Source organism: Actinoplanes sp. NPDC051388, from assembly GCF_055586225.1.
In genome coordinates this window covers 578,315-634,422 of the sequence record NZ_JBVJIP010000001.1, presented here as the reverse complement: position 1 = coordinate 634,422, position 56,108 = coordinate 578,315, and the positions used below count along the sequence as shown (strand labels likewise).

At 70.9% G+C, this 56,108-nt stretch carries 54 protein-coding genes (1 of these 54 cut by a window edge); 19 read left to right on the top strand and 35 right to left on the bottom strand.

The features are described from left to right. The 5 genes in view from ACZ6TI_RS02995 to dxs are tightly spaced (at most 43 nt apart) and all read right to left on the bottom strand, a layout consistent with a single transcriptional unit that may run on beyond the window. Positions 1-696: the 5' portion of a PQQ-binding-like beta-propeller repeat protein gene (locus tag ACZ6TI_RS02995; protein ID WP_465343286.1), read on the bottom strand. It extends 615 nt beyond the left edge of the window; only the first 696 of its 1,311 coding nucleotides appear in the window; it begins with the start codon at positions 694-696; the stop codon falls past the left edge of the window. A 27-nt stretch (positions 697-723) separates the two neighbouring features. Further along, complete coding sequence (locus tag ACZ6TI_RS02990; protein ID WP_465343285.1) at positions 724-2,034, bottom strand: outer membrane protein assembly factor BamB family protein; 1,311 nt, start codon at positions 2,032-2,034, stop codon at positions 724-726. Continuing rightward, positions 2,031-3,302 carry an outer membrane protein assembly factor BamB family protein gene (locus tag ACZ6TI_RS02985; RefSeq protein ID WP_465343284.1) on the bottom strand — a complete coding sequence of 424 codons (1,272 nt, stop codon included), beginning with the start codon at positions 3,300-3,302 and terminating at the stop codon, positions 2,031-2,033. The genes ACZ6TI_RS02990 and ACZ6TI_RS02985 overlap by 4 nt, the downstream gene beginning before the upstream one ends. A 9-nt stretch (positions 3,303-3,311) precedes the next feature. Further along, positions 3,312-4,625: an outer membrane protein assembly factor BamB family protein gene (locus tag ACZ6TI_RS02980; protein WP_465343283.1), complete on the bottom strand. Its 1,314-nt coding sequence runs from the start codon at positions 4,623-4,625 to the stop codon at positions 3,312-3,314. A gap of 43 nt (positions 4,626-4,668) precedes the next feature. Beyond that, positions 4,669-6,582 (bottom strand): 1-deoxy-D-xylulose-5-phosphate synthase, encoded by a 1,914-nt coding sequence (dxs, locus tag ACZ6TI_RS02975; protein WP_465343282.1) that lies wholly within the window; start codon positions 6,580-6,582, stop codon positions 4,669-4,671. A 116-nt stretch (positions 6,583-6,698) separates the two neighbouring features. Here dxs and ACZ6TI_RS02970 point away from each other — a divergent pair, with 116 nt between their 5' ends. After that, a complete protein-coding gene (locus ACZ6TI_RS02970) occupies positions 6,699-8,078 on the top strand; it encodes a cation:dicarboxylate symporter family transporter (RefSeq protein WP_465343281.1) in 1,380 nt (459 codons plus the stop codon). Here ACZ6TI_RS02970 and ACZ6TI_RS02965 read toward each other — a convergent pair. Together ACZ6TI_RS02965 and ACZ6TI_RS02960 are read right to left on the bottom strand one after the other, a co-directional pair. Next, complete coding sequence (locus tag ACZ6TI_RS02965) at positions 8,068-9,312, bottom strand: class I SAM-dependent RNA methyltransferase (protein WP_465343280.1); 1,245 nt, start codon at positions 9,310-9,312, stop codon at positions 8,068-8,070. The two genes, ACZ6TI_RS02970 and ACZ6TI_RS02965, sit on opposite strands and share 11 nt — an antisense overlap. Then, positions 9,309-11,351, bottom strand: coding sequence for an APC family permease (locus tag ACZ6TI_RS02960; protein ID WP_465343279.1), 2,043 nt, complete (start codon positions 11,349-11,351; stop codon positions 9,309-9,311). The genes ACZ6TI_RS02965 and ACZ6TI_RS02960 overlap by 4 nt, the downstream gene beginning before the upstream one ends. Before the next feature lie 114 nt (positions 11,352-11,465). On the opposite strand from ACZ6TI_RS02960, the gene ACZ6TI_RS02955 reads away from it, so the two are divergent. Beyond that, positions 11,466-12,131 carry a potassium channel family protein gene (locus ACZ6TI_RS02955; RefSeq protein ID WP_465343278.1) on the top strand — a complete coding sequence of 222 codons (666 nt, stop codon included), beginning with the start codon at positions 11,466-11,468 and terminating at the stop codon, positions 12,129-12,131. Beyond that, on the top strand, positions 12,128-12,808 hold the full coding sequence (locus tag ACZ6TI_RS02950) for a potassium channel family protein (RefSeq protein ID WP_465343277.1): 681 nt from the start codon (positions 12,128-12,130) through the stop codon (positions 12,806-12,808). Before ACZ6TI_RS02955 ends, ACZ6TI_RS02950 begins: the two co-directional genes overlap by 4 nt. On the opposite strand, the gene ACZ6TI_RS02945 is transcribed toward ACZ6TI_RS02950, so the two are convergent. The 4 genes from ACZ6TI_RS02945 to dut are packed head-to-tail and all read right to left on the bottom strand — an operon-like array spanning position 12,792 to position 15,173. Next, positions 12,792-13,568, bottom strand: coding sequence for a DUF3159 domain-containing protein (locus tag ACZ6TI_RS02945; protein ID WP_465343276.1), 777 nt, complete (start codon positions 13,566-13,568; stop codon positions 12,792-12,794). The genes ACZ6TI_RS02950 and ACZ6TI_RS02945 overlap by 17 nt on opposite strands. Next, positions 13,565-13,945 carry an OB-fold nucleic acid binding domain-containing protein gene (locus ACZ6TI_RS02940; RefSeq protein ID WP_465343275.1) on the bottom strand — a complete coding sequence of 127 codons (381 nt, stop codon included), beginning with the start codon at positions 13,943-13,945 and terminating at the stop codon, positions 13,565-13,567. Before ACZ6TI_RS02940 ends, ACZ6TI_RS02945 begins: the two co-directional genes overlap by 4 nt. A gap of 32 nt (positions 13,946-13,977) precedes the next feature. Then, entirely contained in the window at positions 13,978-14,622 is a 645-nt protein-coding gene (locus ACZ6TI_RS02935; protein WP_465343274.1) for a DUF3710 domain-containing protein, read from the bottom strand. Positions 14,623-14,627: 5 nt separating this feature from the next. Next, positions 14,628-15,173 (bottom strand): dUTP diphosphatase, encoded by a 546-nt coding sequence (dut, locus tag ACZ6TI_RS02930; RefSeq protein ID WP_465343273.1) that lies wholly within the window; start codon positions 15,171-15,173, stop codon positions 14,628-14,630. Positions 15,174-15,221: 48 nt separating this feature from the next. On the opposite strand from dut, the gene ACZ6TI_RS02925 reads away from it, so the two are divergent. Beyond that, a complete protein-coding gene (locus ACZ6TI_RS02925) occupies positions 15,222-15,707 on the top strand; it encodes a DUF3093 domain-containing protein (protein ID WP_465343272.1) in 486 nt (161 codons plus the stop codon). Here the strand turns inward: ACZ6TI_RS02925 and ACZ6TI_RS02920 are convergent. Beyond that, complete coding sequence (locus ACZ6TI_RS02920) at positions 15,669-16,547, bottom strand: hypothetical protein (RefSeq protein ID WP_465343271.1); 879 nt, start codon at positions 16,545-16,547, stop codon at positions 15,669-15,671. The two genes, ACZ6TI_RS02925 and ACZ6TI_RS02920, sit on opposite strands and share 39 nt — an antisense overlap. A 91-nt stretch (positions 16,548-16,638) precedes the next feature. Next, positions 16,639-16,935: a DUF4193 domain-containing protein gene (locus ACZ6TI_RS02915; protein WP_015624762.1), complete on the bottom strand. Its 297-nt coding sequence runs from the start codon at positions 16,933-16,935 to the stop codon at positions 16,639-16,641. A gap of 366 nt (positions 16,936-17,301) precedes the next feature. Between ACZ6TI_RS02915 and ACZ6TI_RS02910 the strand changes: the two genes are divergently transcribed. After that, a complete protein-coding gene (locus tag ACZ6TI_RS02910) occupies positions 17,302-17,853 on the top strand; it encodes a LytR C-terminal domain-containing protein (protein ID WP_465343270.1) in 552 nt (183 codons plus the stop codon). Positions 17,854-17,855: 2 nt separating this feature from the next. Here ACZ6TI_RS02910 and ACZ6TI_RS02905 read toward each other — a convergent pair whose 3' ends face one another. Next, on the bottom strand, positions 17,856-18,683 hold the full coding sequence (locus ACZ6TI_RS02905; RefSeq protein WP_465343269.1) for an inositol monophosphatase family protein: 828 nt from the start codon (positions 18,681-18,683) through the stop codon (positions 17,856-17,858). Between the two features lie 255 nt (positions 18,684-18,938). On the opposite strand from ACZ6TI_RS02905, the gene ACZ6TI_RS02900 reads away from it, so the two are divergent. Together ACZ6TI_RS02900 and ACZ6TI_RS02895 are read left to right on the top strand one after the other, a co-directional pair. Next, on the top strand, positions 18,939-20,480 hold the full coding sequence (locus ACZ6TI_RS02900) for an RNA polymerase sigma factor (protein ID WP_465343268.1): 1,542 nt from the start codon (positions 18,939-18,941) through the stop codon (positions 20,478-20,480). 244 nt (positions 20,481-20,724) lie between these two features. Next, the gene (locus tag ACZ6TI_RS02895) at positions 20,725-20,964 is read left to right on the top strand and encodes a DUF7455 domain-containing protein (RefSeq protein ID WP_465343267.1); all 240 of its coding nucleotides are present in this window, start codon (positions 20,725-20,727) and stop codon (positions 20,962-20,964) included. A 382-nt stretch (positions 20,965-21,346) separates the two neighbouring features. On the opposite strand, the gene ACZ6TI_RS02890 is transcribed toward ACZ6TI_RS02895, so the two are convergent. Further along, positions 21,347-23,071, bottom strand: a complete 1,725-nt coding sequence (locus ACZ6TI_RS02890) for a DEAD/DEAH box helicase (RefSeq protein WP_465343266.1) — start codon at positions 23,069-23,071, stop codon at positions 21,347-21,349. Positions 23,072-23,216: 145 nt separating this feature from the next. Beyond that, complete coding sequence (locus ACZ6TI_RS02885) at positions 23,217-23,435, bottom strand: DUF3039 domain-containing protein (protein ID WP_465343265.1); 219 nt, start codon at positions 23,433-23,435, stop codon at positions 23,217-23,219. Positions 23,436-23,596: 161 nt separating this feature from the next. Between ACZ6TI_RS02885 and ACZ6TI_RS02880 the strand changes: the two genes are divergently transcribed. Further along, positions 23,597-24,541 carry a pseudouridine-5'-phosphate glycosidase gene (locus ACZ6TI_RS02880; protein WP_465343264.1) on the top strand — a complete coding sequence of 315 codons (945 nt, stop codon included), beginning with the start codon at positions 23,597-23,599 and terminating at the stop codon, positions 24,539-24,541. 23 nt (positions 24,542-24,564) lie between these two features. Then, positions 24,565-25,479, top strand: a complete 915-nt coding sequence (locus ACZ6TI_RS02875; RefSeq protein WP_465343531.1) for a carbohydrate kinase family protein — start codon at positions 24,565-24,567, stop codon at positions 25,477-25,479. On the opposite strand, the gene ACZ6TI_RS02870 is transcribed toward ACZ6TI_RS02875, so the two are convergent. From ACZ6TI_RS02870 to ACZ6TI_RS02855, 4 genes are all read right to left on the bottom strand, one after another. Then, positions 25,476-25,826, bottom strand: a complete 351-nt coding sequence (locus ACZ6TI_RS02870; protein WP_465343263.1) for a DUF3099 domain-containing protein — start codon at positions 25,824-25,826, stop codon at positions 25,476-25,478. The genes ACZ6TI_RS02875 and ACZ6TI_RS02870 overlap by 4 nt on opposite strands. Before the next feature lie 114 nt (positions 25,827-25,940). Further along, entirely contained in the window at positions 25,941-26,507 is a 567-nt protein-coding gene (locus ACZ6TI_RS02865; RefSeq protein ID WP_465343262.1) for an HhH-GPD-type base excision DNA repair protein, read from the bottom strand. 22 nt (positions 26,508-26,529) lie between these two features. Then, positions 26,530-29,727, bottom strand: a complete 3,198-nt coding sequence (locus ACZ6TI_RS02860) for an NACHT domain-containing protein (protein ID WP_465343261.1) — start codon at positions 29,725-29,727, stop codon at positions 26,530-26,532. Next, complete coding sequence (locus tag ACZ6TI_RS02855) at positions 29,724-32,789, bottom strand: NACHT domain-containing protein (RefSeq protein ID WP_465343260.1); 3,066 nt, start codon at positions 32,787-32,789, stop codon at positions 29,724-29,726. The genes ACZ6TI_RS02860 and ACZ6TI_RS02855 overlap by 4 nt, the downstream gene beginning before the upstream one ends. A gap of 71 nt (positions 32,790-32,860) precedes the next feature. On the opposite strand from ACZ6TI_RS02855, the gene ACZ6TI_RS02850 reads away from it, so the two are divergent. Next, positions 32,861-33,502: a phosphotransferase gene (locus ACZ6TI_RS02850; RefSeq protein WP_465343259.1), complete on the top strand. Its 642-nt coding sequence runs from the start codon at positions 32,861-32,863 to the stop codon at positions 33,500-33,502. Continuing rightward, the gene (dtd, locus tag ACZ6TI_RS02845) at positions 33,502-33,924 is read left to right on the top strand and encodes a D-aminoacyl-tRNA deacylase (RefSeq protein WP_465343258.1); all 423 of its coding nucleotides are present in this window, start codon (positions 33,502-33,504) and stop codon (positions 33,922-33,924) included. The genes ACZ6TI_RS02850 and dtd overlap by 1 nt, the downstream gene beginning before the upstream one ends. Here dtd and ACZ6TI_RS02840 read toward each other — a convergent pair. Beyond that, the gene (locus tag ACZ6TI_RS02840) at positions 33,921-34,709 is read right to left on the bottom strand and encodes a sporulation protein (RefSeq protein WP_465343257.1); all 789 of its coding nucleotides are present in this window, start codon (positions 34,707-34,709) and stop codon (positions 33,921-33,923) included. The two genes, dtd and ACZ6TI_RS02840, sit on opposite strands and share 4 nt — an antisense overlap. 312 nt (positions 34,710-35,021) lie before the next feature. Here ACZ6TI_RS02840 and sigB point away from each other — a divergent pair, with 312 nt between their 5' ends. Together sigB and ACZ6TI_RS02830 are read left to right on the top strand one after the other, a co-directional pair. Next, a complete protein-coding gene (gene sigB, locus ACZ6TI_RS02835) occupies positions 35,022-35,981 on the top strand; it encodes an RNA polymerase sigma factor SigB (RefSeq protein ID WP_465343256.1) in 960 nt (319 codons plus the stop codon). 56 nt (positions 35,982-36,037) lie between these two features. Then, entirely contained in the window at positions 36,038-36,415 is a 378-nt protein-coding gene (locus ACZ6TI_RS02830) for a YrdB family protein (protein ID WP_465343255.1), read from the top strand. On the opposite strand, the gene ACZ6TI_RS02825 is transcribed toward ACZ6TI_RS02830, so the two are convergent. Both ACZ6TI_RS02825 and ACZ6TI_RS02820 read right to left on the bottom strand, forming a co-directional pair. Continuing rightward, positions 36,386-38,899, bottom strand: coding sequence for a bifunctional acetate--CoA ligase family protein/GNAT family N-acetyltransferase (locus ACZ6TI_RS02825; RefSeq protein WP_465343254.1), 2,514 nt, complete (start codon positions 38,897-38,899; stop codon positions 36,386-36,388). The two genes, ACZ6TI_RS02830 and ACZ6TI_RS02825, sit on opposite strands and share 30 nt — an antisense overlap. Before the next feature lie 2 nt (positions 38,900-38,901). Next, entirely contained in the window at positions 38,902-40,086 is a 1,185-nt protein-coding gene (locus tag ACZ6TI_RS02820; RefSeq protein ID WP_465343253.1) for an acetoin utilization protein AcuC, read from the bottom strand. A gap of 110 nt (positions 40,087-40,196) precedes the next feature. Here ACZ6TI_RS02820 and ACZ6TI_RS02815 point away from each other — a divergent pair, with 110 nt between their 5' ends. Then, positions 40,197-40,883: a metal-dependent transcriptional regulator gene (locus tag ACZ6TI_RS02815; RefSeq protein ID WP_465343252.1), complete on the top strand. Its 687-nt coding sequence runs from the start codon at positions 40,197-40,199 to the stop codon at positions 40,881-40,883. Here the strand turns inward: ACZ6TI_RS02815 and ACZ6TI_RS02810 are convergent. From ACZ6TI_RS02810 to ACZ6TI_RS02800, 3 genes are all read right to left on the bottom strand, one after another. Then, complete coding sequence (locus ACZ6TI_RS02810) at positions 40,880-41,455, bottom strand: hypothetical protein (protein WP_465343251.1); 576 nt, start codon at positions 41,453-41,455, stop codon at positions 40,880-40,882. The genes ACZ6TI_RS02815 and ACZ6TI_RS02810 overlap by 4 nt on opposite strands. Positions 41,456-41,523: 68 nt before the next feature. Further along, positions 41,524-41,763, bottom strand: a complete 240-nt coding sequence (locus tag ACZ6TI_RS02805; RefSeq protein WP_465343250.1) for a DUF5522 domain-containing protein — start codon at positions 41,761-41,763, stop codon at positions 41,524-41,526. 13 nt (positions 41,764-41,776) lie between these two features. Then, the gene (locus tag ACZ6TI_RS02800) at positions 41,777-42,229 is read right to left on the bottom strand and encodes a winged helix-turn-helix transcriptional regulator (RefSeq protein WP_465343249.1); all 453 of its coding nucleotides are present in this window, start codon (positions 42,227-42,229) and stop codon (positions 41,777-41,779) included. An 88-nt stretch (positions 42,230-42,317) separates the two neighbouring features. Here ACZ6TI_RS02800 and ACZ6TI_RS02795 point away from each other — a divergent pair, with 88 nt between their 5' ends. The 3 genes from ACZ6TI_RS02795 to ACZ6TI_RS02785 all read left to right on the top strand — a co-directional run bounded on the left by ACZ6TI_RS02795 (position 42,318) and on the right by ACZ6TI_RS02785 (position 44,394). Further along, positions 42,318-42,680 (top strand): TIGR03618 family F420-dependent PPOX class oxidoreductase, encoded by a 363-nt coding sequence (locus ACZ6TI_RS02795; protein ID WP_465343248.1) that lies wholly within the window; start codon positions 42,318-42,320, stop codon positions 42,678-42,680. Between the two features lie 32 nt (positions 42,681-42,712). Then, positions 42,713-43,198, top strand: coding sequence for a hypothetical protein (locus ACZ6TI_RS02790; protein WP_465343247.1), 486 nt, complete (start codon positions 42,713-42,715; stop codon positions 43,196-43,198). 233 nt (positions 43,199-43,431) lie between these two features. Beyond that, positions 43,432-44,394, top strand: coding sequence for an alpha/beta fold hydrolase (locus ACZ6TI_RS02785; RefSeq protein WP_465343246.1), 963 nt, complete (start codon positions 43,432-43,434; stop codon positions 44,392-44,394). Here ACZ6TI_RS02785 and ACZ6TI_RS02780 read toward each other — a convergent pair. From ACZ6TI_RS02780 to ACZ6TI_RS02770, 3 genes are all read right to left on the bottom strand, one after another. Beyond that, positions 44,379-44,792, bottom strand: a complete 414-nt coding sequence (locus tag ACZ6TI_RS02780; protein ID WP_465343245.1) for an SRPBCC family protein — start codon at positions 44,790-44,792, stop codon at positions 44,379-44,381. The two genes, ACZ6TI_RS02785 and ACZ6TI_RS02780, sit on opposite strands and share 16 nt — an antisense overlap. A 42-nt stretch (positions 44,793-44,834) precedes the next feature. Beyond that, the gene (locus ACZ6TI_RS02775; protein ID WP_465343244.1) at positions 44,835-45,653 is read right to left on the bottom strand and encodes a hypothetical protein; all 819 of its coding nucleotides are present in this window, start codon (positions 45,651-45,653) and stop codon (positions 44,835-44,837) included. Positions 45,654-45,773: 120 nt separating this feature from the next. Next, the gene (locus tag ACZ6TI_RS02770; protein ID WP_465343243.1) at positions 45,774-46,949 is read right to left on the bottom strand and encodes an MFS transporter; all 1,176 of its coding nucleotides are present in this window, start codon (positions 46,947-46,949) and stop codon (positions 45,774-45,776) included. Between the two features lie 159 nt (positions 46,950-47,108). On the opposite strand from ACZ6TI_RS02770, the gene ACZ6TI_RS02765 reads away from it, so the two are divergent. Next, positions 47,109-48,254: an epoxide hydrolase family protein gene (locus ACZ6TI_RS02765; RefSeq protein ID WP_465343242.1), complete on the top strand. Its 1,146-nt coding sequence runs from the start codon at positions 47,109-47,111 to the stop codon at positions 48,252-48,254. On the opposite strand, the gene lexA (ACZ6TI_RS02760) is transcribed toward ACZ6TI_RS02765, so the two are convergent. The 6 genes from lexA (ACZ6TI_RS02760) to ACZ6TI_RS02735 all read right to left on the bottom strand — a co-directional run bounded on the left by lexA (ACZ6TI_RS02760) (position 48,226) and on the right by ACZ6TI_RS02735 (position 54,413). After that, positions 48,226-48,819 (bottom strand): transcriptional repressor LexA, encoded by a 594-nt coding sequence (lexA, locus tag ACZ6TI_RS02760; RefSeq protein WP_465343241.1) that lies wholly within the window; start codon positions 48,817-48,819, stop codon positions 48,226-48,228. The genes ACZ6TI_RS02765 and lexA (ACZ6TI_RS02760) overlap by 29 nt on opposite strands. 8 nt (positions 48,820-48,827) lie before the next feature. Then, complete coding sequence (locus ACZ6TI_RS02755; protein ID WP_465343240.1) at positions 48,828-49,604, bottom strand: cytochrome c oxidase assembly protein; 777 nt, start codon at positions 49,602-49,604, stop codon at positions 48,828-48,830. Next, on the bottom strand, positions 49,601-50,122 hold the full coding sequence (locus ACZ6TI_RS02750) for a DUF2243 domain-containing protein (protein WP_465343239.1): 522 nt from the start codon (positions 50,120-50,122) through the stop codon (positions 49,601-49,603). Before ACZ6TI_RS02750 ends, ACZ6TI_RS02755 begins: the two co-directional genes overlap by 4 nt. A gap of 144 nt (positions 50,123-50,266) precedes the next feature. Continuing rightward, complete coding sequence (locus ACZ6TI_RS02745) at positions 50,267-53,155, bottom strand: vitamin B12-dependent ribonucleotide reductase (protein WP_465343238.1); 2,889 nt, start codon at positions 53,153-53,155, stop codon at positions 50,267-50,269. A 56-nt stretch (positions 53,156-53,211) separates the two neighbouring features. Further along, positions 53,212-53,736: a transcriptional regulator NrdR gene (gene nrdR / locus ACZ6TI_RS02740; protein WP_465343237.1), complete on the bottom strand. Its 525-nt coding sequence runs from the start codon at positions 53,734-53,736 to the stop codon at positions 53,212-53,214. Positions 53,737-54,098: 362 nt separating this feature from the next. Further along, on the bottom strand, positions 54,099-54,413 hold the full coding sequence (locus tag ACZ6TI_RS02735) for a LysM peptidoglycan-binding domain-containing protein (protein WP_465343236.1): 315 nt from the start codon (positions 54,411-54,413) through the stop codon (positions 54,099-54,101). Positions 54,414-54,673: 260 nt separating this feature from the next. Here ACZ6TI_RS02735 and lexA (ACZ6TI_RS02730) point away from each other — a divergent pair, with 260 nt between their 5' ends. Beyond that, complete coding sequence (gene lexA, locus ACZ6TI_RS02730) at positions 54,674-55,468, top strand: transcriptional repressor LexA (RefSeq protein ID WP_465343235.1); 795 nt, start codon at positions 54,674-54,676, stop codon at positions 55,466-55,468. Positions 55,469-56,108: the final 640 nt, after the last annotated feature.

The window sequence follows — 56,108 nt, the reverse complement described above, 5'->3', positions numbered from 1 at the left end:
CCGACCGGTACGCGCGTCCCGCACCTCGATCAGCCCGGAGTCCCGAGCCGTCACCAGCATGCTCGGAAAGCCGTCCGCGAACCCCGCCTCGGTGGTGAAGCCCCGGATCGGCTGCTGCACCTGCCAGCGGATCTCCCCGGTGGCCAGATCCACCCCGAACCAGTTGAGGTTGCCGAACTGCGGGCTGTTCTCGCGCAGCAGCACCAGCCCGTCCGCGGCGGAGGTGGCGAGCATCCGGGCCGGGCGCCGCCACAACGCCACCCCGGTGCCGGCGGCCAGCGCCACCGTGGCCTCGGCCCCGACCGTGTCGACCTGATACGACACCAGGATCGCCGGTCCCGCCTCGATCACGTTGAAGATCGCGCCGGTCACCGCCACCGTGGTCCGGGACAGCAGGTCGCCGGCCGGCAGCGCGTACGTGGAAACGATCTTGTTGGAGACGGCCGAGTCGTGCAGTTGCGGCCCGGCGCTGACCACGAAGAGCCGGTCCTCGGAGACGAACGTCATGTCGCCCAGCCGCGCCTCCACCACCACCGGCGGGTCCGGCGGCCCGCGGTGGGCGGCGCCGGTGAGCAGCCCGATCAGCAGCGCCGCCAGGCCGACGAAGAACGGCCGCCAGCGCAGCGGCGGGGGCGGCGCGACGCTGCGGCGGTCGGTGTCGTCCACCTCGCCGAGCTCGATCAGCACATCGCCCACGCGCTCATTCTGCGCGCGGCCCGGCCGTCACGCGGAAAAAGAAATTCCGGTCTCGAAGACGTCCACGCCGGTGGACGTGCGGCAGGCCACGAACCGCCCACTGGCCCGGCAGTCCTGCACGTCCGAGCCGGCCTGGCCGAGCGGTTGCACCCGCCCGTCGTGCAGCGCCGCGAAGACCCATCGCGAGTTGGTGATGTCCGGGCGGATCAGCACGGCGGTGTCGCCCAGCGTCATCGACTGCCACCTCCGCAGCGAGCCCAGATCGCGGCCGGTCGCCAGGTCGAGCAGCCGCAGCGGCCGCCGCGTCACGCTGTCGATCTCGACCACCACGTCGCCCTCGCGGCTCAGGCTCACGTCGCGCCCGGTCTGCCAGCGCACCACACCGGTGGCCGGGTCCAGCACCTCCGTGCCGCTCGGCGAGGTGCGGCAGATCAGGTCCTCGCACGACCCGCCGACCACCTCGGGGCCGGCCCGGTCGGCGGGTGCCGACCAGCGCGGCGTCAGGGTGCCCAGGTCGTACGCGGTCATGTCGTCGCCGTGCCGCACCAGTGCGGTGTCGCCGACCACCCAGCTCCAGCTGAGGTCGGTGGCGGTCCGCTCCCGCACCACCGCGCCGGTGCGCGGCTCGACCAGGGCCAGCCGGTCGGCGGACACCACGAGCAGCAGCTCGCCGGCCGGTGCGGTGAAGATCGAGCGCTTGCCCGGCAGGGTCCACCGCCGTCGGCCGGTGTCCAGGTCGAAGGCGCGCAGCTCGGTGCTCTGCGGCGGCTCGGTGTACGCCTTCCCGGTGGACGTCGACACGAAGATCGCGCCCGGATCGCCGCTGGACCGGTCGTACTCGGAACCCGGCCGGAAGATCATCTCCTGGGTCAGCCCGACCCCGCCGATGATCAGGTCGATCTGGGCCGGCGACGTCCAGCGGACCCGCCCGGTCCCGGCGTCCAGCACCGCGGAGGACGCGTCGGGCAGCTGCGCCAGGATCGTGTCGTCGACCGCCGCCACCCGGCCGCCGGTGTTCAGCACCACGACGTCGGACGGCGGTTCCGACGCCGACGCGGGGGTGACCGACCAGCGCTGCTCGAGCGGCGAAAGACTCCAGCCCTGCAGGGTGCCGTCGCTGAAGGTGTAGAGGCGGTCGTGGTCGAGCGTGAACCAGCCGCCGCCGACCTTGATCGACCCGACCTCGCGCCAGAGCGTGGAGGTGACCGGAGCGGCGCCGCCGAGTGCCAGCAGCAGCGCGGTGACCAGGGCCAGGCCGGCCCAGCGATAGCGGTGCACCGGCGGTGGCCGGTCGAAGGCCTCCGGGGACTCGTCGAGGTCCACCTCGATCACGGTCACGGCGCGCCCATCCGGAAGACCACGACGCCGGTCGTGGTGCGGCAGGCCACGAGCCGCGCGCTCGCCTGGCAGTCGTGCACCAGCACCGGGCTGAAGCCGAGCGGGCGCACCACCCCGGCACCGAGCGCGGCGAACTCCCAGCCCTGGCGGGCCAGGTTCAGCCGGGCCAGCACGAACTGCTCGCCGCCGATCGCGGTGGACCAGTCGTCGACGGTGGCCCGGACGGCGCCGGTGACCGCGTCGAGCAGCCGCAGCGGCCGGCCGGCCAGCACGTCCGTCTCCAGCACCGCGTCGCCGACCCGGCGCAGCACCAGTCCGGACGAGACCTGCCAGCGCACCGCGCCGGTGGCCGGGTCGAGCACCTGGATGCTCTCCGGTTCCAGGCGGCAGATCAGGCCGTCGCAGCGTCCGCCGGCCAGGTCCGACCCGGCCCGGTCGGCCGGCGCCCGCCAGCGCGGCGCGAGCGTCGCCAGGTCGTACGCGATCATCTCGCTGCCGTGCCGGCCCAGCACGGTGTCGCCGACCACCCAGCCGAACGACTGATCGGCCGCGGCCTGCTCGCGGACGATCGCGCCGGTCCCTGGTTCGACCAGGGCCAGCCGGTCGGCGGACATCACCAGGAGCAGGTCGCCGACGACCTCGGTGAAGACCGCGCCCTCGCCGGACAATGACCACAGCCGGCGCCCGGTGGCCAGGTCGACGCCGTTGAGCACGGTGCGCTCCGGCGGTTCCAGATAGGCCGAGCCACCCGGCGAGATGCCGGTCCGTTCATATTCCGAGCCCGACCGGAACGTCACGTCCCGGGTCAGCCCGACCTCTCCGGTCGCGACCTCCACCGGGCCGGGCGAGCGCCAGCGGACCTGCCCGGTCGCGTGGTCCGCGACGACGGTCCGCCACTGCGGCGACTGCAGCACCACCGTCGCGCCGGCCACCACGAGCCGGCCGCCGGTGCTCTCGTCCTCGCCCGAGCCGACCGCGGGCGGGGTGAGCGTCCACCGCCGGGTGGCCGGATCGAGGTCCCAGGCCGAGACGGACCTGTCGTCATAGGTGTAGACGCGGTCGCCGACCAGCCGGAACCAGCCGTCCGCGGCCAGCGGAACGGATCCGGCCGGGCGCCACAGCACCGGGGCGAAGGGCGCGGCGCCGCCGAGCATGAGGGCGAGCAGCGCGACCAGCGTGAGTCCGATCCACCGCGAGATGCGGGCCGGTGACAGCCGGACGTGGTGATCGGCGGGCGGCGCGTCGAGATCGAGCTCGATCAGCGCCACCCCAACACCTCAGACCTTCTTCTGGTACGCCCAGACGACGAGCTCACCCGTGGTCGACCGGCACACCAGCCGCCCCGGCGCCGCCTGACAGTCACCGGTGCCCGGCGGCAGATCGGCCAGCGGCCGTGGCCCGGACATGCCCGGTTCCGCGACGGCGACCATCGTACGTGCGCCCGCCTCCACCTCGCGGGTCACCAGCAGATGATCGCCACCGGTCCCGCCGACCATCCGCCACCCGTCCAGCGGCACCAGGATCTTGCCGGTGGCGGGGTCGATGATGCCGGCCGGATCCGCGACCCCGGTCGGCGAGCCGTACGCCAGGGTCAGCCGCCCGCGCTGCTCGATGCTCCGCCACCCGGCCCGATACCAGCGCTCCTCGCCGGTCGCCGGGTCGATGCCGCGCACGCCGTCCGGCCCGTTCAGGCAGGCCACCGGACCACAGTCGCGCACCTCGTAGGTCTTGCCGGCCGGTTGCTGCCAGACCCGCTGCAGGCTCACCGGGTCGAACGCGGAGATCACCACGCCGTGCAGGCCGAGGTGCCGCAGCAGGACCAGCCCGCCGGAGAGCACCGGGTTCTCCGGGCCGTAGTTCGCGGAGGGCAGCACGGCGGTGGCGAGCAGCGCTCCCGAGCTCAGGTCGTGCACGGTCATCGTGCGGTTGTCGTGCACCAGCATCATCCGCGCGCCGGCGTCGCCCGGGCCGGGCACGCCGAGCAGCACCGCGGTGCGCGGCACGTCGACCCGCCAGACGGCCGCGCCGGTGTTCGGGTCGAGCGCCTCGACCGGGCCCTGCACCCGGCGGTTGGTGCCGCCGCTGCGGACGGCCGAGACGGAGAGCAGTGCCGACGAGCCTGTGATGCTCATCACCGTGCCCTCGTGGCGCCACTTCGTGGAGCCGTCGGCCAGCGACAACGCGGTGGTGTTCGGCTGCCCGGGTCCATAGGTCCAGGGCCGCATCAGGACCAGCCCGGCCGCCGTCCGCAGCCGATAGGTGGGGCGCTCCGACACCGTCTCCCAGCGCAGCGAGCCGTCGTTCAGGTCATAGGCGGCGAGCGTGCCCATGGACTGCGCGAGCAGCTCCTGCCCGTCCGTCAGCGCGTACGAGTCGGCCGGCCCCACCCGCAGGCTGAGCAGCTGAGACAGGGCCGGCGGCGGAGGCGCGGCGGAGGCGCCCGCGACCACCAGCACGACCAGCGCGATCACGAACGGCGCGAACCATGCGGACACCGTTTTGCGGGTCGGCCTGGCATACGTCTCCGGCTCGCCACGATCCAGACCGAGGTCGATGATGATCGTGTTCCCGCCGAAGGTCTCCGCCGCCATCCTCCAAAGGTAACGGCTGAATAACGGTTCTGCCGTTTGAGGGCTACAGGGGCGCGTGCTCCTCCTGGAGTTGGGAGACCGTTTCGGTCACTTCGCGGGCCACGTCCTGCGCGGTCAGCCCGAGGCTCGCCAGGATCTCCGCGCGGGTGCCGTGCGGGTGGAAGCCGGCCGGCACCCCGAAGTCGCGCAACGGCATGGTGATGCCCGCGTCGCGCAGCATGCTCGCCACGCCGTCGCCGACCCCGCCGGCGCGCACGCCGTCCTCCAGCGTCACCACCAGGCGGTGCTGCCGGGCCAGCCCGGCCAGCTCGATCGGAGCCGGGCGCACCCAGCGCGGGTCGACGACGGTCACGCCGTACCCCTGCTCCGCGATCCGCTCCGCGGCCGCCATCCCCATCGCGGCGAACGCGCCGACCGCGACCAGCAGCACATCCTTGCGCTCGTCCTCGCGCAGCACATCCACCGGGCCGATCCGGCGCAGGGCCGGCAGGTCCGCGGCGACCGAGCCGGACGGGAAGCGCAGGATGGTCGGCCCGTCCTCGACGGCGACCGCCTCGCGCAGCTCCTCGCGCAGCGTGGCGGCGTCCCGTGGCGCGGCGATCCGCAGCCCCGGCACCACCCCGAAGACGCTCATGTCCCAGATCCCGTAATGGCTCGGGCCGTCCGGGCCGGTGACGCCGGCCCGGTCCAGCACGAAGGTGACCGGCAGCCCGTGCATCGCCACGTCCAGCAGCACCTGGTCGAAGGCCCGGTTGAGGAAGGTGGCGTAGACCGCGACCACCGGGTGCAGCCCGCCCATCGCCAGCCCGGCCGCCGAGGTGGCGGCGTGCTGCTCGGCGATGCCCACGTCGTAGGCCCGCTCGGGATATTTCCTGGCCAGCGTGGCGATGCCGGTGGGCTCGCTCATCGCCGCGGTGATGCCCACGACGTCGGGCCGGACGTCGGCGATGGCGACCAGTTCCTCGGCGAAGATGTGCGTCCACTTCACCGCGGGGGCGGCGAGCAGCTTGCCGGTCTCGATGCTGAACGCGCCACCCGGGCCGTGCAGGCAGTCCGCCTCGTCGTCCTCGGCCGGGCGGTAGCCGTAGCCCTTGCGGGTCACCGCGTGCACGATCACCGGCGCGTTGAAGCCCTTGGCCCGGCGCAGCGCGGACTCCATGGCCTGCACATCGTGGCCGTCCACCGGGCCCACATATTTGAGGCCCAGGTCCTCGAACATCGGCTGCGGGCTGACCGCGTCCTTGATGCCGCGCTTGACGGCGTGCAGCACCTCGTAGGCCGGCTTGCCGATCACCGGTGTCGAGCCGAGGGCGTCCTTGACCAGGTCGAGCACCTTCTCGTAGCCCGGGTTGAGGCGCAGCGTGGAGAGGTGGTCGGCCAGGCCGCCGATCGTCGGCGCATAGGACCGGCCGTTGTCGTTCACGACGATGACCAGGCGGTTCTTCGCCGCCGCGATGTTGTTGAGCGCTTCCCAGCACATCCCGCCGGTGAGCGCGCCGTCGCCGACCACGGCCACCGTGTGCCGGTCCTCGCCGCGCAGCGCGAAGGCCTTGGAGATGCCGTCCGCATATGACAGCGCGGTGGACGCGTGCGAGTTCTCGATGAGGTCGTGCTCGCTCTCCGCCCGGCTCGGGTAACCGGAGAGGCCGCCGCGCTGGCGCAGCAGATCGAATCCGCCCTGCCGGCCGGTGACCATCTTGTGCACGTAGGCCTGGTGCCCGGTGTCGAACAACACCTTGTCCCGCGGGGAGTCGAAGACCCGGTGCAGGGCGAGGGTCACCTCCACCACGCCGAGGTTCGGACCGAGGTGGCCGCCGGTGCGCGACACCTTGGCCACCAGGAAGTCGCGGATCTCGGCCGCGAGCAGGGACAACTGCTCGGGAGTGAGCCGCTTGAGGTCGGCGGGCGAGGCGATCGAGCCGAGCAGGCCGTACGGGGCGGAGTGGGCTTCGCTCATGACGATCGAGTGTATCGGCGCTGCGCCCAACCGCATCGGGCACGAGGTTCTGCACGACGACACCTGCACAGGATCTACACGGTGACCACGGGCCGGAAATACGTTAGAAACTCAGCATGACCGTCGATACCGCAGCACCCCCGCGCCGTCGCGATCGCAGCCATTTCCTTTACATCGCGGTGCTGGTCGCGATGGCATTGGGCATTGCGGTCGGTTTCCTCTTCCCCGAGTTCGGTAAGGACCTTCGCCCGCTCGGCACCGGTTTCGTCGATCTGATCCGGATGATGATCTCCCCGATCATCTTCTGCACGCTCGTCCTCGGTGTCGGTTCCATCCGCCGCGCGGCTCAGGTCGGCAAGGTGGGCGGTCTGGCCCTCGGCTACTTCCTGCTGATGTCGACCGTGGCCCTGGCGATCGGCCTGATCGTCGGCAACATCCTGCACCCGGGCGCCGGGCTCAACCTCAGCGAGGAGCTGCGGGCGACCGGCGAGGCGCAGGTCGCGGAGGACGCGAAGTCCACCACTGAGTTCATCCTCGGCATCATCCCGGACACTCTGCTCTCCGCCCTGACCTCCGGCGAGGTGCTGCAGACCCTGCTGGTGGCGCTGCTGGTCGGCTTTGGCGTGCAGTCGCTGGGCCGGCGCGGCGAGCCGGTGATCCGGGCCATCGAGGTGATCCAGCGCCTGGTCTTCAAGATCCTGTCGATGATCATGTGGCTGGCCCCGATCGGCGCGTTCGGCGCGATGGCGGCGGTGGTCGGCGCGACCGGATTCGACGCGCTGAAGAGCCTGGCCGGCATCATGATCGGCTTCTACATCACGTGTTTCCTGTTCGTCTTCGTGATCCTCGGCGTCATCCTCCGGCTGGTCGCGAACATGTCGGTGTTCAAGCTGTTCAGATATCTGGCCCGCGAGTTCCTGCTGATCCTGTCCACCTCGTCCTCGGAATCGGCGCTCCCGCGGCTGATCGCGAAGATGGGCCACCTCGGCGTGAGCCGCCCGGTGGTGGGCATCGTGGTGCCGACCGGATACTCGTTCAACCTGGACGGCACGGCGATCTACCTGACCATGGCGTCGCTGTTCATCGCCGACGCGATGGACAACCCGCTCTCCGTCGGCCAGCAGATCTCCCTGCTGCTCTTCATGATCATCGCCTCCAAGGGCGCGGCCGGGGTCACCGGCGCCGGCCTGGCCACGCTGGCCGGCGGCCTGCAGAGCCACCGCCCCGACCTGGTGCCCGGCGTGGGCCTGATCGTCGGCATCGACCGGCTGATGTCCGAGGCGCGGGCGCTGACCAACTTCGCCGGCAACGCGATCGCCACGGTGCTGGTCGGCAAGTGGACCGGCGAATATGACCCGGCCCAGGCGGACCGCGTGTTCAGCGGCGAGGACCCGTTCGACGAGACGACCTTCTCCGACGATCCGCACGCCAGCGCCGCGGAGCCTCCGACCGAGGGTGAGACGCCGGAGGAGGAGCCTAAAAAGGTCACCGCGTAAGCAGGGCCACGCACTCCACGTGCCGGGTCATCGGGAAGCAGTCGAACGCGCGCACCTCGGCCACGTTCCAGCCGAGCCGCCGGAAGGTCCCGATGTCCCGGCCCAGCGCCGCCGGGTCGCACGCCACATAGGCGATCGCCCGTGGCCCGGCGGCCGCGATCGCCCGCACCACCTCGGCGCCGGCGCCGGAGCGCGGCGGGTCCAGCACCACCAGGTCGACCGGGCCGGTGATCCGCCGCTTGCGCAGCGCGGTCTCCACCCGGGCGGCGACCACCTCCACGCCGGGCAGGTCGGCCAGGTTGCGCCGGGCCGCGGCCACCGTCTCGGCGCCGGACTCCACCACGGTCACCCGGGCGCCGGTCCGCGCGCCGACCGCACCGGCGAACAGCCCCACCCCGCCGTAGAGATCCCAGGCGGTCTCCCCAGGCGCCGGCCGCAGCATCTCCAGCACCGCGCCGGCCAGCGTCTCGGCCGCCGCCGGATGCACCTGCCAGAAGCCCTCGGCCGGCACCGTCCACTCCCGGCCCGCGGCCACCTCGCGCACCTCGGCCGGTCCGGCCAGCAGCACGCCGCCCGGGTCCGCGTCGTCGGTCGGCGACTGGCTGCCGGGCGTGGGCAGGGCCAGCACGGTGACGTCGCCGCCGGTGGAGGCCACCGCGGCGATCCCGTTCACGGCCGGCCACTGCCGTTCGAGCACGTCCAGGTCCTGAATGTGCGGATGCGCGATCAGGCAACGGTCGATCGCCACCACCTCGTGCGACCGGTGCCGCAGCAGCCCGGGCCGATCGACGGCGTCCACCGCGTAGCGCACCCGCGACCGCCAGCCGAGCAGTCCGCCGGGCAGCCGCTCGACCTCGACGTCGGAGCTCATCCCGCCGAGCCGCGCCAACTGCTCGCGCACCACGGCGGTCTTCCACTCCAGCTGGGCCCGATCGCTCACGTGCTGCAGATCGCAACCCCCACAACAACCCGCTTTCGCGTACGCACAGGGCGCCGCCACCCGATCCGGCGACGGCTCGTGGATCTCGATCGCGTCGGCGCGCCAATAGCCCTTGTGCATCTCGGTGATCTCCGCGGTCACCCGCTCGCCGGGCAGCGCGTGCCGGACGAACACCACCCGCCCGTGCTCCCCGCCCAGCCGGGCCACGCAGTGCCCGCCGTGCGCCGGCGCACCGACGGTCACCTCGACGGTGTCGCCTTCGACCAGGTCTTCCACGGTCACGTGCTCGATCACTGGGGAGCGCCATCCTTCTCGGGTTCGGCGGGGGTGGCCGGCGGGGGCGCCGGGTGGGAGCGCGGGCCGCGAGCCGGCGCCCGGCTCATGTCCCGGTCGAAGCGGTCCAGGTCCTTGTCCTGGCTGGACCGCAGCTGCCAGGGCACGCTGGTGACCATCACGCCGGGCTCGAAGAGCAGCCGCCCCTTGATCCGCAGCGCGCTCTGGTTGTGCAGCAGGTTCTCCCACCAGCGGCCGACCACGTATTCCGGCACGAACACGGTCACCACGTCCCGCGGCGAGCCGCGGCGCAGGCTCTTCACGAAGTCGATGATCGGCCGGGTGATCTCGCGATAGGGCGAGTCCACCACGGTCAGCGACACCGGCACCTGGCGGCGCTCCCACTCGGCCTGGATCGCCCGGGTGTCCTTGTCGTCCACGTTCACGGTCACCGCGGTCAGCGTGTCGGGCCGGGTCGCCTGGGCATAGGCGATCGCCCGCAGGGTCGGCAGGTGCACCTTGCTGACCAGCACCACCGCGTGGTTGCGGGACGGCATCACCGGCCGCTCGTCGGTCGGCTGCAGCTCGGCCGAGACCCGCGTGTAGTGCTTCTTGATGCTCAGCATGAGGGCATAGATGACCAGCATCGCGGCGATCGCGATCCAGGCGCCGAGCAGGAACTTGGTGATCAGCACGACGATCAGCACCGCGCCGGTGAGCACCATGCCGAAGCTGTTGATCGCCCGGGACCGGAACATCTGGCGCCGCCTGTTCGGGTCCCGCTGGGTCCGCAGCAGCCGGTTCCAGTGCCGGATCATGCCGCCCTGGGACAGCGTGAAGGACACGAACACACCCACGATGTAGAGCTGGATCAGCCGGGTCACCTCGGCCTCGAAGGCCACGATCAGCACCATCGCGGCGATCGCCAGGAAGATGATGCCGTTCGAGAAGGCCAGCCGGTCGCCGCGGGTGTGCAGCTGACGCGGCAGGAAGCGGTCCTGGGCCAGGATCGAGCCGAGCACCGGGAAGCCGTTGAAGGCGGTGTTCGCGGCCAGGAAGAGGATCAGCGCGGTGACCGCACCGACCAGATAGAGCAGGATCGAACCGCTGCCGAACACGGTCTCCCCGAGCTGGGTGGTGACCGTCTTCTGCACATAGTTCGCCGGCCCGCCGACGATCTGCGCGGGGTCCTCGACGAACTGCAGATGCGTGGCCTGGGCCAGGAAGACCATGCCGACCAGCATCACGATCGCGACGCTGCCGAGGAGCAGCAGCGTGGTCGCCGCGTTCTTGCTCTTCGGCTGCTTGAAGGCGGGCACGCCGTTGGAGATCGCCTCCACGCCGGTCAGCGCCGCACAGCCGGAGGAGAAGGTGCGCAACAGCAGGAAGACGAAGGCGAAGCTGGTCAGATGGCTCTCCTCGGCCGCGATGACCAGATCGGCGCTGGGCGCGCGCAGATCCTGGCCGAGGATGAACACGCGGACCAGCCCGGTCAGGATCATCCCGACGATCACGATGATGAAGGCATACGTCGGGACGGCGAACGCGGTGCCGGACTCGCGCAGTCCGCGCAGGTTCATCGCGGTCAGCAGGATGACCGCGGCCAGCGCGATGCCGATCTTGTGCTCGGCCACGAACGGCACCACCGAGCCGAGGTTCGACACCCCGGCGCTGACCGACACCGCCACCGTCAGGATGTAGTCCACCAGCAGCGCGCTGGCCACCGCCACCCCGAAGCGCGGCCCGAGGTTGACCGTGGCCACCTCGTAGTCGCCGCCGCCGGAGGGATAGGCGTGCACGTTCTGCCGATAGCTCGCCACCACGGTGATCATCACGACCGCGACGGCCAGCGTCACCCACGGCGAATAGAGATAGGCGCCCGCCCCCGCGATCGAAAGGGTCAGCAGGATCTCGTCGGGCGCGTACGCCACGCTCGACAGCGCGTCGCTGGCGAAGACGGGCAGCGCGATCCGCTTAGGCAGCAGCGTGTGCTGCAACCGGTCGGATCGGAACGGCCGGCCCACCAACAGCCGCTTGACGAGGGACGTCGAACTTGCCACAAGCGCCAAGGGTACGGCCGGGCGGGACGCGCTGTCGGCCGCCCCGGCCACCACGGGTCGCGTGCCCATGGCACGCTTTGCTCTGACAGCTCAGCAGCCCGGAAGGCGACAACCGTGCATGTGGTGATCATGGGGTGTGGACGGCTCGGCTCCACGCTCGCGCACAAGCTGGACTCGCGCGGGCATTCGGTGGCCGTGATCGACCAGAACTCCGACGCCTTCCGCCGGTTGGGCGCCGAGTTCGGTGGCAGGACGGTCACCGGCATCGGCTTCGACCGGGACGTGCTGCACAAGGCCGAGATCGAGCGCGCGGACGCGTTCGCGGCGGTCTCCAGCGGCGACAACTCCAACATCATCTCGGCCCGCCTGGCCCGGGAGACCTACGGCGTCTCACGCGTGGTCGCCCGCATCTACGACGCCCGCCGCGCCCTGGTCTACGAGCGCCTCGGCATCCCGACCGTGGCCACCATCCGATGGGCCGCCGACCGGATGGTCCGGCACCTGGTTCCGGAGGGCACGGTCGAGGTGTTCCGCGACCCGACCAGCTCCATCTCGATCGTCGAGGCGGTGCTGCACCGCGACTGGGTCGGGCACACGGTCAAGCAGTTCGAGGACGTGACCGGCGCAAGGGTGGCATATCTGATGCGCTTCGGCATCGGTTCGCTCTCCACCCCGTCCACCGTCCTGCAGGACGGCGACCAGGTCTTCGTGCTGGTCACCGACGACACCGTCGGGGCGGTGCTGGAGCTCGCCTCCTCCGCCGTCCAGGGAGGCCTGTGACCATGCGGATCGCCATCGCGGGGGCCGGCAACGTGGGCCGCTCGATCGCCTCGGAGCTGATCGGCAACGGGCACCAGGTGATGCTCATCGAGCGGCAGCCGCGCCAGCTGCGCCCGGAGCGGGTGCCCGAGGCGGAGTGGGTGCTGGCCGACGCGTGCGAGGTGAGCAGCCTCGAGGAGGCCGACGTGGCCGGCTGCGACGTGGTGGTCGCGGCGACCGGCGACGACAAGGCCAACCTGGTGGTGTCGCTGCTGGCCAAGACCGAGTTCGCGGTCGCCCGGGTGGTGGCCCGGGTGAACCGCGCGGAGAACGAGTGGCTGTTCACCGAGCAGTGGGGCGTCGACGTGGCGGTCAGCAAGCCCCGCCTGATGGCCGCCCTGGTGGAGGAGGCGGTGACGGTCGGCGATCTGGTCCGGCTGATGACTTTCCGGCAGGGCGAGGCCAACCTGGTGGAGATCACGCTGCCGGCCGAGGCGCCCTATGTCGGCGAGCCGGTGCGGTCGGTGCCGCTGCCCCGCGACTCGGCGCTGGTCACCATTCTGCGCGGCAAGCGGGTGCTGGTGCCGACCCCGGACGACCCGCTGGAGGCGGGCGACGAGCTGATCTTCGTCTGCCGCGCCGAGGTCGAGGACCAGGTGCGCTCGGTGATCCTGGGCGTGGTCAGAGAGGTTGACTGACCGCTTCCGCCTGCCGCCGGGTGACCCGCCGGATCGCCCACACCGTGAACGCGAAGGTGGCGGCATACATCGGCCAGCTGATCAGGATGCGGGTCACACCGAGCGCGGTGGCCTGATCGGCGAGGTAGAGCCAGCCCTGCACCCCGGCCCGGATGAACAGTGAGCCGGCCCAGACCAGGGTCAGCCACTGGAACGTGCGGAACAGCTCCTTGTTGCCGAACCAGTCGTGCTTGCCCTTGTTGGCCAGCACTCCCCACACGTACCCGATGATGGGTTTGCGGACCGCCACGGAGCCGATCAGGATCACCACCTGACCCAGGCTCAGCAGGATGCCGGGCAGATAGAAGTCCTTGGCGTCGCCGGAGCGCCAGGCCAGCCAGGCGCCGAGCGCGATGCCGAAGACACCGTTGACCGCGTGCCGGATCGGCTCCTTGCGAAACAACCGGTAGATGCCGATCAGCACCGCGGTGCCGACCGCGCCACCGATCGCCCAATAGAGAGCGGTGCGCTTGTCGAGCCCGGCGACGTTTTCCCCGAGCAGCACGTTGAGCAGCACGAACGCGACGACCGGGATGCTCGACTCGACCAGCCCACGGACCCCGCCGAGCTGCTCGGAGACCTGCTCGCTCATCGACGGGAAGGGCTCCTCGGCCTCCTCGACGGGATGCAGGTTCTGCTCCTCGACGATCTCCTCGGCGAGCCTCTCCTCCACCCCCTCGGGCGGCGCGGCGGCGTGACGGGGCTCGCTGCCGGATGTCACCGGGGCGCCTCCAGCTCGTAGAACGGGTTGTAGATCACTTTACGGTCGTCCCGCAGCGCGATGCGACCGCGGGCGGTGAGCTGCCGGCCGGGCTCGATCCCGGCGATCGAGCGCCGGCCCAGGAATACCAGGGTGACCACGTCGCTGCCGTCGTAGAGATCCGCCTCGAGCGTCGGCAGGTTGGTGCGCGGGGTGTATGCCACCGTCCGGAGCCGTCCGGAGACCGACACGACCTGCCCCCGGGAACACTGCCCGGCCGGGATCGCGCCGCATTTCGCGCTCTCCCGCTGGAGCTCCTCGGCCTGCAGCTCGTCCTCCGAGGCGGTGAGGCGCTCGAGGAACCGCCGGAAGCCGGAGGCCTTCTCGTCGGTCGACATCATCCCACGGTACGCCGTGTGCGCATGCTGCCCTAACCCTCCGGCGTCGCGCTCTGCGCCTGATCGGCCATCTCCTGCGGCAGCTTCATCGGCAGCGGCTCGCGGACCGGCCGCGGCTCGTCGTCGCGCGCCACCACCAGGCCTTCCAGGCACTCCCACAGCACCGGCGAGGCGTCCGCGTCGACCGCGACCGGCCCCTGGAACGTGGCCCGCACGAACCAGCGCGGCCCGTCCACCCCGACATAGCGCACGTCGACCAGCTGTCCCTCCGGGCCGGGCAGCTGGGCCACGATCTCGGTGCCGTGCCGGCCGAGCTCCTCGCGCACGGCGAGCCCGCCGGCCTTCATCTCCTGCAACATCTCGGCGCGGACCTCGTCCCAGATGTCGTCCGTGCGTGGCGCCGCGAACGCGGCGAACTCGACCGCGCCGGCGCCGGAGACCAGCACCACGTGCTCGACGTTGCCGTCCTGACCCGCCTGCACCCGCACCTCGACGCCCTCGAGCGCGGGAATCTGCAGGCTGCCCAGGTCGAGCCGGGCCGCCTCGGGCGCCCACCGCTGGTCCCACGGGCCGTGCTCGGGCGGCGTCCCGTCGCCCGCGGTCATGCTGTGCGCGAGGGCGGCCGACTGCGGCGCGTCGGCGTCGCGGACGTGCCGTGGCCGCTTACGGGAGAACATCGAAGTCACCTTTCTGCACTGGTCGCTGCGTCGGCGGGCGGCGCGGGGAACGTCTGGTGGCCGCCGGTCGAGCCGTGGCCGCCCGCACCCCGCACCGTCTCCGGCAGCTCGTCGACGACGTGAAAATTAGCGCGCTCGACCCGCTGCACCAGCAACTGGGCGATGCGGTCACCACGGGAGATCTTGACCGTGGCGGCCGGGTCGTGATTGACCAGGTTCACCAGGATCTCACCGCGATATCCGGAGTCGACCGTACCGGGCGCGTTGAGCACCGTGACGCCGAGGCGGTGTGCCAGTCCGGAGCGCGGGTGCACGAGACCGACGTGCCCCTCCGGGAGCGCGATCGCGATGCCGGTCGGCACCAGCCGGCGCTCACCGGGCGCGAGCTCGACGTCCTCGGCGGCGACCAGGTCGGCGCCGGCGTCACCGGGGTGGGCATAGGCCGGCAGGGGCAGGTCCGGATCGAGCCGGCGGACCGCAACGTCCACAGCGTCACTTCTCTTCTCGGTTGATCTCGCCCTGACTCCGGCGAGCTGGGCGGCGTCCACCATGCCATCCTGCCGTGCTCGCGAGCGGAGGCGCGCCGTACCCTCACCAGCGTGACATCCGACCCCGGAGAGCGCATCACCACCCGTCCGGCGTACGCCGAACGTCTCGGTGTGCCGCTCTGGTCGTGGCCGCTGATGCTCCTCGGCGGGGGCCTGGTCGCCGCCGAGATCGCCATGGGCATCACCGGCGTGCCCCTCTGGCTCCCGTTCGCCGTGACACTGCCGCTGACCGTGGCGGCCCTGCTCTGGGCCGGCCGGATCCGGGTCGCGGTGACCGCCGACGAGTTCCGGGTGGACGACGCCCGGCTGCCGCTCTCGGTGATCGCCGAGGTGGTGGCGCTCGACGCGGCCGGCAAGCGTGAGGCGCTCGGGGTCGGCGCCCACCCGCTGGCCTTCGTGATCCAGCGGCCGTGGATCGGCGGCGCCGTCCAGGTGCTGCTCGACGACCCGGACGATCCGACCCCGTTCTGGGTGGTCAGCACCCGCCGTCCGGTCGAGCTAGCTACCCAGCTCCTTGAGGCCGCGCGCCGGCAGTGACTTGCGCTTCTTGCGCAGGTCCTTCAGCACCTCGTCGGCCAGTTTCCGGGTGGCCCGGCGGTTCAGATAGGAAGCCACCGCCGCGCCGGTCAGCAGCGGGCCCAGTGTGGTCAGGTTGCGCCCGAAGCGGCGCAGCAGGGTGCTCTGCAGTTCCTTGCGCGCCGCGGTGCCCAGCACGGTGCCGACGCCCACGCCCGGCAGCAGCGGGTTCACCCCGCGCTGGCTGGCCCAGGCCTGGATCAGGCTGGTCGCGCGCTGTGCGGCGGAGCCCCGCACCGGCTGCCCGTAGACCTCGTGCAGCTCGCCGATCAGCTTGAGCTCGATCGCCACAACGGCCACTGTCTCGGCGGTCAGCAGGACGGGCGCGGACAGCAGGGTGGGCGTGACGGTCCATTGCAACGAGGCGACGCCGCCGCCCGCCGCGCCGATCCCGGCGGTGGCCCGGGCGGCGTTGCGGATCAGGCGCTCGGCCAGCTCGTCGTCGTCCAGCCCCTCGAAATGCCGGTGCAGCGTCTCGACGTCGCGCACCGGCACGTGCAGCGCGATGTCGCCGACCACGTCGGCCATCCAGCGCAGTGCCGCCTTGGGCCGGAACACCTGGCCGAGCCCGCGCCGTCGGACGTCGTCGACGAGACGTCCGAGCAGACGCCGGCGACCGGCCGGCTCGATGTCGTCCGCGGTGAGCGCCGCCACGGTGTTGCCGATGCCGCTGTCGCCGTCGTTGCCGACGTCGCTGTTGTCAATGTTGCTTGCAATGCCGCTGCCGCTGTCCGCCGCGACCTCGGTGTCCGGTGTGTCGGACGGGTCGGAACTCAAAGATCCGGTCTCGGGTGTGGTCATCGTCGTCCTCCCCGTCCTGTATTCGCCCCTTCGGGGTCCAGTCAAACAACCGGACGCCAGACCCGTCGGAGGGTGGAGCCGCTCGCGCCCGTCAGGCGCACTCGCGGCAGATCAGCTCCCCGTTCCGCTCCGCGGCCAGCTGGCTGCGGTGATGCACGAGGAAACAACGGGCGCAGCGGAACTCGTCGGTCTGCATCGGCAGCACCTTGACGGTGAGTTCCTCGTCGGCCAGGTCGGCGCCGGGGAGCTCGAAGCTCTCCGCCACCTCGACCTCGTCGACGTCCACTGCGCCCGACTGGGAATCGGCACGGCGGGCCTTCAGCTCCTCGAGGCTGTCCTCGCCGAGGTCGACCTCGTCGCGACGCGGGGCGTCGTAGTCGGTGGCCATCGGTTTTCACTCTCCTGTATCGATGTGTCACTTGGCGTTAGTAACGCCGGCGACGTCTTCCTGGTTCCCGGTTCGCGCGGACTTTTCTTACTCAACCGTTCAGTGGAGAGCGACTGCCGGCGGGACGCTTCCACCCCCTCGTGGAAATGCCCCGGCGAGCGCGGTACCTTACCGCTCCCGCAGGACCGTTGTACGCGCGCAGGCGGCTCATTGTTCCCGATGTGACTGAGGCGACATCAAGGTAGGGGCCCCAGTGCGTGGATCATCGTCGGCGCGCCGGAAGTATCTCCTGTTTCCGCAGGCTTGGCGGGCAGACGCTAACCTCAGCTTCATTCCCGTCCTGGCACACCCTCTGGAGCCGGCAGCATGAGTTTTGCGCGCGTCCGAGCGTTCGTCGTTCTCGGTGTCCTCGCCGTGGCCGCGATCGTCTTCGTCGTGGTCGCCCTGGTCCGCGACACGCAGGGCGGGGTGGCGGCCGGCGACGGGTGTCCCGAGGGGGCGCCCCGCGCCGTGCTGACCCTGCCCGACGACACCGACCAGGTGAAGGTGCGGGTGCTCAACGGCACGAAGACGTCCGGGCTGGCCGACCGGGTGACCGACGACTTCAAGAACCGCGGCTTCCTGATGCAGAAGCCGGCCGAGAGCAAGTCGAAGTTCGAGCGGATCGCGATCATCCAGTACGGGCCGAAGGCGGTCGGCAACGCGCAGCTGATCAAGGCCTACTTCCTGGGCAAGGCCAAGGCGGAATACAGCGCCAAGCGCACCACCGACGTGGTCGACATCGTGATCGGATCGGGATATCGCCAGCTCGCCACCAGCACCGAGGTCAACCAGTCGCTGATCGAGCTGGGCGAGCCCGAGCTGCCACCGGGCGCCTGCGTGGCCCCCGCCCAGAAGGCGGCCAAGGAACCCTCCTAGGGCTAGGGACCGCCGGCCGCGTCCAGCTCGGCCAGCGCGTCGTGCAGGGCGCCGAAGAGTGCCGGCGGCGCGGCGATCAGCATCTGCCCGCTCGCCGGGTCACCGTCGAGTCCGGACACTCGCAGCCCGGCCTCCGTGGCGACCAGCCCGCCCGCGGCATGATCCCAGGGATTGAGACCCTTCTCGAAGTACGCGTCCAGCGCGCCCTCCGCCGCCAGGCAGAGGTCGATCGCGGCCGCGCCGAGCCGGCGGATGTCCCGGATCCGGGTGATCAGCCCGGCCACCACGGCGCCCTGATGCGCGCGGCGGGCCGCGTCATATCCGAACCCGGTACCGACCAGCGCCTGGTCCAGCGTGGTGCGAACCGAGCCGGACAGCCGCCGGCCGGACCGCCAGGCGCCGCCGCCGAGGGTCGCCGTCCACTCGTCACCGGTCGCCGGGTTGCGCACCACTCCGGCCACCACGACGCCGTCCACCTCGGCGGCCAGCGACACCGCGTATTGCGGCAGCCCGTAGAGGTAGTTCACGGTGCCGTCGATCGGGTCGAGGATCCACCTGGTCGCGCCGGGCTCGGCGGCGGCCGAGTCGCCGTACTCCTCGCCCAGGACGCTGTCGCCCGGCCGCTCCCGGCGCAGCGCCTCGACCACCTGTCGCTCCACCGCCGTGTCGGCGGCGGTGACCACGTCGGTGTCGGTGCTCTTGGTCTGCACGTCGTTGATCGCCGCGTCGCGCATCCGGCGCGCGGTGTCCGCCGCGTCGCGGGCGATGCGCACCGCGACGGCGAGCAGGTCGTCCGGCTTCGATGTCCCGGAAATGTCGGTCACCTCCATGCCCGATGGGCTAGTAGCATTCTCCCGCCGGCCGTGCCGGGGGACCTCACCAGCCCCCCGCGCCGTGCCGGTGGCGTGCGGCGACGGGAGGATCTCGTTCATCGGCGCTACAATTCAGCACTGCCACCGTCACACGGACTCCAGACCTGTCGGCCGGACCGCGTCTCGGGGGCTCCCACCACACCGGCCAGTCCCGTCGCCGCGTGCTGCGCTGGGCACACAGGCCGTGTTTCATCGCCCTCCGGAAGGTCATTCGTGACAGAAGCCCACCAGACCGGTGCCGACGTTCGCTCCCTCACCGAGGCCCTGATCGCCCATGCTCAGGGCGCGGGCGGGCAGATCACGGCGTCCCAGGTCGCGCAGACTGTCGAGTCCGCCGAGGTGACCCCGGCTCAGGCTAAGAAGATCGTACGGGCGCTGGTGGACGCCGGCGTGACCGTCGTGGTCGACGGCTCCGCCAGCACCTCGCGCCGCAAGGTCGCCGCCGCCCGGGCCGCGACGCCCGCCTCCAAGGCCACCACGGCCAAGGCGGCGGCCGCGCCGGCCAAGAAGGCGCCTGCCGCGCCGGCCGCCGAGGGCGACCCGGCCGCACCGGCCAAGCGCGCTCCGGCCAAGAAGGCCGCGGCGAAGAAGGCCGCGCCCGCCAAGAAGGCCGCCGACGGCACGCCCGTCGCCGAGGGTGAGGGTCCCGCCGAGGGCGAGATCGATCCCGAGGAATTGGTCGCCGAGGTCGAGGACGTCGTCGTCGAGGAGCCGGCCGCCCTGGTGCAGGCCGCTGCCACCGACGCCGCCGCCACGGCCACCGACGGCGACTTCGAGTGGGACGACGAGGAGTCCGAGGCGCTGAAGCAGGCCCGGCGCGACGCCGAGCTGACCGCCTCCGCCGACTCCGTCCGGGCCTATCTGAAGCAGATCGGCAAGGTCCCCCTGCTCAACGCGGAGCAGGAGGTCGAGCTCGCCAAGCGGATCGAGGCCGGGCTCTATGCGGCCGAGCGGCTGCGCGCCTGCGACGAGGGCGAGGAGAAGCTCGACCGCACGTTCGAGCGTGACCTGCGCTGGATCGGCCGCGACGGCGAGCGCGCCAAGAACCACCTGCTCGAGGCCAACCTGCGACTCGTGGTCTCGCTGGCCAAGCGTTACACCGGTCGCGGCATGGCGTTCCTGGACCTGATCCAGGAGGGCAACCTGGGCCTGATCCGCGCGGTCGAGAAGTTCGACTACACCAAGGGCTACAAGTTCTCGACGTATGCCACCTGGTGGATCCGGCAGGCCATCACCCGCGCCATGGCCGACCAGGCCCGCACCATCCGCATCCCGGTGCACATGGTCGAGGTCATCAACAAGCTCGGCCGCATCCAGCGCGAGCTGCTCCAGGACCTGGGCCGCGAGCCCACGCCGGAGGAACTGGCCAAGGAAATGGACATCACGCCGGAAAAGGTGCTGGAGATCCAGCAGTACGCGCGTGAGCCCATCTCGCTCGACCAGACCATCGGCGACGAGGGCGACAGCCAGCTCGGTGACTTCATCGAGGACTCGGAGGCGGTCGTCGCGGTCGACGCGGTCTCGTTCTCGCTGCTGCAGGACCAGCTCCAGCAGGTGCTGCAGACGCTGTCCGAGCGGGAGGCCGGCGTGGTCCGGCTGCGCTTCGGGCTGACCGACGGCCAGCCGCGCACGCTGGACGAGATCGGCCAGGTCTACGGTGTGACCCGTGAGCGGATCCGGCAGATCGAGTCCAAGACGATGTCGAAGCTCCGTCACCCGTCCCGTTCGCAGGTCCTCCGCGACTATCTGGACTAGTGTTTTTAGTCAACCTTTCGTGTCGGATTGGTCACCACCCGTACATCACAAGGTGGTGATCAGACCGTTGTATGACCGAGATCGTTGACGTGGCACCCTTGAGGGACGGCACACTTGCCGGACCGCGTGTGACTTGGGTCCCCTCAGGGCACACAGGGAAGGCCGCAACGGGCACGGATGTTGCACGATGGGTGAGCAGTAGCCGAGGAACAAGTTCATCGGTGACGACCAGAGGAGGAAGGCTATGACCCCGACTCTCACGCCGCCGGCGGGAAGCGTGGCCGGCACAGCTGCCGATGAACGGTGCGACCGCTGCAATGCAGCAGGGAAGCTCCGTTTGACCCTCGCGGGGGGTAGCGAGCTCGTGTTCTGCGGGCACCACGCCAACCGCTACGCAGAGGACCTGGTAAAGATCGCGGTGCAATACGCAGCGGAGCCTGAGTTCGTCTGGCGTGGCGCGGACATGATGTCCAACTCCAACTGAATCTGAATCCCCCAAACACAGACCTTCAAAAGGGGCGCCCACGGTGTGGGGCGCCCCTTTTCACGTGCCTGAGCCGGGCTGGTCGGCCCACAGCCGCTCGACCGTGGTCCGCAGGGCTCCGACGGGCGGGGGGCCGTCAGTCCTCCCCGGCCGTCTGGGCCGCCAGGCGGCGCCTGCGGCGCACGCCCCCACCGTGGCCACTACGCGCGCCCAGCACGCCGCCGCACAGGGCGCCCAGAATCGTCCCAGGCACACGGACGAGTCGGGGCTGAGAGCGTGCAGGGCGCCGATGCCGAAGGCCACCAGCGGGACGCTGAAGCCCGCGCTCAGCACGACCCGCTTGGCGGTCCAGTGGTAGACCTCGGTGTCGACCCGGCGGCGATCACATGGTCTGGATGGTGGCGATCCGCTCCTCGAGCTGCTCGATCGTGGCTTGCGCGCTGGGCGGGCCGCCGCACAGCCGGCGCAGCTCCGCGTGGATCTTGCCGTGCGGCAGCCCGGTGCGGTGGTGGTGCGCCGCGACCAGCGTGTTCAGCTGCCGGCGCAGCCCGACCCGCCGCTCCCCCGCGCTGAGCACCACCGGCTCCCGCGGAGACGGGACCGAGTCGCCGTTCGCCCGGGCGGCCTTCTTCTGCGCGGCGAGCTGCTCGGACTGGCGGCGGTTCAGCAGCACCGCCACCTGGTCGGGGCTGAGCAGGCCGGGCAGGCCGAGGTATTCCTCCTCCTCGGCGGTGCCGGTCAACGCCCCGGTGCCGAACGACGTGCCATCGAAGATCACCTGGTCCAGCTCGGCGGTCGCGGAGAGCGCCTCGAACTGCTTGTCCAGATCGCCGGACGCCTCCTCCTCGCGCTGCGCGCGTTCGAGGAGTGCGTCGTCCAGGCCGTCCGGGTCCTTCGGCGCGCCCAGGATGTGGTCGCGCTGGGCCTCCATCTCGCTGGCCAGGCCGAGCAGGTGCGGGACGCTCGGCAGGAAGACCGTCGCGGTCTCGCCCTCGCGCCGGGCCCGCACGAAACGGCCGATCGCCTGCGCGAAATAAAGCGGTGTGGAGGCGCTGGTGGCATAGACGCCGACGGCCAGGCGGGGGATGTCGACGCCCTCGGACACCATCCGCACCGCCACCATCCAGCGCTGCTCGGAGAGGGCGAAACTGGCGATCCGCTCGGACGAGCCGGCGTCGTCGGAGAGCACCACGACCGCCTTCTCGCCGGAGACGGCCTCGAGCAACTTCGCATAGGCCCGGGCGGTCTGCTGGTCGCTGGCGATGACCAGGCCACCGGCGTCGGTGATGCCGTGCGAGCGCAGCCGGGACAGCCGCGCGTCGGCCGCCTTGAGCACCTGCGGCATCCAGCCGCCGCGGTGGTCCAGCGCGGTGCGCCAGGCCTGCGCCACCAGATCCTTCGTCATCGGCTCGCCGAGGCGGGCCGCGAGCTCGTCGCCGGCGTTGGTGCGCCAGCGGGTCTCCCCCGAATACGCCATGAACAGCACCGGCCGGACGACGCCGTCCCGCAGCGCGTCGGAGTAGCCGTAGATCGAGTCGGCACGGGAGCGTTGCAGGCCGTCGTCGCCGCGCTCATAGGTCACGAACGGAATGGGATTTTCGTCCGAGCGGAACGGGGTGCCGGTCAGCATCAGCCGCCGGACCGCGGGCTCGAACGCGTTCTTCACCCCGTCGCCCCAGGTGCGGGAGTCGCCGGCGTGGTGGATCTCGTCCAGGATCACGAACGTGTTGCGGGTCATCGTGCGGCGCCGGTGCACCGCCGGGGCCATGCCGACCTGGGCATAGGTCAGCACCGCGCCGTGGAAGTCCCGGGAGGAGTGCACGTCGGCGTTGCGGAACGAGTGGTCGAGCTGGATGCCGACCCGGGCCGCGGCGGCCGCCCACTGTGTCTTCAGGTGCTCGGTGGGACACACCACAGTGATCGCCTCGACGGAGCGGTCGGCGAGCAGTTCGGCGGCGATCCGCAGGGCGAACGTGGTCTTGCCGGCGCCGGGCGTGGCGACCGCCATGAAGTCGTCGGATCGTCGCCGCAGATATTCCACCAGGGCCTTGCGCTGCCAAGCTCGCAGTGGCGGGAACGTCTCCAGATCCGGTAGCGGCGGGCTCAAGCTGCGACGATCCTTCCCCTGAACGAAAACGCCCCCGCGGATGGCCTGCGGGGGCGGGTCCAGCATAACGAGGGCGGCTTCACTGAGGGCGCGCTCACCGGCCCCTCGGGGCAAATGCCGGAGGAGCGGAGCGGCGATCAGCAGCTCAGTGCTTCATGGATTCGTAGATCTCTTTGCACTGCGGGCAGACCGGGGAGCCCTTCTTCGGCGTCTTCGTCACCGGGAACTTCTCGCCGCACAGTGCGACCACGAACGTGCCCATCACGGCACTCTCCGCAATCTTTTCCTTGCGCACGTAGTGGAACATCTCGGGCCCGGTGTCCGCATCCTTGGTTTCCGGGCGCTCCAGGATCTGCGTGCTCACGGTATCTGCCTCTCGTAGCGGTCATTCGCATTCACACTCCGCCGATGCCCGGATCACCGGGCCCCCGTCTCGGCGGCTGAAGCTCCAACCGACAAGTCTGACACCACTTGCCTGGTCGGTCCAACGACAAGCGCATCGCGGGGCACCGTACCGTGGCCATCGTGACGGACTTCTCGATTCAATACGGCGATCACGTGAGCCGGGCGCGGCGCGACGGCAGGCCGATCGTGGCGCTGGAGAGCACGATCATCTCGCACGGTCTCCCGCACCCCGACAACATCCGGGTGGCCCACGAGATCGAGCAGACGGTACGCGACAATGGGGCGATTCCGGCGACAATCGGGATGATCGGGGGCGAATTGGTCGTCGGCCTCTCCCCCGAGCAGATCGAACGGCTCGCCTCCCCGGACGCGCTCAAGCTTTCGGTCCGCGACCTGGCGGTGGCCGCCGCGACCGGGGCGGACGGCGCGACCACGGTGGCCGCGACCAGCGCGGTGGCGGCCGCGGCCGGGATCGGCGTGTTCGCCACCGGCGGGCTGGGCGGGGTGCATCGCGAGGCGGGCACCACGTTCGACGAGTCGGCGGACCTGACCACGCTGGGGCGTACCCCGATCGTCGTGGTTTGTGCCGGGGTCAAGTCGATCCTCGATGTGGGCGCGACCCTGGAACGCCTGGAGACGCTCGGCGTGGCCGTGGTGGGCTATCGGACGCGGCGGTTCCCGGGCTTCTTCATCACCGACGGCGGCTTCGACCTGGACTGGTCGCTGGACTCGCCCAAGCAGGTCGCCGCGGTGCTCAAGGCGCGCGACGAGCAGGACGTGAGCCGCAGCGCGGTGATCGTGGCCAACCCGCTGCCGGCGGACGAGCAGCTCGACCGGGCCCTGCACGACCGCACCCTGGCCGACGGCCTGGCCCGGCTGGCCGCCGACCAGGTCACCGGCAAGGACGTCACGCCCTACCTGCTGGCCTACTTCCACGCCAACACCGAGGGGCAGAGCCTGGCGGTCAACGTCCGGATCATCCTGCGCAACGCCGCCCTGGCCGCCGAGATCGCCGCCGCGGCCGCTCCCGCCCCCGCGCAGCTGGGCTTCTCCGTCCCCGCATGACCGGCGAACCGCGGCGGCCCGGCATGACGGATGCCGGCGGGCCGGCCCGGGCCGCGGGACGGGTGCTCGTGGTGGGTGACCTGGTCACGGACGTGCTGGTGGTGCCGGAGGGGCCGATCGAGCACGGCACCGACACGCTCGCCGCGATCGCATCGGCCGGCGGCGGTCAGGCGGCGAACACGGCGGCCTGGCTCGCGCACGCCGGCGCGGCGGTCACGCTGGTCGCCGCGGTGGGCGACGACGCCGCCGGCCGGGAGCGGATCGCCGAGCTGACCGCGCTGGGCGTGCACTGCGCGGTGCGGGCGCACGCCGGCGCGCCCACCGGCACGGTCGTGGTGCTGGTCACCGCCGAGGAGCGCACGCTGATCACCGATCCGGGGGCCGCGCTGCTGCTCGATCCGGTCGACGTGCGCGCGGCGGTGGCCTCCGCCGCCGATGCCCGGCACCTGCATCTCTCCGGATATGCGCTGCTCAACGAGGGTTCCCGGGCGGGTGCGCAGGCCGCGCTGGCGGCGGCCCGGGACCGCGGTCTCACGGTGAGCGTCGACGCCAGCTCGGCGGCCCCCTTGCGCCGCGAGGGCGCGCCGGCCTTCCTGACCTGGGTACGCGACGCCGACCTGCTCCTCTGCAACGCGGATGAGGCCGCGGTGCTCGCCGGGACGGGCAGTCCCGGGGCGCAGGCCCTGCTCTTGACCGGCACGGCCCGGAACGTGGTCGTCAAGGCCGGCCCCGACGGCGCCGTCTGGTGCGGGCGGGACGGGGTGGTGCGGTTGGGAAGCACGAGACGCGTACCGGTGATTGATCCGACCGGCGCGGGCGACGCCTTCGCCGCGGGCCTGATTCAGGCCTGGACCAGCGGATCCTCGCCGGAGGCGGCCCTGACCGCCGGTGCCCTGCTGGGCGCCTCAGCGGTGACCAGGGTCGGCGCCCGGCCCTAGTCTTCCGCGTCGATGGTGCGGGGCTGGGGCCTTTCGGAGGCCGGCTGCTCCAGGATGCGCTGGGTGGGCTGGGGCACGGACTGGGCGCGCTCGGCCCGGGTCTTGGGCGGGCGGTCGTTCGCGATCAGCACGGCGGCCCAGGGCAGCAAGACCATGCCGGCCGCGCAGAGGATCAGCCACAGCGGGAGCAGCGGGGGCTTCACGCTGATCAGGATGGCGCCGGTGATCAGGCAGACGGCTCGCAACGCCATCATCGTCACGTAGCGGATCTCCCGGCTGCGGAGCTGATCGCCCTGGCTGCGGGCGGCATCGGTGATGACCACCGGCCGCTCCGGCTGCTTCTTCACTGGTTCTCCGATCGACCCCTCATCCTTGCACCGCTTTCCCGCGGACGCCCACTACCGACGCAGCAGCGCCGTGGGCCAGGTCAGAGCGGCCGGCAGGCCGGGAGTGGCCGTGCCTCACGCCTTGGCGGCGGCCTTCATCTCCTTCTTGTAGGCGCGCACCTTGTCCAGCGACGGGCTGTCGACGATGTCGGCCACCGAGCGGAACGAGCCCTCCTCGCCGTAGTGGCCGGCCGCCTCACGCCACCCGGGCGGCTGCACCCCGAACTGCTTGCCGAGCAGGGCGGTGAAGATCTGCGACTTCTGGATGCCGAAGCCCGGCAGCGAGGCGACCCGCTTGACCAGCTCGGCGCCGCTGTCCGCGTCCTTCCACAGGTTGGCCGCGTCGCCGTCGAAGCGCGCGACCAGCTCGCGGCAGACCTCCTGAACCCGGCCGGCCATCGCCTTGGGGAAGCGGTGCAGGGCGGGCGGCCCGGTGAAGATCACGACGAGCTCGTCCGGGTCGAAGTCGGCGAGCTCCGGAACGGTCGGCACGTGCCCGAGGCGCTGCGAGAGCACGTAGGGCGCGTTGAACGCCTTCTCGAGCTTGTCCTGCTGGTCGAGGGTCATCCCGATGAGGAGGGCCAGCGGGTCGGTGGAGAGCAGCTCGTTGGCCGCGGCGTCGATCGGCAGCGACATCGTCATGCCGAACAGTCTGCCCTGCTGGTCAACCCCGGTCGAACGCCCGGCGTGCCGCCTCCGCGGCGGTCGCCGTCGGCCGTCCGACGTCGGCCTCCGCAAGATCGGCCGGCAGGCCTCGCAGCAGTTCCCGGTGCACCCAGGCGACGGCCTCGGCGCGCAGATGTGACCGGAGACCGCCGAGCGCGGCCACGATCCGGACCCGCGACCCCGGCGTCCACCGCCGGTTCACCCCGCCGTCCGTCCCGAGCGCCTGCTCGATCAGGCTGCTCAGCGATGCCGGTGACTCCCGGGTCGCGGCCAGGGCCTCCAGCACATCCGGTGCGAGGTCGGTGGAGTAGAAGGCCGCGCCGACGATCGACTGCAGCCAGCCGATCACGTCGGACGACCAGAACCGGCCGGCGTCCAGGCGCAGCGGCCGGAGGACGAGCGCACCGACGGCGGTGAACTCGTCGAAGTCGAACAGTGTGGTCAGGGAGTTCACCGCACGGTCGTAGGCCAGCTCCAGCTCCGGCGCCCCGGTCGCGGATCCGTGCCAGAGCGCCACCGCGTCGTGCAGCACCGACGACATGCCGGTGCCGTCCTCGTGCACCACGAAGGTGGTCAGGGCCTGCGGCGCCACCGAGGTCAGCGGTTCCAGGGCGTGCCGCAGCATGTCGCTGCCGATGCCGCCGCTGAGGTGCAGCGACTTGAACGCGTGGCCGGGCGTGGTGAAGCCGGTGACCACCGTGCGGGCCGGCGCCCACCGGCGGCTGTCGTCCCGGCCGTGCGTCCACCACGGGTCCACCGCCTCGGTGTGGTCCGACCGGCCGAACTCGAGTTCCATGTCCCGGCGGTCGCCGTCCCACAGTCGACGCACGACGATCATGTCGAGGAAGCCGCCCCACGTGCTGCGTTCCATCGCGCCGCCCCACTGCCATGCGGCCGCGCTCAGGCTGCCCGCCGGCTCGCTCTCGCCGGGGAAGAGCTCACTGGCGCGGACCGGGTCGCCGCAGGCCACCAACAGGACCGTGAGGTTGAGCGAATAGACCGCCATCCAGTGGTCGATGCGCCGGTCGACCGGCCGGTACGCGAGGCCGGGCGCCTCCGGCCGGCTCAGCGCCCGCTGCGCCGGCGGCATCAGCCACTCCCGAACGTCCGCGCGCCCGGCCAGCAACGTGTGCAGGAAGTCCGGCACGGTCTCCCGAGCGAACAGCGGCGCATAGCCGATCAGCGAGCGCAGCAGGACGGCGTCGCGGGTCACGAGTCGCGCCACCAGCCGGGCCACCAGGTATTCGCCGAACGTCGCGTGCAGGAACTCATAGGCCTGGCGAGTGTGTCCGTCCTGGATGGCCTGCGCCCGTTGCAGAAAGAAGAACCGTCCGACCACCTCCTGCGCGGCCGTGAGCGCGGCGCGGCCACGTTCCGCCTGGGCCATGCCGAGAGCCACCAGGTCGGCGTCGAGTTCCTCGTCGGTCACCCACAGCCGGGACCGGTTGAACATGGCGAACGCCATCACGGACAGCCGCCGCAGTTCCTCCTCGATCAGGCCGGGCACGGCATCCTCCGGCTCGCCGGCGTGGATCCGCCGCACCTCGCGCTCGGCGAAGCTCGCCATCAGCCGCTCGTAGAGGTCGGCCAGTTCGAGGTCGGCGTCCGCCGGCAGTGCCTCCTCCGCGTTGTAGAGCGCCAGCATGAGCAGCAGCAACGGCTGCTCGATGAGGTGCGGATAGCGGGCCACCGCCGGACGGGTGAGCGGCGCCCGGCCGTGCGGCGCGTTGGCCGCGTTCCACGTCGTCAGCCACTCCCCGACCTGCCCGTCGTCGAAGCCGGCCAGACGCACCACCAGCGTGTCCTCCGGAATGGTGGCCCGATCCGCGACCGCGACCCGGCTGGTCACCACGACCGCGACCGGCCGGCCCATCCGCGCCTCCCGCTTCTGGAAGGCGACCACCTTCTTCAGGAAGTCGGACTGGCGGGCGCCGGTCGCCTGGACCAGTTCGTCGAAGCCGTCCAGCAGGATCACCGGCATCGCACCGCCGGCGGTGTCGGCCAGGTCGGCCCAGGCGACGGTCCGCCCGATCGTGGCGTCCAGCGCGAACTCGATCTGCTTCTGCAGCTCGGCCTCGGCGGGCACCTCGCGCAGCGGCACACGCACCACCAGGAAGTCCGTCGCGGGCAGACGCGCCGCCAGAACCTTGGTCAGCGCCGATTTCCCCGCACCCGGCTGGCCGAGCACCAGCAGCGGCACCTGGTTCGCCTGCGGCGTGGTGAGGTAGGTCGCCAGGAAATCCCCGAGGTCGTCGCGGCGATCGACGTCCCACCACTCCTCGGCGGCGGGCTTGTCGCCCGGCCCGGCCGTCCGCACCCGGAAGCTCGGATCGATGTAGAGGTCGGCCAGGGTGGGAAAGGTGACGTCGCCGGCGTCGCCCTCGGCGACCGGCTCGAACAGGTCGGCCCGATAGGCGCGGGCGAGATCGGCCCGGTGCCGCTCCGGATCAGACCCTTGACCGGTACGCCGTAAGAACGCTTCCAGCCCGTCGAGGCTGCGCCGGAGCTCCCGATGACGAGCCCGGCTGTCCAGGCGGTTCGTCCACAGCGCGAACTCGGGAATCTCGGCGGCAAGCCGCAGATGCGCTTCGTCGAAGCGGCGCAACGCCATCGTCGGAAGGCTGGTCTCGATCAGGTGGCGAAGGTGCCGTCGGACAGTCTCGTCGACGCTCTCCCACGCACGCAGGCCGGTCAGAAACCGGTCGAGTTGGTCGCCAACGTTGACATACCAATGGAGCAGAAATTTCTGCAGGTCGTCCCACGTCCGGTCTGGCGAAGGCTCCGGAACGGGGGCCGATAAAAGTCGTCCGACCCAGTTGCCATTGCCGCGCGCGCCCCCGGCGAGGTTCAGCTGCTCACCACGGGTGATCTCGGGGTCGGGCACGCCCGCTACCTGCACAATTTCGTCGACGGCCTCGAAGAAGGCGGTCACCACCAGCACGCCGTGCGCGGCCTGCAGGCGCATCGTGCGGTCGAAGCGGCCCAGGCCGCGTACCTTCTCGTGGAGTTTGTCGGTCAGCACGTGGCCGAGCCGGATCACCTCGGCCTTCGCGTCGAAGAGGCCGATCGCCAGTTCGCTGCCGCCGCCGGTCGCGACCGCCAGCGCGCCGCCGAGCAGGTTGTCGAGGGCCTTGATCTCGGGCGTCTGCCCGCCGAGCAGCTTGACCGCGTCCACATAGCGCAGGCGCCCGCTCACCGGATCTGCTGCCACGGCTGCTCGGGAACGCCGGCGGCCGTCAGGCACTCCGCGGCGGCCCGCATGACCTCGTCGGTCGGGGCCCACCCGGTGAACAGGACGATCTGCTCGACGAATTCGCGAACCCGGTCGGCCGGCAGTCGCCCGGTGTCGTGCGCCATCGATCGCAGCACCAGGAGTGCCGGTTTGACGTCGGAGATCCTCGAGGTGGATGTCCCGCCGGACCAGGCGACCACCGCCGTGACCGCCCGGTGATAGGCGTCTTCCAATTCCGCCGGATCACCAATCAGGGAGACCAGACTGAGGCGCACCAGGCTGTGGGCCACCGACTCGGCGTCATCGGGCCCGTGCACGACGAACATCTGAGGGGTGCCGTAAAGCTCATTCAAGATCGGGTCGATCGCGTGGCGGAGCACGTCGTCGCTGAGGTTGTTGCTCAGCTTCATCGAGCGCAGCGCCGGGTTCATGAAGAAGCCGGACTCGAACGTCGTGCCGACCGGCAGGTCGTCCACGCTCTGCCGCTGGTGTGACCACAACGGATCGACCGGGTCGAACGGGTCGCTGGAGAACAGTCGCAGCACCAGGTCGCGGCGGCCGTCCGTCCAGGTGCGCTCGACCTCGACCCAGGCCATCAGGTCGAGCCACATGCCGGACGGCAGCGTGCCCCGCCAGATCTGCGCGGCGTTGCGCAACCATCCGGCCGGGTCCTTGGCCTTGGTCCACAGTTCACTCGCCCGCACCTCGCCGCCCACGGCCAGCAGCAGCAGGGTCAGGTTGAGCGAGTAGGTCGCGATCCGGTGGTCGGTCCGGACGTTGCCGGGGTGATATTGGCGCGGCAGGTAGTCCGGCTCGATCAGGGCCGCGCGCAGCCGCCCGAGCAGCCATTCCCGGACCGGCGCCGGCTCGCCGGCCGCGATCAGTTCGCCGACGAAGGTCAGCACGGTGCTGCGGGCGGTCAGCGGCATGAAGCCGAGCAGCGACTGCAGCAGCTCGTCGTCGCCGGTGCCCGCCCGCAGCCGGAAGGCGCGGTTGGCCTCGCGGTCCGCGCTCTCCCGCAGCAGGTGCGCGGTCAGCCGGGCGACCAGGTATTCGCCGAAGGTGGCGTGCAGGAACTCGTAGGTCTGCAACGCCCGGCCGTCCCGGGTCGCCTGGGCCCGCTGGATGAAGAAGAAGCGGCCGACCAGTTCCTGGCCGTGGGTCAGCGGGCTGCGGAAGTCCTCGGTGCGCGGATGCCGGGCCGGCTCGATCCGGAGTCCGGCCAGGTCCTCGTCGAGCTCCGCCTCGGTAACCCACTGCCGGCCGCGGTTGAACATCGCGAAGGCCACGATCGACAGTCGCATCAGCTCGTCGTCGACCAGGACGTCCAGCTCGCGGTCCGGGCGTCCCTCGTGCCAGCGCCGCACCTCCCGCAGCGCGAAGTCGCCGAGCAGCCGCTCGAACAGCTGCACCCGGCCGAACGACGCGTCGGTGTTCTGCAGGTCGTTGCCGGTGGCGTCGTAGAGCGCGAGCATCAGCAGCAACAACGGCTGCCCGGCCAGGTCGGGGAAGCGCTGCGCCACGTCGGCCGGCAGCGGGCCCAGGCCTCGGGCGGCGAGCGCGCGCCGGTTCGCCGAGTTCCAGGTGGCGAGCCAGCGGCCGATCTGCGCCTCGTCGAACGGCTCGAGCCGCACCACCAGGCCGTCCTCCGGCAGCCGGGCCCGGTCGGCCACCGCCACCCGGCTGGTCACGATCACCGCGACCGGCCGGCCCTGCACCGCCTCGCGCCGCTGGAACTCGGCCACCCGCTGCAGATAGTCCGACTGGTGGATGCCGGTGGCCTGCAGCAGCTCGTCGAAGCCGTCCAACATCACCACCGGCATCGCGCCGTCCGCGCTGCGGGCCAGGTCGGCCCACGCCACGGTCTCGCCGATCGCGGTGCGCAGAGCATGCTCGATCTGGTCCTGGATCGCGGCCTCGGCCGGCACCTCGCGCAGGACCACCCGGATCGCGAGGAAGTCGGAGGCGGGCAGCCGGGCGGCCAGGATCCGGGTGAGCGCGGACTTGCCGGCGCCGGGATGCCCGAGCAGCAGCAGCGGCGCGGTGGTCGCCGAGGGCGTGATCAGATAGCGAACCAGGAACTCCGACAGGTCACCGCGGGGCGCTCGGTCCCACCACTGCTCATCGGCCGGGCGCGAGGCCGGGTTGCACTCCTTGGCCTGGAAGCGCGCGTCCACATACGCCTCACCCAGCCAGGGGATGGTCAGGTCGCCGGTGTCGCCGCCGAGGATCGGCCGGTCCAGCTCCGACCGGTACGCCGCGGCGAGCGCCGCCCGATGCCGCCGGGGATCCGCGCCGACCGCCAGCCGGCCCAGCGCCGCCTCCAGCCCGAGCAGGCCACGCCCGAGCGCTCGCGACTCGGCCCGGTCGACCCAGATCGCGAACTCGGGGATGTCCGCCGCGAGCCGCCGATGCGCCTGCTCGTAGTGCGCCACCGCCCGGGCCGGCAGCCGCTCCCGCAGCAGCGCGCCGATCGCGCGCCGGGCGCGTTCATCGGCCCGGTCCCACTCGGCGAAGCCGCCCAGGAAGTCGCCGAACCAGTCGCCGGCGTCCACGAACCACTCGGCCAGATCGATCAGCAGCTGGTCGTAGGTGCGCTCCGGGCTGGGCGCCGGCAGTGGCGCCGCGAGCAGCCTCGGCAGCCAGTCGCCGCTGATCGCGGTGCCCGCCGCGAGCATCACCTGGTCGTCCCGGGTCATCTCGGGCGGCGGGAACTCGGCCGCCACCACGATCTCGTCGAACGCCTCGAAGAAGGCGGTCACCACGAGGATCGCGTGGGCGGCCGCCAGCCGTTGATTGCGGTCGTAGCGGCCGCGGCCGCGTACCGAATCCTGGATCTTGTCGGTGGCGAGCCGCCCCAGCCGGACCATCTCGGCCTTGGCGTCGAAGAAACTCAGCGCCGCGTCCGAACCGCCCAGCGTCGCGGCCGACAGGACGCCGCCGAGCAGATCGTCGATCGCCTGGACCGCCGGGCTCGAGCCGCCGAGCAGCTTGACGGCATCGGAGTAGCGCAACCGGGAGGCCATCGCACCATGATGGAGCGCCGCACCCGTGCCGCGCTACGGAGGGCGCCGGAAGATCGGCTAGCGTCGTCGGCGTGACGGACGAACCGCTCGCCTCGGGCCAAGAAGCCGACGTGTACGCGCTGGACGACCGCCGTGTGCTGCGCCGCTACCGACGGGTCACCGATGTCACCGACGAGGCCGAGCTGATGCGTCATGTCGGCGGGCTGGGCTATCCGGTGCCCGAGGTCTATCGCGCCGAGGGCTCCGAGATGGAGATGGAGCGCCTGAACGGGCCGACCATGGCCCAGGCGATGGTGAGCGGCGACATCGACCTGCCGGTGGCCGCCGACATGCTGGCCGGCCTGCTGCGGCGCCTGCACGAGCTGCCGCCCCTGCCGGGCGGCACCCGGCAGATCCTGCACTGCGACCTGCACCCGGAGAACGTGATGCTGACCGGCCGCGGCCCGGTGGTGATCGACTGGGTGAACGCCCGGGACGGCGAGGCCGACCTGGACACCGGGCTGTCGGCGCTGATCCTGGCTCAGGTCGCGGCCGACCGCACCCATCCCTGGTCGGCGCCGGCCGGAGAGTTCCTGGCCGAGTTCCTGCCGGTCGCGCCCGGCGATCCGCGACGCTGCCTGGACGAGGCGATCGTGGTGCGGATGGGACAGCAGAAGATGGCGACCGCCGAGCCGCTCGCGCCGGCGATCGCCCTGGTCCGGGGGAAGAGCTGATGCGGGCGCTGGTGCAGACGGTCGGCCGGGCCCGCGTGACCGTCGACGACGAGGTGGTCGGCGCGATCGGCCGGGGCCTGCTGGTGCTGGTCGGCGTCACGCACGACGACACCAAGGAGAAGGCGGGCACCCTGGCCCGCAAGGTGCACGAGGTGCGGTTGCTGCCCGGCGAGGCGTCGGCCGCGGATCTCGGCGCACCGCTGCTGGTGATCAGCCAGTTCACTCTCTACGGCGACGCCCGGAAGGGACGACGGCCGACCTGGTCGGCCGCCGCCCCGGCAGAGGTCGCGGAGCCGCTCTTCACGGCTTTCGTGGACGCGTTGCGGGCGCGCGGTGCGACCGTGGAGACCGGCCGCTTCCGCACCCAGATGCTGGTCGAGAGCGTGAACGAGGGTCCGCACACGCTCCTGATCGAGGTCTAGAAGAACAGACCGCGCCGCGAAGCCGACTGCCGCAGCCAGTTGTCCAGCTGACCGGCCCAGTCGACCTGATCGACCGAGTGGTAGTCGACGTCGAAGCGGCCGAAGGCGTCGTGCCCCTCGGTGAACATCCCGCCGCGCTTGTCGATCTCCAGCACCACCTGCAGCGTGTGCGGGGTCGGGATGAAGGTCAGCTCGAGCTGGTTGATCCCGCTCGCGTATGCCGACGGCGGGTAGAACTCGATCTCCTGGTAGAACGGCAGCTGCTGCTGCACGCCGTAGACCCGGCCGCGCTCGACGTCGGCCCGGCTGAAGCGGAAACCGAGCCGGAGCAGGGCCTCGAGGATGCGCTCCTGAGCCGGCAGCGGGTGCACCGCCACCATGTCCAGGTCGCTCTTGTCGACCGCGCGCGCCACCTCGAGCTCGGTGGTCAGGCCCATCGTCATGCCGTGCAGATGCTGGCCGTAGACCTCGGTGATCGGGGTCTCCCACGGCACGTCGAAGCGGAACGGGATGTCATGCCGTGCGTTGGGGTCCAGCCGGAACGACCCGGTCAGCCGCTGCCGGTGGAACTCCTGATCGGTGTTGTACTCGCTGTCGCCGCTCTCCACCTCGACCCGGGTGATGAGACCGACCGCCACATATTCGATATCGGTGGCGTGATCGCCACCCAAGACCTGAACGTTGCCTTCCAAAAAACCGCCGGGACGGCAGTTGGGGTTGGCGAGCACCGTTTCCACGGACGGGCCCCCGACGCCCATCGCCTGCATCATCCGCTTGAAGACCACGTCGGCTTCCCTCTCTTAGAAACTCGTGAGATCAGATTATCGAGCACCCACCAGCTCCGAAGCATTAGGCCGTGGTCCCGATATGTCCCGTCAATCCGGACACCATGTCGGGTTAGCGACCTCGGGCTTCTCCCTGATTCATGCCACGTGGACGCTTGCCTCACCTCCGCTTAACGCGCCCCGGTCCAAGCTTGTGATCACCGGCACGAATGCGGCTGGAAACGCACGACTCGTAATCGCGGGGAGGGGACTCGGGTGGTCCTGCAGATGAAGTCGACGGAGTCCACGGCGGTTGGTTCCGCTGAGAACATCATGACCGACGGTGTCGAGCCGCTGGCCGATCTGGACGCGACCGACGAGCGGGGGGTGTCCGCCGATCTGGTGCGGGCCTACCTGAACGGAATCGGGCGCACCAAGCTGCTGACGGCGGTTCAGGAAGTCGACCTCTCCAAGCGGATCGAGGCCGGCCTCTATGCGGAGGAGAAGATCGCGGACGCGTCCGACGACCTCCAGCCGCTGCTCCAGATCATCATTCACGAGGGGCACATCGCCAAGAACCACCTGCTGGAGGCCAACCTCCGCCTGGTGGTCAGCATCGCGAAGCGGTACACCGGCCGGGGCATGGCGTTCCTCGACCTGATCCAGGAAGGCAACCTCGGTCTGATCCGCGCGGTCGAGAAGTTCGACTACACCAAGGGCTACAAATTCTCCACCTATGCCACCTGGTGGATCCGGCAGGCCATCACCCGCGCCATGGCCGACCAGGCCCGCACCATCCGCATCCCGGTGCACATGGTCGAGCAGGTCAACCGCATGGTCCGCGCCCGCCGCGACCTCGCCGCCTCGATCGGGCGGGAGCCGAGCGTCGCCGAGATCGCCAAGGCGATGGGGGTGCCGGAGTTCCAGATCATCGAGCTGATCTCGTACGACCGGGAGCCGGTCAGCCTGGACCAGGCGGTCGGCGAGGACGGCGAGAGCGCACTGGGTGACTTCGTCGCGGCGAACGACCACAACAACGAGCCGGGCGGCTCGATGGCGCGGGGCGAGTTGCGCAGCGAGGTCGAGATCGTGCTCGCCACCCTCTCCGAGCGGGAGTCGGCGGTGATCCGGCTGCGGTTCGGCCTGGACGACGGCCGGCAGCGCACGCTCGACGAGGTGGGTCGCGAGTTCGGGCTCAGCCGGGAGCGGATCCGCCAGATCGAGAAGGTGACGATGTCCAAGCTGCGGGCGCCGGAGCGGGCGTCGCGGCTCGAGGCGTACGCCAGCAGCTGAAGTTTCAACCGAAAGCCGGTCGCGGTGCGCGGCCGGCTTTCGGCATGCTCGGGGGCATGAAGGCGGCCAACCTCGTGCTCCGGTTCGCGCTCGAACTGTGGGCGTTCGGCGCGCTGGCCTACGGCGGCTGGCACGTGCCCGGCCCGATCTGGCTGAGGATCGCCTGCGCCGTGCTGCTGCCGCTGATCGCCGCCTGGATCTGGGCCCGCTGGGTTGCGCCCAAGGCCAGCCACCCGATCCCGGATCCGCTGCGGCTGATCCCCGAGTGGGTCGTCTTCGGCGGCGCGGCGGTCGCCTATGCGCTGGCCGGGCGCCCGATCCTGGGCGCGGTGCTGGCCGTGCTGGCCGCCGCCAACCGGCTGGTCCTGCACCTGCTGCGCACGAGCACCGGCGGCGAGTGGCTGTCAGGGAGCGATCAGGCGCCGCGGTCCTGAGTCACGGCGCGGGCGGGCGTCGCCGAGCTCCACTGTGGCGTGCAGCACCGAGATTCCGTCCGGGCGGGCCAGCACCGGGTTGAGCGACAGGGCGCGCACCTGGGGGTTGTCGTCGGCGAGCCGGCCGACCCGCAGCAGCAGATCGACCAGGGCGTCCCGATCGACCGGCGCCGAGCCGCGGTAGCCGTGCAGCAGGGGCGCCGCGCGGGGCTCGTCGACCAGGGCGTTCGCGGCACGGTCGGTGAGCGGCGCGGCGCGCCAGGCCAGGTCGCCGAGCAACTCGCTGGCCACGCCGCCGAGCCCGAAGCCGACCACCGGGCCGAACGCCGGATCCTCGACCACCTCGACCGTGCAGGCGACGCCGGGCGGAACCATCGACTGCACCAGCACCTCCGGGCCGAAGGCGGCGACGAGTTCGGCATACGCCGCGCGGACGTCGTCGGGGTCGGCCAGGGCGAGACGGACCGCGCCCAGGTCGATGCGGTGCCGCAGGGTCTGGCCGGCGGCCTTGATCGCCACCGGATAACCGACCTCGCCGGCGGCGGTGAGCACCGCGTCGATCCCGTCCGCCGCGACGGACGGCACCACGTCGATCCCGTAGGAGGAGAACAGGTCGCCGCCGCTCGCCACCTTGAAGTCCGGCAACACGCCGGGGGGCTTGCGCAGCCAGTCCGCATAGGACGCGACCCGGCCCAGCGCGCGGGCGGCCTCCTCGACCGACGGGTAGGACGGGACGCGGGGCGGGGACTGTCCGAGCAGGAACGTCGCCACCGTCGGTTTCTCGCCGGCCAGGGCCACGCTCGCCAGGGCCGCGGCGAAGTCGGCGTCCTCGTCCGCGAGCTGACCGGGCAGCGGCGGCGCGAACACCACGATCAGCGCGTCGACCCCCTCGTCCACGGCCGCCTCGGCCAGGGCGTCGCCGAACTCGTGCGCGCCGGCCTGCGGGCTGACATCGCGGGGGAAGCCGGGCGCGACGGTGAGGCCGTTCGCCCGGGCGGCGGCGACCGCCAGGCCGGACAGCGCGGACGAGTTGCCGACGATGCCGACCCGGCGGCCGGCCGGCAGCGGCTGGTGGGCGAGCAGCAGCCCGACGTCGAAGAGCTCGGCGACGGTGTCCACCCGGATCACGCCGGAACGCGCGAACAGGGCGGTCACCGCGTGGGCGTCCGGGCCGGGCAGCTCACCGGCCAGGCCCGGCGGGCGGGTCGCCGAGGCCACCGCGACCACCGGCTTGACCCGGCTCATCCGGCGGGCCAGGCGGGCGAACTTGCGGGGGTTGCCGAACGTCTCCAGATAGAGCAGCACCACGTCGGTGCCCGGATCGTCCTGCCAATATTGCAGGAGGTCGTTGCCGGAGACGTCGGCCCGGTTGCCCGCCGAGACGAACGTCGACAGGCCCAGGCCGCGCCGATCGGCCTCCGCGAGCAGGGCCACGCCGAGCGCTCCACTCTGGCTGAAGAAGCCGACCCGGCCCGCCGCCGGCAGCCTCGGGGCGAGCGTGGCGTTCAGGCGTACCCCGGGATCGGTGTTGGCCACCCCCATGCTGACCGGCCCCACCACCCGGAGTCCCGCCTGGTGGGCGGTCTCGATCAGAGCGCGTTGCGCGGCCTGGCCCTGCGGTCCGGCCTCGGCGAAGCCGGCCGAGACCACCACCAGGCCGCCCGCACCAGCCGAGGCCGCGTCGCGCACGGCCGCCGCGACGCCGTCCGGGGGCACGGCGATCAGCGCGAGATCCACTTCGACGCGGGCATCAACCGCCGACGGGTACGCGGGCAGCCCGGCGACGCGATCGGCGCTGCGATGCACCGGCACGATCGCACCCTGGTAACCGCCGTCACGCAGGTGCGCGAGCAACGCCGCGCCGATCCCCTGCCCGCTGGCACTCGCGCCGTAGACCGCCACCCCGCGCGGGCTCAGCAACCGGGCGATCGACCTGGCCTCGGTGCGCTGCTCACGGCTCTCCTGCACGGCCCGGCTCTGCTCGGTCGGCGCGATCGGGAAGCTCAGGTGCACCACGCCGTCCTCGTAACGGCGCTGCACCCGGTATCCGAAATCGCTGAACACGCGGAGCATGCCGGTGTTCTGCGGGAGGACCTCGGCGACGAACTGCTCGATGCCATTTGCGCGGGCCGCCTCGGCCAGATGCTCGAGCAGCACCGAGCCGATGCCGCGGCCCTGGTGCGCGTCCTCCACCACGAACGCGACTTCGGCGTCCGGCGAGTCCGGGCCGAGCCTCTCGTAGCGGCCGACGGCCATGATGCGCGGGCCGGAGACGATGACGAAGGCCTCACGGTCGTGGTGGTCGACGTTGACGAAGCGCTCCAGGTCGCGCTCGGGGATGCGCGGGTAGGGCGAGAAGTAGCGCAGGTAACGCGTGCGCTCGCTCATCCGCGAGTGGAAGTCCACGATGGCCGGTGCGTCGCCCGGCTCGATCCGCCGCAGGTGCACGGCGCTGCCGTCGGACAGCAGGACGTCCGCGCTCATGGTCAGTCCCGGGGATCGTGCGGGTCGAGTCCGTGCAGCGGGAACACCGCCATGCGGGTCGCGAGGATCGCCTTGTCCACCGGGTCGGGGGTGGTGCCCGGCTTCCAGGACTCCGCCGCGGGCTCGATGCCGTCGGACATGTCCTCGGGGATGTCGGTGCCGGGGCGGCGCTCGGCGGCCAGCTTGCGCCAGGCCGGTGGGGTGGGAGTGGCCGGGTCGAGCGGGTCTCCGGTGGCCACGGCGAGCAGATGCGTCCAGGCTCTGGGGACTACCTCGACCAGGGCGTACCCGCCGCCGCCGGTGGCCACCCACTTGCCGGCGCAGAGCTCGTCGGCCAGGGCTTTGAGCTTCACGTAGGCCGCGCGCTGGCCGTCCACGGACAGGCGCAGGTCGGCCAGCGGGTCGAGGCGGTGGGTGTCGGCGCCGCACTGGGTGAAGAGGAGCTCTGGCTGGAACGCCCGGAGCACCGACGGCACGACCGCGTTGAAGGCACGCAGCCAGCCCGCGTCTCCGGTGCCGGGGGGCAGGGCGATGTTCACCGCCGTACCCTCCGCGTCTTTCCCCCCGACCTCGTCGGGGAAGCCGGTGCCGGGGAACAGCGCCAGCGGCGACTCGTGCAGGCTGATCGTCAGCACCCGCGGATCGTCCCAGAAGGCCGCCTGCACGCCGTCGCCGTGGTGCACATCGACGTCGACATAGGCGATCCGCTGCGCCCCCTCGTCGAGCAGCCGCGCGATGGCGACCGCCGGGTCGTTGTAGACGCAGAAGCCGGCCGCCCGCGCGGCCATCGCGTGGTGCAGGCCGCCGGCCACGTTCACGGCGCGGGTGACCTCGCCGCGCCACACCGCCTCGGCCGCGGCCAGCGTGGCGCCGCAGACCAGGGCGCTCGCCTCGTGCATGCCCTCGAAGACCGGATTGTCGGCGGTGTTCAGACCCCAGCCGGAGAAGAATGGGTCGCTCGGAGCGATCCGGACGGCGTCCAGGTATTCCGGGCGGTGCACCCGGGTCAGCGCCCGCTCGTCGGCCGGTGCCGAGGTGATCATCCGGACCCCCGGACGGTCCAGCACGCCCAGCTCGCGGGCCAGGGCGATGGTGAGCTCGAGGCGTACCGGGTTCAGCGGATGATCTCCCATGTCGTAGCCCAGCAGAGAGCTGTCCCAGACCACTGCCGTCGCGCCGTCGACCATGCGGCCATCGTCGCACGGTATGGTCGCTTCACCCACCTGGCCGAGCCCCCCGCGGGGCCCGGCCGCGACGCGTTGCGCGAGGTAATATCGCTGCTGGGAGGACCCACACCGTGAATGATCTCGTCGACACCACCGAGATGTACCTGCGCACCATCCTCGAGCTCGAGGAAGAGGGCGTGCCGGCCCTGCGGGCGAGGATCGCCGAGCGCCTCCACCAGAGCGGACCGACCGTCAGCCAGACGGTGGCCCGGATGGAGCGCGACGGGCTGCTGACCGTGGAAAACGACCGCCACCTGCTCTTCACCGAGCACGGCCGCGCGGCCGCCGTCTCGGTCATGCGCAAGCACCGCCTCGCCGAGCTGCTGCTGGTCAACGTCATCGGCATGCCCTACGAGGAGGCTCACGACGAAGCCTGCCGGTGGGAGCACGTGATGAGCGACTCGGTGGAGAAGCGCGTCTACGAGCTGCTGAACAAGCCGACCCGGTCGCCCTACGGCAACCCGATTCCCGGGCTGGCCACGCTCGACGCCGCGACGGTGCCGAGTGACAACGCCGCCGCCGAGCGCAACCTGGCCTTCCCCGGGCTGACCGGCAGCGTCGTGGTGCGACGCATCTGCGAGAGCGTGCAGACCAACGCGAGCGTGTTGCGGCAGCTGCACGCGGCCGGCATCGACCCGGGCGCGACGGTCACCGTGGCGCAGGAACGCGACTCGGTCACCATCGACCGCTCCGGCGACAAGATCCGGCTGCCGCGCGAGGTGGCGTCGCGGGTTTTCGTCGACGCGGCGGCCAACTAGGACTTGTTCTTCTTCTTCTCCTCGGCCTTGCCGTCCGTGGTGTCCATGGCCTGCGCCATGGTCACCAGGGCGGCCGCCATGTCGTTGACCGCGTCCGGCGGCGCGTCCTTGACCAGGGTGAACTTCAGCGACTGCAGCTGATGGCCCTGGCTCAGCCAGCCGACCTCGATGACCGTGCCGGTCGCCGGCCGGGTCACCAGGCGGTAGCCGGCCAGGCCGAGACCCTTGAGCTTGGCGGCCTTGGCAGGCATCAGTTCGTCCGTGAACAGCTCCGCGTTCGCCGACGAGGCGCTCACCGTCAGCACCAGAGCGGGCGCCGGGCCCTCCTCGGTGCGCACCACGCAGGTGGCGGTGTCGTCGACCTGGTCGCCGGCCGCCACGGTGAAGCGCACGCCGATCATCTCCTCGATGAACGCGTAGTCCCAGAGGATGCAGGCGCCGCCGGCTGAGGCGGCGGGCAGCTCGACCACCTGCACCGGGGGCAGGGCGGCGGCGGGTTGCTCGTCCTTGGTGCAGCCGGCCAGAGCGACGATGGCCAGAGCCGCGCCGGCGGCGGCTAGACGGGAACGCACGAGGGGGGTCCTCCCGAAGAATCGGGGCACACCATATTTGGTCGCGGACCGCGAGCGGAAGCCCGAAGTCAGGGACCGTCCTGGTACGGACAGTGACGGCAACCGCGGTCACAGCAGGTGCCGCGGTTGGCGAGGAAGCCGGCGGTGAGCACGAAAAGTCCGGTGTCGGGGTCTTCGTAGCCCGGTTTGTCGGCGGCGAGGGCTTTGGCGTGGGCGGCGAGGATCTCGGCGCGGCGGGGGTGGACGGGGTCCAGGCGGGTCGGGTGGGGCTCAGTCAGTGCTCTTTTTGCCAGCTGCTTCTTCTCCACTTTCTTACCCCGTTTACCCGCCCGCGCCGGGGCCGGGCAGCAGGTCGATGTCGCCGGCGTGCATCGGCTCGCCGCAGTGGGCGCAGCGCAGCTCCGGGCTGCTGATCTCGCCGCACGCGTGGTGGCGGTAGAGGACCGGTGGGCCGGCCTCGCCCGCCAGCCACTTGTCGCCCCAGCCCCTCATGACCATGAGCACGTCGACGAGCTCGGTGCCCTTTTCGGTCAGGACGTATTCGTAACGGGGGCGCCGGTCGTAGGGGCGGCGCTCGAGGACGCCGCGGTCGACCAGGTGGTTGAGGCGCTCGGTGAGGACCTTGCGGGAGATGCCCAGGTCGGCCTGGATCTGCTCGAAGCGGGTGAAGCCGGCGAACACGTCCCGCAGGACGAGCGGCGACCAGGGCTCCCCGATGACGTCCAGGGTGCGGGCGATCGAGCAGGCCATCTCGCTGTAGTCCGTGCGTTGCATGGGTCCAGTCTAGCCTCCGGGGTTCCCTGAAGAAACTCCGATTGCTAGGGTCTCCTTAAGGAACCTCAATCTGTAGGAGTTGATCACGATGCTTGATGCCGACGTACGCCGCATTCTTGACGGGACCCCGATCGCGCACCTTGCCAGCGTGCTGCCGGATGGCGGTCCGCACTCCGTGCCGGTCTGGATCCACACCCATGGCGAGCACCTCGCAATCCTCACCGGGCCGGACTCCCGCAAGGCCCGCAACCTGCGGCGGGACCCGCGGGTCGCGGTATCGCTGACGCCGCCGGACAATCCGTTCCAGCCGGTCATCATCCGCGGGCGGGTGGTCGAATGGCTCTCCGGCGATGCCGCGTGGGAGATCGTCGACGTGATCTCGACCAAGTACGTCGGCGGGCCGTATCCGCGCGACGAGGAGCGGGTCGTCATGCTCATCTCAGTTGCTTGACAGGCGGTGTCAAGTAGCGATTGGGTGATGGGGTGGGTGAGCGCGAGGATCTGATCGAGCAGATCGTGCGAATGGTCGACGTGCAGCTGCTCGATCCGCTCGAGTTGCTGCTCGAGGGCGATGAGGTGGTGGACGGTGTTCGGGGGCTGCTGCGGGTGCGGGCCGGGCGGTGGGCCGATGAGATCCGGGGCGGGGATGCGGTCTCGACGACGGCTCGGCTGATCTCGTCGCTCTATCCGGGTGATCGGGCGTTCGATCCGCCGGCCGAGTGGTGGCGGACGCCGTTGGGGCGGGTCACGGCGCGGCGGGTGGGGCATCCCTCCGCTGAGTCGATCTCCTATGCGACGGCCGGGGCGATGTTGGGGATCACCCGGCAAGGGGTGCACGACTTGGTGCGGCGGGGGAAGCTGCCGCGGCATCCGGATGGTGGGGTGCCTTCGGCGGCGGTGCGGGATCGGTTGCGCGCGCATGAGGCGGGTGGCCCTGCCGACCGCGACGGCGACTCCCGGCCCGGGTGAGACTTGCCTGACACGGTCCTGGACCCGCCCGCCCCCGGAAGACTCGGCAAGGGCACCAAGACCGCCGCGACGCTCGGCGCACCGGGCCGCGACCACGCCTGTTCCGACCGGATCCGCGACTGGTCATCGGCCTCGGTGGGCTCGGCGGTTGTGGCGCTGGGCCGGGCGAACTCTGGGCACGGCGTGGGGCCTGGCCGGGATTGGGGTGGTGGGGTTAGTGGGCCGGTGCGGTTGTGGCGGAGACTTGCTGGGATGCGACTCGAGGGTGGGGAAGGTGTGGGGCTGTGATCAACGACCGGCTGGTTGATGCTGGGGAGTTGCCTATCGCTGTGCGGGACTTCGGGGGGTCTGAGCCGCCGCTCGTTCTGTTGCACGGCGCCGGGGAGAATCTGGCCACCATGACCACGCTTGCCCGGGCGCTTCGGGCTCGGCATCGGGTGATCACCATGGACCTTCGCGGGCATGGGCGGTCCGGCGACGGGGCCTGGTCCTGGAATGCCGCGCTGGGCGATCTCGCCGCGGTGGTGGTGCAGATGGAGCTCTCGGCGCCCGCGGTGGTGGGGCATTCGCTGGGCGGGATGCTGGCCGCGCTGTGGGGGCAACGGCATCCCGAGGCGCCCGGCGTGGTCAGTCTGGACGGGAATCCGCCGCCCACCGATCCTGCGCATCTGCCGGGCATGGATCCGCAGAAGGCGGCGGCCGAGCTCGGCCGGCTGCACGAGGTGCTCGGCCGGATGCACGCCGGGATGGGCCGGACGGTTCCGGCGGACGAGCTTCCGGATCTGGTGGAGCGCGAACGATTCGCGGCCCGGGACATGGGCGCCAACGAGAAGGTGTGGATCGAAGGGTTCCGGCGGAACCTGGTGCACAAGGACGGCGAGACCTCGACGCGGCCGTCGGCGGAGACCGCCGCGGAACTGCTCACGCTGATGAACGGTCTTGATCTCGGGCCGGTCTATGCCGCGACCACGTGCCCCGAACTGGTCGTGCTGGCCACCCGGAACACGCCGGCGCAGGAGCCCTTCGCGGACCTGTATGCGGCGCATCGGCGCCATCTGGTCGAACAGGCCGCGGCCGGTGGGGTGCGCTATCTGCAGCTCGAGGACGCATCGCACAGCATGGTGATCGAGCAGCCCGACCTGCTCGCCAGGGTGATCGGCGACTTCCTCGCCGAAGGTCGTCAGGCGGCCAGGTAGGCCGGGAGGCGTTCCAGGCAGCTGGCCCAGCCCTCGCGGTACATCTCGGCGGTCTGCTCGTCGAGCCGGTCGTGGACGATCACGAGGTCGGTGCCCCCGGCCGCCGGAGTCAGCTCGATCGTCACGCGGCTGCCGGTGTCGTCGCCGGACCAGCGCCACGACTGCACCATGCGGGTCGGCGGGTCGAACTCCTGGTATTCACCCTCGAAGCCCATCTCGGCGCCGGCGGTCGTGATGCCGAAGGCGCCACCCTGACGCGCGTCGGAGACGGCCTTCGGCTCGACGGAGGCCGGCCAATACCAGGCGGTCAGCGCATCGGCGTCGGTGAGCGCGTGCCAGACCCGCTCGGGGGTCGCGTCGAGGTGGGCCTCGAGCTGGGCGGAGTGATCGAGCGCCATGCGCGTCAGCTTTCCACAGCCCGCTCCGGCCCGCAGTCCCGGTCAGCTCGAGGTGCGGATGCGCAGGTAGGCACGATCGTCGAAGCTCACCTGACCGGGAACGAGCCCCTTCGTGCCGGCCAGCTCGGCCACACACCAGGGGTCTTTCTCCAGCAGTGCGGCCAGCTCAGACTCGGACGCGGCCAAGGTCTCGCCGATGACCGGATAGCCGTCGCTGGCGATCGTCACCTCGTCGATCCCGTCGGGCAACGGATGAACCACCACCAGCGACGGCGGAACCGGCCGTCCGTCAATGGCGGCGTAGCCGAAGGGACCGACGCTGTTGCGCAGCGCGCCCTGCCGACCGATGAGGGCTCGCGCCGCAAGCCGGCCAGGGTCGATCTCCGTGACCCGGTCCATGCTGACCCTTCCGGCGGCGACCTCCGCCGCCAGCACCGCGGCCCGGAACGATGCCGCGATCTGGTCGACCAGCTTGCGTGGCTGTCCGGCCGAGACCGGCAGCCCTCGATACGCGAAGCCGACATCACCGACCTGCCAGATCTCCCGGCGCGCTTGCGAATAGACGGTGACAGCCGCACTCGGGCGCTCCTCGGCAGTCAGTCCACAGTCGAGCCGAGCCGCCAGCACCGAGGTCATCGCCGCAATCGCCGTGTGCGCGTCAACCGAGTGCGGCAGCTGCTGAATGCTGTCCCGGCAAGCCGCCATGGCCCACCATCCGCCTGCTCTCCCCCGGTGGCTCCGGCCACTCACATCCGTCGCGCCGTCGATCACCGCCGCGTGTCCCGCGGTCACCACGATCGCGTCCTCGCACATCTGCGGATCGCCGGCCTTGCCCAGCACGAACTGCTCCACGACCTCCACGGAGCCATGGTCGCCGAAGGCGACCGGGTTGGGCAGGGGCCGGAAGTGCGTGATCGGCTCGAGTTGCGACTGGCTCGGGTGTGGTGGACGGGACTCTGGTGTGCGCGTATCCGAAAGGGGTTATGGGTTGAGGGGTTTTGCGGCCCTGCTGGCGAACAGGCCGATGGCCAGGGCGCCGAAGACGCAGAGCAGGGCCTGGAGGACGCCGAAGTGTTCGGCCAGGATGCCGATCAGGGGTGGGCCGGCCAGGAAGGCGGCGTAGCCGATCGAGCCTGCCACCGAGACTCGGATCGCGGCTCTGATCGGGTCGTCGGCGGCCGCGCTCATGCCGACCGGGAAGCCGAGCGAGGCGCCGGCGCCCCACAGGAGGGCACCCAGCAGGACCAGCGGAACGCTGATGCCGGAGATCATCAGGAGCAGGCCGATGGCGGCTGAGACCACCGTGCCGCGAAGGACTCGCACCCGGCCCCAGCGTTCGATGGCCTGGCCGCCGAAGAGGCGGGCCAACGTCATCGCTGTCACGAAGAAGCCGAAGCCGATGGCGCCGACGGTTTCGCTGGTGCCGTAGCCGTCGACCAGACTGATCGCCAGCCAGTCCTGGGCGGCGCCCTCGGTGAAGCCGAAGCCCAGCATGATCAGGCCGATCAGCAGCGTGCGAGGCTCGCGCCAGGCCTGGCGGACGTTCATCGCCGGCTTCTCGCCCGCGGGCAGCGGGGTCCACGGCAGGAAGCGGCGAACCGTGATGATCATGGTGACCGCGGCCAGCGCGGCGGTGATGAAGAGCTGTGTGGACACCGGGATGCCGATCGCCGCGGAGCCTGCACCGAAGCCGGCGCCGAGGACCGTGCCCAGGCTGAAGCCGGCGTGGAAGCGCGGCATGATGGTGCGGCCGATGCGGCGCTCGACGTCCGCGCCCTCGACGTTCATCGCGACGTCCCAGGTGCTGTTGCCCATGCCCAGCAGGGCCAGGCCGATGCCGGCCAGCCACACCGTGCCGGTCGCCGCGGCCAGGCCCAGCAGGCACAGGCCGAGGACCACCGACATGCTGCCGAGCAGCACCGCGCGGGCCGGGCCGGCGCGCTGCACGAGCGGGCCGGCCAGCGGGATCGAGGCGATCGCGGCGACCGACAGGCAGAGCAGGAGGAAGCCGAAACCCGCCGTGCTGAGGTGCAGGTCGTCGCGGACGGCGGGAGCGCGGGCCAGCCACCCGGCGAAGGCCAGACCGTTCATGCCGAACGTGACGCCGACCGCGACCTTGGCCGTGTCGAGCCGGGGGTGATCGACGAGAGAGGTCACCACCTCAACTTAACCGTATAAGTGATGACCTCTCTACGTGATGCCCACCTCAGCCAACACGCCAAGAAGTATGCGCGCAAAGTAATTGAACACGGGCCGGTTACGTCAGCGCTCTCTTGCGGTCGGGAACTGGCCGCTATGCGTCCTAGCGTTGATCTCATGAGCGAAGAGATCACCGAATTCCGCATCGACATTCCCGACGCTCGGCTTGCTGACCTGCGCGAACGCCTCGGTCGGACGAACTGGCCGGCGCCACTTCCCGGGGACGGCTGGGACACCGGCGTGCCGACGAGCTGGCTTCGGAACCTCGTCGAGCACTGGCGCACCGGATACGACTGGCGGGCGGCGGAAGCGAAGATCAACGGCTTTCCGCAGTTCACCACGGTCATCGACGGCCAGCGCCTGCACTTCCTGCACGTCCGCTCCGGCAACCCGGACGCGCTGCCGCTGATCCTGACGCACGGCTGGCCCGGATCGATCGTCGAGTTCCTCGACGTCATCGAGCCGCTCTCGCGCGACTTCCACTTGGTCATTCCATCCCTGCCGGGCTTCGGCTTCTCCGGGCCGGTCACCGAGCCCGGGTGGGACAGCACCCGGATCGCCAAGGCCTGGGCGGAACTCATGCGCCGCCTCGGTTACGACCGGTACGGCGCCCAGGGCGGCGACATCGGCGCCTCGGTCAGCCCGGAACTCGCCCGAGTCGCCCCGGAGCACGTCGTCGGCGTGCACATCAACGGCGACCCCGGTCCGATGCCGCCGCTGCCGCTGTCCGAAGAGGACTACGCGGCGCTGACGGCCGCCGAGCGGGACCGGGTGGATCGGATCAACGCGTTCATGCGGGAGGAGTTCGGCTACATCTCGATCCAGTCGACCCGACCGCAGGCCCTGGCCTACGGGCTGGTCGACTCCCCCGCGGGACTGCTCGCCTGGATCATGGACAAGTTCCGCGAGTGGACATATCCACGGGCGACCGACCCGGACCGGATCCTCGACCGGGACGTGCTGCTGACCAACGCGATGATCTATTGGCTGACCGGCACGGCCGGGTCGGCGGCCTACGTCGGATATGCGCAAGGCGCCGGCTTCGGCGAGCAGAAGACGAACTCCGGCGTTCCGACCGGCGTGCTGATCCTGGCCCACGACGTCGGCATCCGCCGCTATGCCGAAGAGGGCCACACGATCACCCGGTGGACCGAGATCGAGGGGCGCGGCGGGCACTTCGCCGCTCTCGAGGAGCCGGACCTGCTGGTCGACGACATTCGCGAATTCTTTGCCGTCACGGCACGTGGCGGACGACGCAGGTGAGCTTGCCCAGGACGACGGCGTCGTCGCCGGGGATGATGTCGTAGCTCGGATTGTGCGGCACCAGGTCGATGTGGCCGGGGCGGATGCGGAGCTGTTTGACGGTCGCCTCTTCGTCGATCATGGCGGCGACGATGTCGCCGGAGTCCGCGGTGGGCTGGCGCTGGAAGACGGCGATGTCGCCGTCACAGATCGCGGCGTCGACCATCGAGTCGCCCCGCACCCGCAGGGCGAAGACCTCACCCTGGCCCACCATGCTCGCCGGCAGGTTGAGCCACTCCTCGACCTGCTGGTCGGCCAGGATCGGGATGCCGGCCGCGATCGCGCCGAGGACCGGAACCTCGCGCCCCTTCTCCCGCGGGCGCACGCGGAGTGCCCTGGCTCCCACTCCACGGCTCAGCAGGCCGAGACTTTCGAGAGTGTCGAGGTGATGCGCCACGGACGACGGGGATCGCAGATTTGCCGCCGCGCCGATCTCTCGGATGGTGGGCGGATAACCATGGGCGACGATCCACTCGTTCACCACCGCCAGAATGCGCGCCTGAATGGCGGTCAAAGACTTGGGCATGGCCCACTCTAACCAACTTTTAGAACATATGTGCTACTGCCTCGATGTGCACGGCGTGGCCGCCAGCTCGTGACCAGCGCGGCCGCCAGGAGCAGTTCGGCGATGTCGCCCCCGTAATACATCAGGGTGGCGCCGCCTTGCCGCTGGTCGGCCGGGATCGGCAGTTCGACGAGGGCGCCGGCGTACATCATCTGCGACAGCACCGCGTGGAACGCGATCGCGGCGCCGAGCACCACCAGCCGGGCCGGCACGGCGGGGCGCTTCGGTGCGGGATCCGGTCCGGCTATCACCCAGGCGAACAGGTAGCCGGCGAGCAGAAAGTGCAGGTGAACGAGCAGGTGCAGGCCCGGCGAGCGGGTGGCCGCCGCATAGAGCGGAGTGAAGTAGAGAGCCGCCAGGCCGCCCAGATTGAGAACGAGCGCCACGACCGGGTGAGCGACGATGTGCATCGTGCGGGCCCGCAGCAGCCGGCCGAGCGCCCGCCCGGCGCTGCGCGGAACAACACGCAGCAGCAGCGTCACCGGCGCACCCAGGACCAATGCCAGCGGCGCCAGCATGCCGTCGATCAGGTGCCGCACCATGTGGCTGCGGAAGTCGCCGTCCGGCCATGGCATGGTGTCGTGGCTGAACCCTGCGGCAAGCAACGCGCAGCCGGTGAGGAACAAGCCCGTGCGCCACCACGGCCACGGCCGGCGGCTCAGCGTGGCCGCCGTCTCGTAGCCGATCGCCGCGGCCACCACGGCCAGCAGCAGCAGACCGGCGTCGGGGCCGTGGCCGTGACTCATGCCCGATCGTTAGCAGGTGCGCCGCGTTGCAGAAGCCAACCGGACGCGACCAGCACCGCGCCGAGGGCCAGGAAGCCCATGTCCCACCAGAACTGGTGGGGCCCGGCACGGACGTGGTGAATCCCCAGGATCTGGTGATCGATCAGGCCTTCGACCAGGTTGAACAGACCCCAGCCGACCAGGATCCAGCCCCACAGAGCGCGCGACGCCCACATCCGGCTGCGGCCGGTGGTGATCCGCGAATAGAGCAGACCCAGACCGATCAGCACCGACAGCCAGGTGAAAGTGTGGAAGACCCCGTCCCAGACGGTGTTCATCTGCAAGCCCGGCACCGTGTCGGCGGGGTAGTACCGGATGCCGACGCGGTCGGTGTCAGTGCTGGTGAGCAGGTGATGCCACTGCAGCAGCTGATGCAACACGATGCCGTCGACGAAACCGCCCAGCCCGACACCCAGCACGACGCCGGGCAGCCCGATGCCACGCTTGTCGGTAACCCTGATCGAGGTGCCGGCACCCACAGCGTGCCCCCTACTCCACCGCAGCACGATCCAACGTCAGACCGGCGCATACCCCGGACCGGCCGGGATATCTGCCGCAGCGCCGCGCGCATGAAAATGCCTCCCACCCGGTGACCGGGTGGGAGGCATCGTCGGTGCTGTTCGTCAGCTGCAGCCGGAGGTGGAGCCGCAGCCCTCACAGACGTAGCAGCTGCCGGCCGGGCGCATCTTCGTGCCGCAGGTGAAGCAGAGCGGCGCGTCGGCCGACGTGCCGAGCACCACCTCGAGCAGCTCGGTGTTCGAGTGCGCCGTCTTCACCGGCTCCTCGGCCTTCGGGGCCTCGGCCTGCGGGCTCGACGCCGCGCCGACCGGGGCCGACACCGGCGCGGACTGCGCCATCGTGGTCAGGTCGACCGCGGCCGCCTCCGCGGCGGCCTCCGCCTGGATCTGGGCCGCGCGCTCCTTGGCGGTGAAGATGCCCAGCTCGGCGCGGGTGTCGTAGGGCAGGAAGTCCAGCGCGAGGCGACGGAAGATGTAGTCCATCACCGACGCCGCCATGCGGATGTCCGGGTCGTCCGTCATGCCGGCCGGCTCGAAGCGCATGTTGGTGAACTTGCTGACGAACGTCTCCAGCGGGACCCCGTACTGCAGGCCTATCGAGATGGCCACCGAGAAGGCGTCCATCACGCCGGCCAGGGTCGAGCCCTGCTTGGACATCTTGAGGAAGACCTCACCGAGGCCGTCGTCCGGGTAGGACGACGCGGTCAGGTAGCCCTCGGCACCGCCGACCGAGAAGGACACCGTCTCGGACGGGCGCTTCTTCGGCAGCCGCTTGCGGACCGGGCGGTACTCGACCACCTTCTCCACGACCTTCTCGACCTCGGTCGGCGCCTCGGCCTTGTTGGGCTTTGCCGCAGAAAGCGGCTGCCCCACTTTGCAGTTGTCGCGGTAGATCGCCAAGGCCTTGAGGCCCAGCTTCCAGCCCTGGAAGTGGATCTCCTCGATCTCCTCGACGGTCGCCGTCTCGGGCATGTTGACCGTCTTGGAGATCGCGCCGGACAGGAACGGCTGCGCCGCCGCCATCATCCGCACGTGGCCCATCGGGGCGATGGACCGCTCGCCCATCGCGCAGTCGAACACGGTGTAGTGCTCCGGCTTGAGGCCGGGCGCGTCCACCACGTGGCCGTGGTCGGCGATGTGCTCGACGATCGCCTCGACCTGCTCCTCGGGGTAGCCCAGGCTGCGCAGCGCCCGCGGGACCGTCTGGTTGACGATCTGCATCGAGCCGCCGCCGACCAGCTTCTTGAACTTCACCAATGCCAGGTCGGGCTCGATGCCGGTGGTGTCGCAGTCCATCATCAGGCCGATGGTGCCGGTCGGCGCGAGCACCGACGCCTGCGCGTTGCGCCAGCCGTTCTTCGCGCCGATCTTGTTGCCGTCCTGCCACTGCCGGGTCGCCTCGCGGACGATCTCGGTCGCGACCGCGCCCTGCGGGCCCGCGTTCTTTCCGGGCGAACTCAGCGCGTCGTTGGCGGCCGCGTGCTTGCGCATCACGCGCTGGTGCGGCTCGGCGTTGCGGGCATAACCGTCGTACGCCCCCACGACGCCGGCGAGCTCCGCCGAGCGGCGGTACGCCGTGCCGGTCATCAGCGAGGTGATCGCCCCCGCGACGCCACGACCGGAGTCCGAGTCGTACGGGTGGCCGGTCGCCATCAGCAGGGCGCCCAGGTTCGCGTACCCGATGCCGAGCTGGCGGTAGGCCCGCGTGGTCTCGCCGATCCGCTTGGTCGGGAAGTCGGCGAAGCAGATCGAGATGTCCATCGCGGTGATGATGAACTCGACGCTCTTGACGAACTTCTGCACCTCGAAGCCGCCGTCGGCCTTGAGGAACTTCATCAGGTTGAGCGAGGCCAGGTTGCAGGACGAGTCGTCCAGCGACATGTACTCCGAGCACGGGTTCGAGGCGGTGATCCGCCCGGTCTCCGGGTTGGTGTGCCAGTCGTTGATGGTGTCGTCGTATTGCAGGCCCGGGTCGGCGCACTCCCACGCGGCCTTGGCGATGTCGGTGAACAGCTTGCGGGCGTCGATCGACTCGATCGTCTCGCCGTGCAGCCGGCCGCGCAGGTCGAAGGTCGTGCCCTCCTCGACCGCGCGCATGAACTCGTCGCTGACCCGCACCGAGTTGTTGGCGTTCTGGTATTGCACGCTCACGATGTCGGACCCGCCCAGGTCCATGTCGAAGCCCGCGTCCCGCAGCGCGCGGATCTTGTTCTCCTCGCGCGCCTTCGTGTAGACGAACTCCTCGATGTCGGGGTGGTCCACGTCGAGGATGACCATCTTGGCCGCGCGCCGGGTGGCGCCGCCGGACTTGATGGTGCCCGCGCTGGCGTCCGCGCCGCGCATGAAGCTGACCGGGCCGCTGGCCGTGCCGCCCGAGGAGAGCAACTCGCGGCTGGACCGGATGCGGGAGAGGTTGACGCCGGATCCGGAGCCGCCCTTGAAGATCAGCCCCTCCTCCTTGTACCAGTCCAGGATCGAGTCCATCGAGTCGTCGACCGAGAGGATGAAGCAGGCGCTGACCTGCTGCGGCGACGCGGTGCCGACGTTGAACCAGACCGGCGAGTTGAAGCTGAACACCTGGTGCAGCAGCATCCAGGTCAGCTCGTGGTCGAAGACCTCGGCGGCGGCCTTGTCCGCGAAGTACCCGTGCTTCTCGCCCGCCGCGCGGTAGGTGCTGACCACGCGGTCGATGAGCTGCTTGAGCGACCACTCGCGCTGCTCGGTGCCCACCGCGCCACGGAAGTATTTCGTGGTCACGATGTTCGCCGCGTTGACGCTCCAGGAAACCGGGAACTCCACGCCGCGCTGCTCGAAGTTGATCGAGCCGTCCCGCCAGTTCGTCATGACGACGTCGCGGCGCTCCCACTCCACCTCGTCATAGGGGTGGACGCCCTCGGTCGTCCAGACCCGCTCGACGTGCAGACCCCCCGTGGGCGCGCTCGAACCGTTGCTGCGGTTGCGCTGCCGTCCTGCTGTGATGCCGTCCCCGGCCATGGTGCTCCCCCTCGTTGGTGCCACTACTGACAACGCTTCTCGGTGCCTGGAAAGTCCTACTGATTGATCTTTGGCGGGCGTCCGCCGGAGGTGGCGGCCACCGCGTGTCTCGCCGCGGCGGTCGCCTCCTTGGTGACCGTCGCCGCCCGCAGGGCGACGATCTCCTTCTCGAACTCGTCGAGCGAGTCGAACGACTTGTAGACGCTGGCGAACCGCAGGTATGCCACCTGGTCGAGCTCACGCAGCGGGCCGAGAATGGCCAGGCCCACGTCGTGGCTCGGGATCTCGGCCGCGCCCTTGGCCCGGACGGTCTCCTCGACCTTCTGCGCCAGCAGCGCGATCGAGTCCTCGTCGACGGGCCGGCCCTGGCACGCCTTGCGAACCCCGCTCATGATCTTCGTCCGCGAGAACGGCTCGGTGACGCCGCTGCGCTTGACCACCGCGAGCACCGCCTCCTCCACCGTGGTGAACCGCTTGCCGCACTCGGGGCACGACCGGCGACGACGGATCAGCTGGCCGTCGTCGGCCTCACGCGAGTCGACCACGCGCGAGTCGGCGTGCCGGCAGTACGGGCAGCGCACCGGCTTACCCTCCTCTGTCTAGGACGCTCTCCGGGCACGCCAAACCGGCCCCGCCGAAGACGGGGCGCTGTGGATAACGTGTGGAGAAGTTGGGGACGTCCGACCCCAACCTGTGGATGACTTACACCCTTGTAACTACTACATGTTGGGGTTGACGTTAGGCCGCTGCGGACGCGGACGCAAGCGAACCGGCGGGTCGGCGCGCCGGGATTTTCTCCTCGATACCTGTCGTGTATCGACTGATCACCCGGCGTCCCGACAGTGTCCGACGCTGTCCGGTTTGCGGCTTTCAGCCACGCCGTAATTCACATGATCGTCCGATCCGCGACACGGGAGTGTGGCGGACGCGATACGCCGGACGATCAGTCGCGCGGAAGCTCGAGGGTCTGGCCGGGGTGCACCACGAAGCCGTCCAGCGCGTTGATCCGCTGAATCTCGGCCACCGCCGCATAGGGATCGCGGCGCGGCGCCGTGCGGGTCGCGATCGACCAGAGCGTGTCGTGCGGCTGAACCACCACCGACGGCGCCGGCCCGGCCGCCGGGTCGTCCGCCCGCGAAGCCGTGGCCAGCAGGATCGCGCTCGCCAGCGAGGCCATCAGGATGAAGAAGCCGAGCACGACGACGCGCCCGCGCCGGGTGAGACGCAACGGCGGTTGGTGGTACGAGGTCGACACCATCGGAGTTTCACCTTCCTGATACGGGTGTTCGATCGAACGCCCGTACGACGGTTTATCAGAACACGCGTACGGAAGTCGAGCACTTCCGGGCGACACGCCGAAGCAAAGTCGTACAGATGTTTGAATATGCGGGGGCGCGCCAATAGGGTCTTGGATCAGAAGCCGGGACGAACGACCAATTCCCCACGGTCGTTCGAACGGCCCCGCGAGCAGAAGCACCACGTGCCGACCACGGCACTTGGCCGACAGGGAGGGCGGACGTGTCGACCGACGACCGGACGAGCCGGCAGCAGAAGCAGGACCACCAGCCCGAGGCGGCGAACACCGCGGGCGCGATGCGGCGACGTTCGCCGAGCCGGGCCCGCAGCGCCGATGCCCCGCAGCTGCGGTCCGTCACGCCGGTCAGCCAATTCCCTGACCTGGTGACCAACGATCTGACCGCGCGGCAGCGACGCATTCTCGAGTTCATTCGCGATTGGGTGGAGCGTTACGGATACCCGCCGAGCGTTCGCGAGATCGGCGAGGCGGTCGGGCTGGTGTCGCCGTCGAGCGTGGCCTACCAGTTGAAGGCACTCGAGGCGAAAGGCTTCCTGCGCCGCGACCCCAACCGGCCGCGGGCGGTGGACGTGCGCGCGCCCAGCGAGCTGGTCGACGACGAGGCGCTGCGCTCGGCCCGGCCGACGCCGGCCTATGTGCCGCTGCTCGGCCGGATCGCCGCCGGTGGGCCGATCCTGGCGGAGCAGGCGGTGGAGGACTTCTTCCCGCTGCCGCGCGAGCTGGTCGGCGAGGGCGACGTCTTCATGCTCGAGGTCAAGGGCGACTCGATGATCGACGCCGCGATCTGCAACGGCGACTGGGTGGTGGTGCGGCAGCAGCCGACGGCCAACTCCGGTGACATCGTCGCGGCCATGATCGAGGGCGAGGCGACCGTGAAGAGCTACCGCCAGCGCGACGGCCACGTGTGGCTGATGCCGGCCAACCCGGCCTTCGACCCGATCCCGGGCGACATGGCCACCGTGATGGGCCGCGTGGTCGCCGTCCTGCGCCGGGTCTGAGAGCTATGCGCGGCTCAGCACGGTGAAGGCGCCTCGCTGGAGGCAGGGCGTGATGGGCCGCTAACGGTGGTAGTTGGTGCGGCCGTAGTTGTTCGGGTCGTCGCGGTTGCTTCGCGGCGGCTGGGATCCATAGACGCCGCCGCCGCCTCCGCCACCCTGCGGCGGACGCGGCTGACCCTGACCGGGACGCCCTCCGGGCTGGCCACCGCCGCCGCCCGGAGGCCGGCCGGGCTGGCCACCGCCGGAACGGCCGGGCTGGCCACCACCGGAACGACCCGGCTGACCACCACCGCCGGAACGACCGGGCTGACCGCCGCCGGAACGACCGGGCTGACCGCCGCCGGGCCTGCCGGGCTGTCCGCCCTGGGCGGGCCGGGGCTGTGTGGGTCGAGGCTGGCCACCCTGCGCGGGACGGGGCTGACCGCCCTGAGCCGGCCGAGGCTGGCCCGCGGGCGGACGCGCCGCCGGCTGACCGGGACGGCCACCGCCGACCGGAGGACCCGCCAGCGGAGGCCGGCCACCTCCCGCGGGCGGGGGGGGGGGGGGGGGGGGGGGGGGGGGGGGGAGGGGGGGGGGGGGGGGGGGGGGGAGGGGGGGGGGGAAGGGGGGGGGGGAGGTGGGGGGGGGGGGGGGCCGGTAC

Coding starts and splice junctions, on each gene's coding strand:
- ACZ6TI_RS02940 (WP_465343275.1), bottom strand. CDS start 13,945: ATGTCGACCGACGAGAAGGCCTCCGGCTTCCGGCGGTTCCTCGAGCGC.
- ACZ6TI_RS02745 (WP_465343238.1), bottom strand. CDS start 53,155: ATGGCCGGGGACGGCATCACAGCAGGACGGCAGCGCAACCGCAGCAAC.
- ACZ6TI_RS02755 (WP_465343240.1), bottom strand. CDS start 49,604: ATGAGTCACGGCCACGGCCCCGACGCCGGTCTGCTGCTGCTGGCCGTG.
- ACZ6TI_RS02875 (WP_465343531.1), top strand. CDS start 24,565: ATGACGGATGCCGGCGGGCCGGCCCGGGCCGCGGGACGGGTGCTCGTG.
- ACZ6TI_RS02920 (WP_465343271.1), bottom strand. CDS start 16,547: ATGACCACACCCGAGACCGGATCTTTGAGTTCCGACCCGTCCGACACA.
- ACZ6TI_RS02780 (WP_465343245.1), bottom strand. CDS start 44,792: ATGGCGCTCGATCACTCCGCCCAGCTCGAGGCCCACCTCGACGCGACC.
- ACZ6TI_RS02895 (WP_465343267.1), top strand. CDS start 20,725: ATGACCCCGACTCTCACGCCGCCGGCGGGAAGCGTGGCCGGCACAGCT.
- ACZ6TI_RS02980 (WP_465343283.1), bottom strand. CDS start 4,625: ATGGCGGCGGAGACCTTCGGCGGGAACACGATCATCATCGACCTCGGT.
- ACZ6TI_RS02905 (WP_465343269.1), bottom strand. CDS start 18,683: ATGGAGGTGACCGACATTTCCGGGACATCGAAGCCGGACGACCTGCTC.
- ACZ6TI_RS02970 (WP_465343281.1), top strand. CDS start 6,699: ATGACCGTCGATACCGCAGCACCCCCGCGCCGTCGCGATCGCAGCCAT.
- ACZ6TI_RS02910 (WP_465343270.1), top strand. CDS start 17,302: ATGAGTTTTGCGCGCGTCCGAGCGTTCGTCGTTCTCGGTGTCCTCGCC.
- ACZ6TI_RS02765 (WP_465343242.1), top strand. CDS start 47,109: ATGAGCGAAGAGATCACCGAATTCCGCATCGACATTCCCGACGCTCGG.
- ACZ6TI_RS02915 (WP_015624762.1), bottom strand. CDS start 16,935: ATGGCCACCGACTACGACGCCCCGCGTCGCGACGAGGTCGACCTCGGC.
- ACZ6TI_RS02855 (WP_465343260.1), bottom strand. CDS start 32,789: ATGGCCTCCCGGTTGCGCTACTCCGATGCCGTCAAGCTGCTCGGCGGC.
- ACZ6TI_RS02935 (WP_465343274.1), bottom strand. CDS start 14,622: ATGTTCTCCCGTAAGCGGCCACGGCACGTCCGCGACGCCGACGCGCCG.
- ACZ6TI_RS02800 (WP_465343249.1), bottom strand. CDS start 42,229: ATGCAACGCACGGACTACAGCGAGATGGCCTGCTCGATCGCCCGCACC.
- ACZ6TI_RS02820 (WP_465343253.1), bottom strand. CDS start 40,086: ATGGTCGACGGCGCGACGGCAGTGGTCTGGGACAGCTCTCTGCTGGGC.
- ACZ6TI_RS02865 (WP_465343262.1), bottom strand. CDS start 26,507: ATGACGATGTCGCTGCCGATCGACGCCGCGGCCAACGAGCTGCTCTCC.
- sigB (WP_465343256.1), top strand. CDS start 35,022: ATGACCGACGGTGTCGAGCCGCTGGCCGATCTGGACGCGACCGACGAG.
- dut (WP_465343273.1), bottom strand. CDS start 15,173: ATGGTGGACGCCGCCCAGCTCGCCGGAGTCAGGGCGAGATCAACCGAG.
- ACZ6TI_RS02795 (WP_465343248.1), top strand. CDS start 42,318: ATGCTTGATGCCGACGTACGCCGCATTCTTGACGGGACCCCGATCGCG.
- lexA (WP_465343241.1), bottom strand. CDS start 48,819: ATGCCCAAGTCTTTGACCGCCATTCAGGCGCGCATTCTGGCGGTGGTG.
- dxs (WP_465343282.1), bottom strand. CDS start 6,582: ATGAGCGAAGCCCACTCCGCCCCGTACGGCCTGCTCGGCTCGATCGCC.
- ACZ6TI_RS02825 (WP_465343254.1), bottom strand. CDS start 38,899: ATGAGCGCGGACGTCCTGCTGTCCGACGGCAGCGCCGTGCACCTGCGG.
- dtd (WP_465343258.1), top strand. CDS start 33,502: ATGCGGGCGCTGGTGCAGACGGTCGGCCGGGCCCGCGTGACCGTCGAC.
- ACZ6TI_RS02735 (WP_465343236.1), bottom strand. CDS start 54,413: ATGGTGTCGACCTCGTACCACCAACCGCCGTTGCGTCTCACCCGGCGC.
- ACZ6TI_RS02830 (WP_465343255.1), top strand. CDS start 36,038: ATGAAGGCGGCCAACCTCGTGCTCCGGTTCGCGCTCGAACTGTGGGCG.